A 46,597-nucleotide genomic window follows, 5' to 3' on the forward strand; every position below is an offset into this window, starting at 1 on the left:
CAGACGCTTGGTTTTCTTATTGTGCTGATTGATCTTTTTTTACAATTTTAGTTCACTTTAAAAACAATACTTATGCATTACACGCTTCACCAACTACAAGTATTTTTAAAAATTGCAGAAAAATTAAGTATCACTAAGGCTGCCGAAGAATTACACTTAACCCAACCAGCTGTATCTATACAATTAAAAAAATTTCAAGATCAATTTCCACATCCATTAACCGAGGTTATAGGTCGTCAAATTTATATTACTGATTTTGGTAACGAAATTGTTGAAGCAGGCAAAGTAATTATAAATCATGTCAATCAAATCAAGTATAAGTCAACAGCCTACTCTGGTAAATTATCTGGAAAGCTAAAAATATCTATTGTATCTACCGCCAAGTACATTATGCCTTATTTACTTGCTGATTTTATAAAGCAAAACCCCGAAGTAGAATTGGTATTAGATGTCACTAACAAATCGAGAGTAATTGATAGTATTGAAAAAAACCAAGTAGATTTTTCAATGGTTTCTTTACTTCCAAAAAAAATAAAAATAAATAGTATTCAACTAATGAAAAATCAATTGTTTTTGGTTGGGAATACGGAAACAATTTTTGACAAAAAAGAATACCCTAAATCAATTCTTTCTGAATTGCCTATTATTTATCGTGAAGAAGGTTCTGGTACACGACTTACCATGGAAAAATACATTAATAAGAATAATATTAGTGTAAAAAAGAAAATGGAACTTACCTCCAATGAAGCAGTGAAACAAGCTGTGCTTTCGGGCTTAGGCTATTCCATTATGCCATTGATAGGGATACGAAATGAATTAAAAGAAAAAAGGTTACAAATTATCCCTGTTAAAGGTTTTCCTATAAAATCCAATTGGAATATTATTTGGCTAAAAGAAAAAAAATTTTCTGCCGTAGCACAAGCCTTTCTTCACTTCTTGCAAAAGGAAAAAGATCATTTATTACAAACAAAATTTGATGGTATTGAATTTGAATAATCAAGCTATAAAAAAAGCCAAAACCCCTATTTTTACTAGAGAATTTGGCTTTATCATTTAATTTGAGCGTATAAATTTAACCTTGTCTATCCTATTACTTTTTCAAAAACCTTCGTTGATATAAATTTTTATTGAGCTTTTTTGCGGCATTTACCATATTGGAGTAAGGAACATCTGTATTTCTAACAAAACCTACATTATAATTTTCTCCATCATAGGCCCTACCCGAAACTGGGGAATCTATATATTGAAACCAATGGGCTCCTACAAAATATTTATTATCTATAACTGTTTCCATATACTTGGTATACATTCTGGCTCTATCCTTTAAACTTGAAGCCATTACCAAACCTGCATTAAATGTATCTGGCCCAACTACTCCCGAATGAAACTCCCCAATAATACTTGGCATATCAATACTATCTAAAAAGTCCCAATGCTTACTTCCAAGAGCTTCTTCATAATAATTATAACTAATCACATCCACATGTTTTTTGGCTGCTCTTACCACTTCTTGATTCATCCCCCAAGCCGCAAATCTACACCCCATATATAAATGATTAGGCATATATTTTTTTAAGGCTTTTTCTGTTATTTCAAAATACCTACTAGCAAAAAATTCAAGTAATTCCGAAAAATCTTTTTCTATTGTTTTATTAAACTCTTCTTGCTGTTTTAAATCTACCCCCGCATCAAAAGCTGTCCAACTTTCAATAGCTGTATCCCATGCGGTATTTAATGCTGTTATTGTTTTGTATTTTTTCTTAAGCTTTGCGGTAAATTCTTGCTTGGTTGGACTTTCCGCTGCTTTCAATTTCAAGGCTTCCAATACAATACCATATTGCCCTTTTAATGAACCTGGTAACCCCCAAGTTTTTTCATTATCAATAAATACACCAATACACCATGGATTATCTTTAACCTCATCCGCAATGTTTTTAACGGTAATAGCGGCTCGTTTTTCAAATTCTGCATCAAAAACATCCGGTACTACTCCACCCCAATATCCCGAAGGAACAGTTTTAAAATCTCCAATTATCCAGCCATTAGCAAAATAAGGCATTCTATTTTTATGATAAAATTCAACGCCTGTCCAATTTCCAAATGAAGTAAATCCCCAATTTAAAAATCGATCTAAAGTAACATCTTCCCATTTTGATAAATGAGCTCCGGGAGTTTCTTCGCCATACTTACGTTCTAAATTGGCTTGGTAATGACTAAAGGTTTCTCCTTGTTTAAAAGGACTCAAATAATGTTCTTTTCTATAACTGTAATGATTTGCTAACGGACTATCGTATGCTGGTAAATCCTTAAACATATGATATCGCTCGGAATGTGCTACAAATGATGTACTGGTTATTGACTCCTTCAAAGCAATCATCCCTTTTGAATCCTCGGGTGTTACTCCATTTATTTCATCTTTTCTTACCTCATCGTTTTTAAAATCTCTTCCCGTAAAGGTTGTAGTGTTTGACATTCTAACATTAGCTATACCTGTAGAAAAAAACAAATAACCTTCGGGATCAACTAATGTGTATTTGCCATCTATTTTAGCTACTCTAAAATAACCTGTCCCTTTTTGTTTTGGTCCATTGAGCCAACCCCCAAACTTACTTCGACCTTTCATTGGTCCTTCCTTAGCAAGGTCACTTAATTCTTTTTCAGCTAGTTTTTTTAAAGCTTCGTCCGAATGAATTTTATATTCGTATGTTGCTTTTGCCGGCTGACCGTATTTATCTATTATATGCGTTAAATAATCTTCTGGTATTGCTGGGTTTTCTACTATACGTACATTATCAATAATAATAGTTTTATTGACAACTGGATGTAAAACAGTAAAATGAATTTCTTCGATTTCCGAAATTTCAAAAGGATGTTTCCCTCCTAAATATTTCATATGGATTGCCTCGGTTTTCCATGGTGAGGGATCATCCTTAAAACCAATATCCTTCTTTATATACTTTCCTGCTAATTCAAAAAAACAAGTCTCGGTTGCTCCACTAGCTATGGCTGCCGATTTTCTCACTTCGGTACCTCCTCCTTTTAGCGTTGTAAAAATTTGTGTCGAATATTCTTTTGTAGCATTCGTTACATCAAAAACTAAACTGTAATTTTCAAATTGATTAGTACTTACTGGTTTTGTTAACTTAATTACTACACCACTTTTTTCTTCTCTTTTACTTACATTAATTTCTAATGCTTTTTTACCCAAAGTAACGCCTTGCTTTGCAATCACATTAGTCGTTGCTCCTCCTACTGCTTCTATGGACTTATATTCAGTATCATCCTCAAAATTCAACAATAAAAGTTGATGCTTTCCTTCCCATAAATCGTTTGCCTTATTGTTTTCTTTTTTTTGGCCATAGCTGGAAAAAGTAATTAGTGTTATTAGAATACTTAGCGTAAAATTAATGTTCATTCGTTGGTTTATTTATTGTATTTGATGAGCTCCGAATTTAGTATTATAACGTTAAAGTAAAAAGACTTAAGTATCGAAATATTTTCGGGAACAACACTATACTTATTCTAAGCTTTTATATCCTCGATGGCTTGCTACATTAAAAATTATTTTTTAAAATAATCACAATTTTCAAGATCATGTAAAATAGCAGTTTTGTAACACTTTTAAATTATAATTCAATCGCTAAAGTCTATTTTAAAAAATCATAATTAAATAAATATCAAACAACTAAACTTAATTTGTTTTAATTTTGTATATGTTCCACAAAAACAGAAATAAAATGAATTCACTTTTTTATCAAAATATGGGAAGACTTTTTTATGCTGTTGCAATAGCCGATAAAAAAGTAAGAGAAGTTGAAATTAAAGCCTTAGAAAAACATGTTAAAAATACATGGATCACTATTGAGAATACAAAAAATGCTTTTGGAGATAATACCGCTTTTCAAATAGAAATTGTTTTTAGCTGGTTAAAAGATGGCTATACTACCTCTAATGAATGTTTTCAAAATTTTGAAGATTATTACAAACACAACAAATCTATATTTACTCCTAAAATTAAACAGATAATTACCGAAACAGCCGATGAAATTGCTGATTCATTCTCGGGTATTAATAAACAAGAACTCCTTATTTTAGATAAGTTAAGCATCCTATTTAAATAGAGGCATCTTAAAAAGCAACTGCTTATAATTGCTGTTTATACCACTTTAAAATTAAATAAAACATCATGCGGCATTTGAGCAATAGCAGAAATGGACTTTTCTGTTAATTGTACAATTCTTGGGTATCCCCCAATAGTTTGTGCATTACGCATCAATACAATTAATTTTCCACTTGGTATCCATTGCAATGTTCCTGGTAATGTTGGTGATGATAAAATAGATCTTTCATGCGCTTCAAAAGTTTGTGATAATTGTATTCCCATTCGGTCTCTAAGTGGGCTTACACTAAACTTTTGTGAAATTAATTTAGCTTGTTGTTCCTTGGTCAACAAATCATATTCTGGCCCTATATATACTTCCAATATGGAAACCTTGTTTGGTACTGCTGAAGTTAACTTACAATGATGCTCGTATTTTTGATCAGAAGGTACATAAGGGATTTGCATTCCTTTTTTAAAAACAGCTTCACTGGTAATTCCTGCAAACCATGAACGACTTGCCAATATCTTTGGAGTCTGTACACCGCCTTTTATAGCTATATACCCATAAATCCCTTGTTGCATAGGTTTTAAGCTTAGTATAGCATTAGCAGGTATATAAATACACCCTCCATTAGCTACCTTAGTAGCATTGATAAAAATAGCTACCGCAGCTCCTGTACAGGCAATATGAGTTGGTGCTAAAAATTTCAATTTTGGTGGTAATACGGCCCATTCAATAAGGGCTTCACCCGTAGTATTTCCAACTAATAGATTGGCTTTTTCTGCCGAAAGGCGATCCATATAACCCGTTATAGGAATCCCTTCTGACAAATAGCCCAGTCGACCATTATCCTGAATACTTGTCGAGAGTCCCGGTTGCATGACTTGTATGTACCCGTATAGATCAGTCAATTTTTTTGATAAGTTTAGTTTTGTCTGTAAGCAAATCCATTTCGATATATGTTGTTAACGAAATAACTTTAAACTTTATACGATCTCCTGTTTTAATTTTTGAAGGCTCTTTTTTAGACATATCAAATAAATTAACCGGAGTTTTTCCTATAATGTGCCAACCTCCTGGACTTTGTATTGGATAAATACCTGTTTGCTTACCTCCTATTGCCACAGAATTTTTAGGAACTTGTAATAAGGGTACTGCTTTTCGATCACAATACAAACGTTCATTTAAGCCCCCTAAATACATAAAACCTGGTAAAAAACCTTTACAATATACAGTATACACTGGTGCCGAATGCATTTCAATCACCTGAGCTGTTTTTAGATCTTTTAAATTGGCAAACTCATTTAAATCCATTCCCATGGAAATATGATAACAAACAGGAATCTCCCATGTTATACTCCCCATGCTTTTTTTATTTTGCTTTCGCGAATTGCATAAATGCGCCAAAGATGTAAGTTGCTGATTTGAAACTTCGCGCTTGTAAACAATTAGTAGCGAATTGTATCCATTGGTACAATCTTGAATTTCGTCGGAATGCTGAGTTAAAATGATTTCTTTTACTAAAAGTATGTCATTCAAAATAGTATGATCAATACGTGATTCCCAAGTAATTAATATTGCCTGACTTCCATAAATTTGATATTTCAACTTTGTATGCACTATTCAACGCTTAAATTATAGATACTTTTAGCAATTGGTAGTACATTCGGGTGATCACCATGTAAACAAAATGTATCTGGCTTCATCGCTACTTTTTTTCCTTCTACGGAAGTGACTGTATGCTCTAGTAACATTTGCTGGACATGCTTAACAACTACTTCTGGCGTTTGTAGTATCGCATTTATTTCATTTCTGGATACCAAACTTAAATCGGCATTATAATTACGATCCGCAAAGGCTTCATAAATAATATTAGGATAATTTTTAGGCATAAATTGTTTTGCCCCACACGGAATAAAAAGGGTTGAATTTTTAAAATGTGTTGCACTCCAATTTAAAAACCATTGTGTCTTTTTTGCTGATCTAAACACATCATTATACAAAGCTCCGTGAAGCTTTATATGATGCATAGATACCTTCAATTGGATCGCAATTTCTTCAAACAATTTAATTTGATTTAATAATGATAATTCAAGTGCCGATTGAGAGATAGCCATAGACTTACGTCCAAAATTTTCAATATCCGGATATGAAGGATGTGCCCCTACCCTCACTTTATGTTGATTAGCCAATAAAATAGTTTGTTCTATGACTGTTTCACTTCCGGCATGACCGCCACAAGCAATATTTGCATAGCTTAGGTAAGGAATTAATTGAACATCATTTTCCATGCCTTCACCTAAATCTGCATTTATGGCTATCGTATTCTGTTTACGCATACTCCAAATTGAATATTGAAATTAATAAAAAACAAAAGCTACCTAAAATTTTAGATAGCTTTTGTTTTGTTATTTTGTGTAAATGTGACTCTTACTACTAATATTGTGCAGTTTGAACTGACTCTACACTACCAACTTCGGCTAAATAGCGCTCGGCATCCATTGCTGCCATACAACCTGTACCTGCAGCTGTAATTGCCTGACGGTAATCTTTATCCTGTACATCACCTGCTGCAAAAACACCTGGCTTGTTTGTAAATGTAGTCCCTGCTTTTGTATGTAAATAGCCCGTATCATCCATATCCAACTGGCCTTTAAAAATATCCGTATTTGGTTTATGACCAATAGCCACAAATAAACCAGTAATTTCAATTTCCGAAGTATCACCTGTTTGGTTATTCTTCATACGCAATCCTTCTACCACTTGATCACCTAATACCTCATCAACCTCGGTGTTGTAAAGTACTTTTATATTTTCGGTATTTTCAACTCTATGTTGCATTGCTTTTGATGCACGCATATAATCCTTACGTACTAACATGGTTACATTTTTACAAATATTTGCCAAATAGGTTGCCTCTTCCGCAGCTGTATCTCCAGCTCCAACTATAGCTACATCTTGTCCTTTATAAAAGAAACCATCACATACGGCACAAGCTGAAACTCCACCTCCACGTAATCGTTGTTCACTTTCGATACCTAAATATTTAGCCGTAGCACCTGTTGAAATAATTACAGTTTCGGCTTCAATTACTTTATTATTATCCACTGTAGCTTTGTGTATACCACCCGGAGTATCTGATAATTCAACCGAAGTAACCATTCCTATACGTACTTCGGTACCAAAGCGTTCTGCTTGCTTTTGCAATTGCACCATCATTGTTGGTCCATCAATACCTTCTGGATATCCAGGAAAGTTATCCACCTCTGTAGTAGTGGTTAATTGTCCTCCTGGTTCCATTCCTGTATACAAAACTGGATTCAAATCTGCTCTAGAAGCATAAATTGCTGCCGTATAACCCGCAGGTCCTGAACCTATAATCAAACATTTTACTCTTTCTATATTATCTGACATTGTATTCCTTTTTTAGAATGTAAAAGTAGCAAGTTTAACAGAAACCTTACATTAAAAGTTATTAAGAATATCTATAGGCTTATTAACTATTCTAATTTATTTGCTTTTGCAGAAATTATATTATTTAGCTTTGTCGTGTAAAATTATTGTTACCTTATTGAGCTTATGATTGCAGCACTCAACCCCGAATGGACTAGTATTTTAAAAAATGAAATTGATAAACCCTATTTTAAAGATTTGTCTCTATTTGTTGATGAGCAATATAGTAAACACCAATGCTTCCCCCCAAAAGAGCGTATTTTTGCGGCATTAAACAATTGTAGCTTTAATGACATTAAAGTGGTTATTATAGGACAAGATCCTTACCATAAACCACATTTGGCTAATGGCCTGTGTTTTTCTGTCAATTCTGGAATGCCTATACCTGCATCACTACAAAACATTTATAAAGAAATTCAAAAGGATTTAACCACTACCACCCCTGCTCATGGTAATTTAATGCATTGGGCAAAACAAGGTGTTCTTTTATTGAATGCGACACTTTCGGTTCAAGTACATAAAGCTGGGTCACATCAAAAAAAGGGTTGGGAACAATTTACCGATGCTATTATAAATAATATCTCTACTCAAAAAGAAGGGGTTGTTTTTATGCTATGGGGAGGCTATGCAAAAAAGAAAGGAGCTAAAGTAGATACCAGCAAACATTTAGTTTTAGAAAGTGGTCACCCTTCACCATTAAGTGCCAATCGAGGATTATGGTTTGGTAACAAACACTTTAGCCAATGTAACAACTATTTAATAGCCAATAATAAGCCAAAAATTGAATGGACAAAATAAATAACATTGTCCAAACTTTAAATTAAGGTTAATAAAATTTAAATAAATACAAAGTTTGAATATTTTTTATAAAAACTTCCTAAAAATCAGTTTAAATCTTTGAAAACATAGTAGCTAATTCCAAATAAAGATTACTTTTGTTTCAAACAATTATTATTATTTTAAATGAAAAAAGGTACTATTAAGTTTTTTAACGAATCTAAGGGTTTTGGATTTGTTATTGACAGTGAAACAAATCAAGATTATTTCGTTCATATTTCTGGACTAATTGATGAAGTTAGAGAAGGTGACGAAGTTGAATTCGAATTAAAAGAAGGTAAAAAAGGTTTAAACGCTATAAACGTTAAAGTACTTTAATCCTTAGGAAATTGAATTCCAAAAGGATTTCTAATAATCAATTGTTTAACATTTATTATTGATTATAGTTATCCTATTATGATCTACAAAAGACCATTGATACTGACTATCAATGGTCTTTTGTCATTTTTATATTCAAGTAGTTTATTTAACCCTGATTATGCACTAAAAAATCTATTCCGTATTGAAATCTCTGCAAAATCAAGCGCTTTACTGCATGTTCCATATTTAATACGATTTACTAACTTTTTAAAGCAGTAACTTGAATTTCAATTTTCATTCTATCATCTGCTAATCCAGCTGAAAGCATTGTTGCTGCTGGCTTTATTTTACCAAAATATTTTTTTAAGACTGGCCAACATAATTTAAATTCGTTTGCCTTTGGTAAAATATAGGTCACTCGCACTACATCTTTAAGTGATGCATCGGCCACATCTAAGGCCGAAATGATATTCTTAAAACATTGATCCGTTTGTACAACAATATCATCTGATATAGACATATTGTTGTAATCAAAACCTGTGGTACCGGATACAAACACCCAATCCCCTTGAACTACAGCTCTAGAATAACCTATCTCTTCTTCAAACGATGAGCCAGAGGTGATCAACTTTCTTTTCATAGTATGCTAGTTTGCTTTTTTATACTAACCTCAACAAATTTTGATGCTGGACATTGACTTTCATTCGCTTTATTTTCTAAAGCAATTAATACATTCCCTTCAGGAAAATATACAGCTAAACATCCTTTTGTAATAGGATATGGTACTATTTTAAAACCGTTTAAATAACGTTCTTTACCATCAAAATAACTTGTAATATTGACTTTTTCTTCACTTTCAAAACCATTATTCTTTATATCCTCTTTGTTCATTAATACCACTTCCCTATCGCCAGAAATTCCTCGGTAACGATCATCAAAGCCATAAACGGTGGTATTAAATTGATCATGGCTTCGCATAGTCATTAAAATAAAACGTCCTTTGGCAATTTGCTTATTGGCAGGAACTGTCACGGAGAATTTTGCCTTTTCGGTATTTCCTATAAAACGACCATCACGTGCAGGATTAGGTAAAAAGAACCCTCCTGCACGTTTTACTTTTTCATTAAAATGATCAAAGCCAGGTATGACTTCACTAATCTTATTTCGAACTAAACTATAATCTATTGAAAAATGATTCCATTCCACACTAGACTTATTCCCTAATGTAGCGGCTGCCAATCCGCAAACTATAGCTACCTCACTTTTTAAGTTTGGAGCAACAGGAGTTAAATCTCCCATTGACATGCGTACGCGTCCTGCAGTGTCTTCGGTGGTAATAAACTGTTTCCCTTTACTAGTTTCATCAATTTCTGTTCTTCCCAAACATGGTAAAATTAATGCAGATTTTCCATGAACCACATGACTTCGATTCAATTTTGTGGCTATATGTAAAGTAAAATCAGCATCATTCATCGCTTTTTCAACCACATCAGTATCAGGAGCTGCATGCACAAAATTACCTCCTAAACCGATAAATACTTTTGCTTTTTTGGCCACTAAGGCTTCAATAGCCTCAACTGCGGTTACACCATGCTCCCTAGGGGCTTTAAAAGCAAAAGCTTTTTCTAAGTTTGCTAAAAAAGACTCGGGAGCTTTTTCCCAAATCCCCATAGTCCGATCACCTTGAACATTACTATGACCACGAACTGGTAATGTTCCAGCTCCAGGTTTAGCTATAGATCCTTTTAATAATAATAAATTCACAAATTCGCGAATCGTATCCTCACCATTCGTATGCTGGGTAATTCCCATAGCCCAAGCAATAATAATTTTTTTGGCATTCATTACATACTCAGCAGCTTTTTCAATTTCTACCGCTGAAACACCACTTTGTACTACTAAATCATCAAAATTTTCTTGATCCAACTGATCTATAAATTCATGATAACCCACCGCATGTTTTTCTATAAAATCGGTATCAAAAACAGATGAATCTAACTTTTGAGCCTGGTGTAGTAGCATCAAAATAGCTTTTACCAAAGCCAAATCACCATTTATTTTCACTTGAAGGTATAAGTCTTGTAATGGCGTTCCGTCACCAACCCACTCCCATGGTTTTTGCGGATGTTTGAATCCCATAAAACCAGTTTCGGGCATTGGGTTTACAGCGATTATTTTTCCTCCATTTTGTTTTAACTTCTGTAGTTCTGTTAACATTCTTGGAGCATTCGTTCCCGGGTTTTGACCAAAAATTAATAACAAATCGGTTTGGGCAATATCATCAAGCTTTACAGAAGCCTTTCCTATTCCTGTGGTCTCAGTAAGTGCCACACCAGTAGCCTCATGACACATATTCGAACAATCAGGTAAATTATTAGTTCCAAATTGACGCACAAATAATTGATAACAAAATGCAGCCTCATTACTTGCCCTACCCGATGTGTAAAAAATAGCCTCATTAGGGTCCTGTAATTTATTTAATTGCTCGGCAGCAATCGTAAAAGCTTTTTCCCAACTTACAGGCTCGTAATTTGTTGCTCCTTGTGGCAAATACATAGGTGTACTCAAACGACCTTGCTTTTCTAACCAGTAATTTGATTTAGATAAAAGCTTATTAATTGTATACCTTGAAAAAAATTCAGCTCCAATAGTCTCTTTTGATGCCTCCCATGCTACTGCTTTAGCTCCATTCTCACAATATTCTGCTATGGAAGATCGCTCACTTGGGTCTGGATCTGGCCAGGCACAACTTGGGCAATCATATCCTTTTACCTGATTTAACTTAAACATGGTTTTTACTCCTCTCCCAACATAGGTTTCTTCCCAAATACGAAAACCTACAGATGCTATAGCAGGAAAACCTACAGCAACTTTTTTAGGAGATTGTATTTTTAGTTCATCTGATTTTTTAAAGGACATAATGTATTATTCTATTTTTTTATCCAAAACAATGGAATTCGAAACCTATTATAAATTATTTTAACTGCCTCCTAATTTACAATTTTTTCATGCTGAATTAAGTAAATAGCATTGTATTTAAAACTCAAAATCTACGTGGAAATTCAACTTAAGCATTTAAATCCATAACTAAATCAAACGCTTGAGTTCACTTTTTAATTTTAGCATAGCTATGCTAAAATTAAGAAAGCATTTGATTTTATCGAGCATTCAATATTTACAACTAAGTTCCACTGCATATTACGGGTTAAAATACAAATCTATGTATTTAAATACCTTGTGTTATTGTAGTATATCACCTATGTATAACAAAATTTTAGCATGTTAACTTTCCTTGACAACCTAACAATTAACCGTTTGTCGAACAAAGAAACACTTATAACGATTTTAATAAATTGACTATCAGCTAATTACATTTATTTTGTAACTTCAAGTAAACAAACACATTGAATCATGGGACTAGATACATGGGAATTTATAGATTTTAAAGCTTATTTGTTCATCTATTGCACTTTTGCGGATCACTTACAAGTTGAAACGGAACGCAGACTTGCTATAAAAAAAGTAGGAGAACAAAAATTTAAAAAACTACACGAAGAAATTGAAAAAGATACTGATGATGTTAGCATCAATAAAATAAGACGTTACGTAAAAAAGCATAACATTAATAAAGAAGCTGCTAAAAAACTACTCTTAGATGTGAAAGATATGTTTTTAAGTGATGGTGAATTTCATAAATTAGAAAGGCGTTTGTATAATTCATTGGAACGCATTTTTGGAAAAGAGCTTTCTAAAACATGATTTTACACAAAAATTTAGTTATTTTTAAATGATCAAATAACGATAACTATGATTTTTAATATTGCATGTATTGCAAGTGGTATCTTACTTGCCATGGCTACTTTAGACAAATGGGATGGTGACAAAGATTACTTTAAAAAAGCAGGTAATTTTTTAATACCCTATAACACAGCTATTGGTGGTGTATTACTCGCCTTAGGAATAATTCATATTATACAACCTGGTTGTTTAATTTATGACATTATAGCCATAGCAGGTGGCTTACTTTTACTCATGGACATTGTGGGTAAAGCTCCTGCCATTGGTTCATTATTAGTTAAAGCTTCCAATGCACTACTTCCTTTTAAAGTCGCTATCGGTTTGACTTTATTGGTCATTGGTGTTACTAATTTACTCGGATTACACTTACTTTGTTAAAATAGTATCTAAAGCATCAACAAGTGTATCTATATCATTTGTTGATGTATATATTGAAAAAGAAAACCTTAATGAGGTTTGTGTTAACTGATCCTCTGATAAAATTTCTGCCAAAACGTGAGATGGTTTATTACTCCCACTTTGACAGGCGCTACCACGTGAACAACAAACACCTAGCATATCAAGTTTAAATAAGGTAGTTGATGCCTTTTCATGTGAAATAGGTAGACATACATTTAATAAATTATAATTCCTATATAATTTATCGGAATTAGCATTAAACCCAATCGCTTTAAATTTATTGTTGAGTTGAGCAATGGCATATTGTTTAATTTTCAAAATAGCCTTAGTTTCAATTTCCATATGAGTACAAGCTAACTCTAAGGCTACAGCCATACCTTCTATTTGATGTATAGACTCAGTCCCAGCACGTATTCCTCGCTCCTGCTCTCCACCATATTGCAAAGCTTTAATACCCGAGTTTTTTTGTATCACTGCAAAACCAATACCCTTAGGACCATAAAACTTATGTGCACTTGCTGTAGCAAAATTAATAGGAGTATTTAAAAAATCAATCTTATAATGTCCAATTGACTGTACCATATCGGTATGGAATAAAGCATTGTATTTTACACACAATTCTCCAACCACGTTTACATCTAATATACTACCAATTTCATTATTAATATGCATTAAGGAAACCAGTATTTTATCTTTACTGTTAGCTAAAATAGTCGTTAAACTATCAATATCAATATCACCTTCCGGAAGAAGTGAAACATAGGATACTTTTATTGGATATGCTATTTCCAAAGCTTTAACTGCTTTTAGAACAGCATGATGTTCAATTTTAGAAGTTATAATATGTGTTACTCCTAAATCGCGTACGGCACTGTTTATAATAAGATTATTAGCCTCTGTGCCTCCACTTGTAAAAATAATTTCCGAAGCATCTGCATGAACCAAACTAGCAATTTTTTTTCGGGCAGCTTCTAAGTTTGCTTTTGAAGTTCTTCCTATCCCATAAGTTGCTGAAGGATTCGCATAAATTTGCTGCATACTTGTATACATCCTATCTATAACTTCGGGACGCATTGGTGTGGTCGCTGCATTGTCTAAATATACTGTTTTCATATAACAAAGCTACTCTAAATTGATAGTTCTCAACAAAACTTTTTCACACTTTTCGTACTAAAAATCCACATAATAGAATAATTGATCTTACAATATTTCGATGAAATTCATCTCTCGCTGTTCTCTAATTTCAACAAAGCGTTGAATTCAAAGAGATACAGCTTACTTTAATGTAAGAAAAGTAATACAAAATAATTATAAAAACATAGCAATAACAATGTATCATTGTGTGTTTTACAAAAAGAAATAACACAAACATAATTTAAATGAAAAATCAAATCTTATTAGGTCTATTAATAGTTGTGGGCGCAAGTTCATGTGTTTCGAAAAAGAAATTCGTAGCTATGGAGGAAAACTATTTAAGAACTCAAAACAGCTTAACTAAGACCACTTTTGAAAAAGAGCAACTTGAGAGCAAGTTTGCACAGATAGAAGCTAAAGTTAGCGCATATAATGATAAAATTGCTTCATTAACTGATGCTAATACTACTTTAAGCAATGAAAACGCTAACAAATTAAGTATTCTTCCTGCAGGAGATATGGTTGTGTCTAAAGCTGACATATCTAACATGAACAATACACTAGCTAAAATGGATCCTAGTGAAGTAGCTGAGGCTAAAACTTTAAAAGATTCAATGAGCTTAGCTGTGAGTCATAACTTATCTAATTCTGTTGAAGGTTTAGATACAAATGATGATGTAGATATTAAAGTTGATGAAACTGTAGTAATGATTACTGTTTCTGACAAGCTTTTATTTAACTCTGGTAGCTTTAGAGTAAATAGTAAAGCTTATCCTTTATTGGAAAAATTGGCTAATGTAATTAAATCTGAGCCAAGTATGGATGTAATGATTGAAGGTCATACTGATTCAAGAACTATTAGAACAGATGTTTTAGAAGACAATTGGGATTTAAGTGTGAAGCGTGCTACTTCTATTATTCGTTTGTTACAAAACAAATATGATGTTGCTCCAGAACAATTAATTGCATCTGGTCGTAGTAGCTACATGCCATTAACCGATAATACCACTAAGGAAAATAGAGCAAAAAACAGAAGAACAAGAATTGTGATATTACCTAACTTAGGTAAATTCTTTTCTATGATGGCGTCAAATTAGTCATCCATTAATTTAATTGTTATTAAAAGCCCGCTTAGCGGGCTTTTTTATTTCCAAATAACAGCAGAAATAAATTAAATTTGTTTTACCATAATTTGGCCTTATTACGTTTAACCCAAATTATGTATTAGAAAAATCTATATCATCTGTAACCTACTACAAATACCAATATAAACTGTATTTTATATATCACAGGCCAATACCGAAGTTTCAATACATAATTCAGGTTTGAATAAGAGTTTAAAACAGATTTAATCTATACTATGAAAAACACGCAACTTACTCAAAAACACATTTCACTTGGTGCCAAAATGGTTCCATTTGCTGGCTACAATATGCCTGTTTCCTATAAAGGTGTTAATCATGAACATCAAGTTGTTCGTGAACATGTAGGTGTATTTGACGTTTCTCATATGGGAGAGTTCTTAGTTTCGGGACCTAAAGCACTAACTTTACTTCAAAAAATTACTAGTAACAATGTTGAAAAACTTACCATAGGGCAAGCTCAATATAGCTGTATGCCTAATGATTCGGGAGGGATCATTGATGACTTATTAGTATATCGAATTAAAGAAAACACCTATTTATTAGTGGTAAATGCTGCTAATATTGAAAAGGATTTCAATTGGATTAGTAAGCATAATACCGAAAATGCTGATTTACGAAATATTTCTGAAGGTTATTCTTTACTTGCAATACAAGGGCCTAAAGCAATTCAAGCCATGCAAGCCTTAACTAAAATTGATTTATCCGCTATAAAATATTATCATTTTGAAGTAGGCGATTTTGCAGGCATTGATCACGTAATTATTTCTGCAACAGGATATACCGGTAGTGGTGGTTTTGAAATTTATTGTAAAAATAATGAGGTGGAACAAATCTGGGAGGCTATTTTTAAAGCAGGAGCTAATTTCAATATAGAACCTGTAGGTTTAGCTGCACGTGACACCTTAAGGCTCGAAATGGGCTACTGTCTTTACGGAAATGACATTAATGATGAAACTTCACCTATTGAAGCTGGTCTTAGCTGGATTACAAAATTTGAGAAAAGCTTTATAAATGACACCTATTTAAAACAACAAAAACAACATGGCGCTTCAAAAAAATTAATCGGCTTTAAACTCACAGATCGTGGTATTCCTAGACAAGGTTATGATATTCTTAATGCTACTGGTGAAATTATAGGCAAAGTAACTTCGGGAACCATGTCTCCTAGCTTAGAAAAAGCTATAGGAATGGGGTATGTTTCCACAGAATTTTCTAAAATAAATACTGAAATTTTTATACAAATCCGAAAAAAACGTATTCCTGCAAAGGTGGTTAAAATGCCTTTTTATACTAATTAATTTAACTCATCAATTCTAAAAACTAGTATACAAAGTCAAAAACTTTCTTTAATTATTTGATGCACTTTTAATTGTATAAATAATAGTTGTATTTTTAAACATAGTAAAACTCAAAAATTGCATGGAATCTTCAATTACCCCTTTTTCTAGTCATGAACTTATTCCACAAGAAGAAAAATTAGAAATTGAAAATCGCAAAGGTGATTTATTTATTGGAATACCAAAAGAAAGTCAGGTTTTAGAAAACCGAGTTTGCCTTACTCCAGATGCTGTAAATGCATTAGTATCCAATGGCCATAAAATTTTAATGGAAGCGGGAGCTGGGAAACAAGCAAGTTTTGAAGATAAAGAATACAGCGAAGCTGGTGCCATTATAACACAGGATACGGCAAAAGTTTTTAGCTGCCCTATTATTTTAAAGGTAGAACCACCATCATTAAAAGAGCTTAAATTAATTAAACCTCAAGCAGTTTTATTTTCTGCTTTACAACTAAAAACATTAGACCGGGAATATTTTCAAACCATTGAAAAAAAGAAAATCACGGCCTTAGCTTTTGAATTTATTAAAGATGACGATGGTTCTTATCCTGCTATCCGCTCATTGAGCGAAATTGCTGGTACAGCTTCTATATTAATTGCCTCTGAAATTATGAGTAATGTAAATGATGGAAGTGGTTTAATGATGGGAAATATCACAGGTGTCCCTCCTATTGAAGTGGTGATTCTTGGTGCCGGAACTGTGGGTGAGTTTGCTGCTCGTGCTGCATTTGGTTTAGGAGCCAATATCAAAGTATTTGATAGTTCTATAAATAAATTACGATCTATCCAAAACAATATTGGAAGACCTATTCACACTTCTACCATACAACACAAGCACCTTTTAAAAGCATTAAAACGTTGTGATGTAGTCATTGGAGCTGTCCGAGGCAAGGATAGATCTCCTATTATTGTTTCTGAGCAAATGACATGTCATATGAAAAAAGGAGCCGTTGTTATTGATGTCAGTATTGATATGGGAGGCTGTTTTGAAACTTCAGAAATTACTTCGCACGAAAAACCCACATATACACGTAATGGAGTCATTCATTATTGTGTTCCTAATATTCCTTCGCGATACGCAAAAACATCTTCTGTTTCCATAAGTAATATTTTTAGCCCATATTTGCTGAATATTGGAGAAGTTGGGGGATTAGAACACGCCATTCGTAATGATAAAGGTCTTAAAAATGGCATTTATTCATACCATGGAGTACTCACCAACAAAGCGGTAGCAGAGTGGTTTGACCTAAGTTACCGCGATATTAATTTATTGGTTTTTTAGATAAATATTTATGACATTCGGACAACGTTTAGGCTATTTTAGTGGTGGTTTAGTAATTGGTATCTTTTTTTTATTTTTTTTTTTAGCAGGAAAAAAAACATCTTGTGATTATAGCCCAACCGCTCGTGTTTTAAAAAATATTCGCATTAAGGAACGCCTTTATACCACCGAAAGCTTACTGCAATTACAAAAAGCTCAACTTGATACTGCTGTAATTTCTACAATTCTTAATTCGGGTAGCGTCGATTTTTCAAAAAGCAACACCAAACTCGATTCATGCAATATATACAGTGTTCATGGGATTGTAAAAAATAAATCCGTGGAACTTACTGTTCAAAATTGTAAAAAACAAGCTAAAATTACACAAATCAACACCACAGAATTACCTAATTCTAATTAAATTTACCCCTTTAAACTAGTACTATGCAAGCCATAAAATCAAAAGATTCCATTGTTTATTTTAATACCGAAGCTTACAAGCAGTTAAATGACTATTTAGCTAAATCAAATCATAGTAGTGTATTTGTTTTAGTGGATAGTAATACTCATGAAAATTGTTTATCCAAATTAATGGGTAATTTGGAAGTTGAAATTCCCATGGAAATTATTGAAATTGAAGCGGGTGAAATTAACAAAAACATTGAAACATGTAGTGGTGTTTGGAATGTACTTTCGGAACTTGGTGCCGATCGAAAAAGTTTGCTAATTAACCTTGGAGGAGGTGTAGTTACCGATCTTGGTGGATTTGTTGCCTGTACTTTTAAAAGAGGCATTTCATATATAAACATCCCCACTACCCTATTGGCTATGGTTGATGCCTCAGTCGGAGGTAAAACCGGAGTAGATTTAGGTAATTTAAAAAATATGGTAGGTGTTATAAGTGAATCTGAAATGGTTTTGGTAGATACCTCATACCTTGAAACTTTACCCGGAACTGAATTAAGAAGTGGTTTTGCTGAAATGCTTAAACATGGATTAATTAAAGACGCTAATTATTGGGAACGTCTTTCAAAAATTACAGAACTTACTACAAATGATTTAGATACATTAATCCATGAATCTGTGGTGATTAAAAATGATATCGTTTTGGTTGATCCTACCGAACAAAATATTCGAAAATACCTCAACTTTGGACACACCTTAGGTCATGCTATAGAATCTTACTTTTTAACACACCCTAGCAAAACAACTCTTTTGCATGGTGAGGCTATTGCTATTGGTATGATTACAGAAGCTTTTTTAGCAAAAGAATTATTAGGCTTTACAGAAACAGCACTTACCGAAATTGGTAATGTATTTTTAAGTATTTACCCTAAAACAGTTATTGATAAGTCCGATTACCAAGCAATTATTGACCTATTAATATTTGATAAAAAAAATGTAGGCGGAAAAGTTTTATTTGTACTTTTAAATAAAATAGGTGACGCTAAATTTAATTGCGAAGTATCCGAAGAATTATTAACCGCTTCACTAGATTATTACAATCAATTAAAATGAAAAGAATTTTAAACCTTATATTAATTACAGCTGCTACAATTTTTATAATTATAGTAGCTGTTTTTTTTAGTGCATATATTAAATACAATACTCCTATACCTAAAAGCTCTAAAGGAATAAAAGCTGAAAATTTAGCTCAAAAAATAGCGAGTGCCTTAAACTATGAAGCCTATAAAAAAACCAATTTTATTAGTTGGAAGGCTAAAGGAACTAAATACGTATGGGATAAACAACACCGAAGCGTTGATATCAGTTGGAAAAACAATCGATTGGTTTTTAATCAAGATTCTCCTAATAAAAGTATTATAAAAAGCCCTACAAATCTATCAAGTAAAGAAAAAAGAACGCTAATTGATAAAGCCGAAAAATTATTTAATAATGATTCTTTTTGGTTGGTGGCTCCTTTTAAATTATTTGATAAAAATGTTGAACGCATGTATGTCCCTCCCACCTCAACTGAAAATGCATCCTTAATCATTACCTACAAAAGTGGAGGTTCTACTCCTGGAGATACTTACCAATGGTTTGTTAATGATGATTTTATTCCAACAAAATATAAAATGTGGGTTTCCATTATCCCCATTAAAGGCTTGCCTGCCACTTGGGAAAATTGGAAAACATCAACTACAGGCATAAAATTAGCACATACTAAAAAAATCATAGATATGATTCCCTTTCCTATGACCGAAATCAAGACTTGGAATGTTTCTGAATAATCTCAAATTCACAGCGCTATTTTACTTTCTAATACTATTTGGTATTACAAACTACTCTTATGCGCAAGCATTATTCAAAAAAAACAATAATATTAACGGAGCAAATTTAGTTTCTCCTCCATCATTTGTTTCTCAAAAAACTGTAGCTAGCGTTAAACAAATTAATGCCAATTGGGTTTCAATAATTCCTTATGCTTTTACTAATGGACACCAACCCGAAGTATATTTTAATACTAATTTTCAATGGTGGGGTGAAAAATTTGAAGGTACGCAACAATTAATTAAATACGCCAAAAATGAAAATTTAAAAGTTATGCTTAAGCCTCACATTTGGGTAAAAGGTGATGGCTGGGCTGGTGATTATAATTTAAAATCAACTGCTGAATGGCTTATTTTTGAAGAACAATACACAAACTATGCTTTGGCTTATGCTAAAATTGCGCAACAACACCATGTGGAATTATTTTGCATTGCCACCGAATTTAGACAAGTAATTAAAGAGCGCCCTCAATTTTGGTGTACTTTAATCCAAAAAATAAAAGAAATTTATAAGGGTAAACTCACTTATGCAGCCAATTGGGATAACTATCAAAATGTTAGTTTTTGGAATGAATTAGATTATATTGGAATTGATATTTATTTTCCTCTTTCCAAAGAGAAAACACCAACAGTTGATGAACTCAATAAATCATGGATTCCTATACGTAATGAATTAAAAGCACTTACTAACATCTATAAAAAACCTATTTTATTTACCGAATATGGATATAAGAGCGCTGATTACTCAACAGCAGGGCATTGGAAAACTGATGGTTCTGAAGTTTATAATGCCATAGCTCAAAAAAACGCTTATCAATCTTTGTACTATAACTTTTGGAATAAAAAATGGATTGCTGGTGGTTTTTTATGGAAATGGCATTTAACCCCTACTCAGCACAAAAACACTCAATTTACACCTCAATTAAAACCTGTAAGTAGTGTTATAAAAAAATATTATAAGTAACATTAATGCCATAAAAATATCAATTCCGAATATGAAATACATATATAAAATAATTCTATTAACTTATCCCCCAAATAAATAATAGCTGTAAAGCACTTTTAGTATTTCTTCTAAATCCCTTCTAAAAATTACTCAAATTATTTTATTCCATCTCATATCGGAACTGACATTTGACTCATAAACAATTACATATTAAATATTCTTCATCATAATATTGTAATCATTTTTAATACACAAAATCAAGATTTGTTTTTATAGTTGGTTAATTTTATTACTTCAAATATCTAATATCTTTTGAGTAAAACTGCACTCAAATGAGTGAATGCAACTTTTTTTTTAGTGAATAAATCAAATAAATACATAAAATATTTCAAACAATGAACCATTATGGACTGAAAGCACCATAGTTTTGGTTATCACTGAAAGTCACCATCTTTTTAAACATCCATTTTTGCTCTTAGCAATTAGCAATAGAAATTTGATAAATATATAAAAAGCCAAGAGCCAAAAACTAACTGCCAAGAGCTCTTTGTCCTATTTTTAGAAGCTAAAAGCACTAAAGTGCATAGTTTTTACTATTCCTGAGACCAATTTAATTATCTCTTTAAAATAGATTTAAAATAAAAAGCAATCAATCATTTTTCATTAACTTTATAAACTAAAAAGTAACTAACACAATCTTTACACTAACCAAAAACAATAATCATCATGATTAACATTCAAATTGATACCAATAACCTAATAGCCGTTATGCAAAACTGTAATTTAGGCTGTGGTTCATTCGACAAACCAATTAAAGCTGATAGCTTTGCATCAACACCTTGTATCACAAAAATTCCAGAAAATGAAAAAACGATAAAATTTTCTGTTAGCAATAATGGTTCTGGACCAACACCAAAATTGGCTTGTATCCTTTTAGATAATGTAGGTAAAAATGATGTCACATTACCAGATACGGCATTTAACAAAATTTACGACGAAGTTTTTAACTGTTCGGCTTCCAACATTGAAGTAAGCAATAGGCAATTATGTATTACGGCTATTAATGATACAAATTGCGCTATTCATATCAACACAGAAACACAAGGAGAATTAGTAAATTCCTTTTTTTCCTTTACCGTTATTTTTAACTTAGCCATAAATGGAATAACTTACTGTTTTAGTGTTGATCCCTACTTTAATCTAAAATCCAAAAGATAATATTGATAATCTTTGAAAAAAAATAGTACATACACCTTTTTATTACTATTCAGCTTTTTTCTTTTGTCTGCGCAACAGAAAAAAGCTGATAGTTTACTAACTATTTTAAAATCAAACAACTTATCCAAACAAGAACGAGCTTCAATTTTATTAGATATTGTTACATATCATCCTAATATTCAAATTGCGCTTAACTCAGCAAAAAAGTCATTGAAACTAGCTGAAGAAATAAAATCCCCTAATTTACAAGCTAGATCATTAATAGAAATTAGTATACTTCAAAGACAATTAGGCTTTAATAATTTATCTATTAGTGCCTCTTTAAAAGCTTTAAAAATATTCAAAAAACTAAAAATAAGAGATGAGCAAGCTACATGTTATAGTCATATAGCTACAAGTTATGCGTATGATAAAGATTATTTGGCAGCTATAGCCTATTTTAAAAAAGCTATAAAATACACTAATATTAAAAACGAAATTAGTAACGTCGTTTTAACGCTCAATTTAGGAGAGGCCTACAGAGAACTTGGCCAATTAGATAGCGCCAAAATTTATATAGAAAAAAGCCTATTAAAAAACTCAACTGTTAATGTCCCCGATGGTTTTCAGGGTTATATATTAGGAAACTTAGGAATGGTTTATATCGCCGAAAACAAAATTATTGATGCTAAAAAAAACTTAAATGAAGCTATTGCTATTTTATCAAAATTAAACGATCCCTATTCCACATCGACTTACATTGCTGCTTTAGGTCAAGCATACCTAAAAGAAAACAAAAAAGATATAGCCGAAAAAAAGTTAATCGAAGCTTATCAAATGGCTAAAAAGAATAGTTTAAAAGATGAAATTAGAAATTTTAGCAAAATGCTGGCTGAACTTTATGAAGAAACTGAACAATTCCCTAAAGCCTTAAAATATCAAAAACTATTTCAAATTTATCAAGACAGTTTAGTAAATAAGGACAATATTAAAAAATTAGAACAACTTAAAGCGAGTTATGAAATTGATAAACGCGAAACAGAAATTAGTTTATTAAATACCATTAATAAAAGTCAGAAAAAATGGATGCTTTCTTTAATTTTTGGACTTTCTTTACTCATCCTACTCTCCTATTTACTCTACAGAGGGAATCTAAAAGCAAAACGATCTAACAAATTACTAGCTCAACAAAAAGAAGTAATTAGCAAAAGAGAACAAGAAAAAGCATTATTACTCCGAGAGCTTAATCATCGGGTAAAAAACAATTTACAAATGATATCGAGCTTACTAAATTTACAAAGCAACAAATTATCGGGTCACCCTGCACAAGAAGCTATTATTACTGGTAGGCAACGTGTTGAGGCCTTATCATTGGTGCACCGAAAATTATATCAAGAAGGTGTGGATACACGTATTCATGTAAAAGAATATATTTCGGAATTAATTTTAGGTCTTTTTCATGGGTTTGATGCTAATTTTGAACCCGAATTTGACATTGCTGATGTAAATGTCAATATTGATGCTGCTATTCCCTTAGCGCTTATTGTAAATGAAATTGTTATTAATGCTTTAAAATATGCATACGCAGAAATTACAGCCCCCGCATTAAAAGTGCACATTCAGCCAGCTGGAGAAAAACGTCTTTCTATTCAAATTAGCGATAACGGCATTGGTTTTAAAGACAGTGATGCTTCCAAAAAAACAAACTCTTTAGGATTAAAAATTATTAATTCACTAATACACCAATTGGATGGTAGTATTCAAAAAACCATTGACAATGGCACGCATTGGAAAATGGACGTTAAGGTAGGTTAACTACCACCCCTTCCTTCTTTTTTGGCGCATTCAGAGAATAGCCTGATTCTCAAAAATTATACATAAAAAATCCAAAATTTGATAAATTCAAGTTTTGGATTTTTGTTTTTTAGGTCATTTTAGTCTAAAAATATTGATTTCAATACCGACAGGGCGTAGTTATCCCAAGAGCTCTTATTTTTTTCTAAATTTAGGCAGCCAGATTAACTTGACTATTCTGGATTCTTCTACCTATTTCTAAAGCATTTGCTGTGTGTATTCCAAAAAATATCCAGAGTTTTTCTGTAGCTTTTGTTTTTGCCTTTATTTTTTTGAGATGGTAATATTCTTTTTCTTTTCCAAAGCTCCCTTCTAATCGAGTGGCTCTTTCTTTTGTTATTAAAGCTTTTAACTTCTTTTCGTCTTTGTGGTTTTTAGGAAGCTTGCCTTTTCGTTTAAAGTCTGTTTTGATATCATGTTTTGTAACAAAATTTCGGTTTTTATTTGTTGCATATATTGCATCTGCTCCTAATACTTTAAGTTTTGTTTTTGTGAGTGACTGTGCTTTATATACGGTGCTTTGTAAGCGCGTACCTTCATTAAAAGCATTAAAACTTAAATGCTCTATAAAATTGATACCATCAATTTGAAGTTTATTGACCTTAGCACCAAATTCAACGGGTTTTACTTCTTTTCCTCTTACAATTGGTCTGAGGTAATCTTTGGCAATACTAACAATTCTATTTTTAGGAGATATGCCTGTTTTAAAGTAAGCTTGTTGTTGCTCAAGTACTTTTTTGATCGTAGCTACTCTTCGATAATAAGCAACACTATAGGTTAGCTCATAATTTTTACGAAGTAGATTTTCAAAATCCAAAAGCTTATTTAGTAAATGTAATAAGCCCCTTGTTAGTGGTTGACGCTTCTTTTTGGTTTTACGGCGCATTTTACTAAATCCAATATAGCGCTTTTTCCATTTGATATATTTGGAACGTATCATTTTTACTCCTATAGCTTTGCAGTTTTCTTTGAGCTGGGTATACAACCAATCCACTGCTTCCCAGAGTAATTTTTGAGGGCTTGGGTAACGAACTTCACTCTCATAACAAGTCGCGTCTACTGTAACTTGATCTTTGTTATTTATATAGGGTTTCCAGTGAGCAAACAACTCTTTTTCTATCGAATCTATATCTAGTTTTCTTGCCAGTTCACAACGAATCTGACTTACTATTTTAAAATTAGTCAACCGATTAAAACCTAAATGAATATCACAGAAAAATTGATAATCAATATTGCCATTGAGTTGTTCTATTAGTTTTTGATCTGAACAACAAGCATAATGCTTTAGAAGCATTAAAGCTATTCTTCCCCTTGGACTAAATAACATTTTTGAACCTGAAGGTTTTTCTTTTATTTGTAAACTTTCTACAAGAGAATCCCAAGGAATAGATACATAGATTTTTCCCAAATCACTTTCTAAAAAGCGGGTATAAAAGGAAGATAAATTTTCTTGTGCAGATAAAAACGAAAATTCGTGCTGAAAGTCACTAATTCTTTGTATTTTCATAATTAACGATAAGTAAAACCCCGTTTTTAGCTCATTATAGCTGTTTTCGGGGTTTTTATTTACATTAATTTACGACAAAACCCTCGTATTTACAAGGGTTTTGAGTATTCTGAATGCGCCTCAAACAATTTAAAAAATATCAAACTATCTAAGGTGTATAAATCACACAGTGATTATTTTGGATGGATATCTAAATAAGGACCTCCTAGTATTGTTTTTAATTGATTTTGTGATAACTTTTCCGCTGTTTTAAATTGATTATTTTGTGATAATTTTTCCGTTGTTTCTAATTGATTTTGTGATAACTTCATCTTTATATAATTTTTATTAATTTGACATTTGTGAATCTATTAATAATTTTCAGAAATACAAAATATTTAAAAACGTAATATCATATTCATTTAAATAAAATGGATATACTACTTTTATAAAATTGTTAGTATTTAAGTGTTAAATGATTTAATAAGTTTATAATTTTAAATACCAAAACTCTCAAAAAATTAAAAAAGTTAACATATGAAAATTTTATGGTTAATAAACCACCACATAAAGATAAAAATATCCTTTCCATTTTGTAAATGACGAGTCAAAAGCCTTAGCAATTGATTGAAACAAAAAAATTATTTTATTGAAAAAGAAACCATTATTATTTCCATTTATCAAACAAGCAGGTATGATGGAGTGCGGAACAACATGTCTCGCAATGATTTTTAAGTATTATGGATATACAAATATTAGAAATTTTTTAAGTGAAAAAGCTGAAGTAAACTTAGCAGGAACTGATTTATATACAATTAGTCAGTTAGCTGAAAGTTTTGGTTTTGAATCAGACGGATACAAAATAAAATATGATTTTTTTAAAGACGTAATTCTACCATGTATTGCTCATTACGACGGTAATCATTTTGTAGTTATCTATAAAATAAAAAATAATATAGTTTGGATAGCAGATCCTGCTGTAGGGAAATATAAACTTTAAAAAGAAGAATTTGAAAATAAATGGAATGGTATTATTTTAATGCTAAAACCAACAAAAAATTTATTTAAAAAAAATAAATTTTCTGAAGAAATTAGAATATTAAAAAAGAATGAAAAAAAAATTATAAGAAAATTTTATGGAAATCTTTTTTTCAACTCAAAAAAAATAATTGTAAGTGTATTTTTTACTTCAATTATATTACAACTATTAGGATTAGCTTTACCTTTTTTTACTCAAGGCATTATTGACCAAGTATTAGTAAACGAAAACTTCAAATTATTGTATGCTATTCTGGTAGGTATGCTTTTAGTTTTTATAACTCAAATCGTTTTATCATATCATAGAAATATACTTTTAGTTAAATTCAAAGTAATTTTTGAAAGGTCATTTTTCAATGCGCTTTTTTATCACTTTATTAAATTAAAACAATCTTATTTTGATAGACACAAACGAGAGGATTTCATAAATCGTTTCCAGGAAAATATGAAAATACGGAATATATTAAATCCAAATATTCTTGAATCTTTAATAGATGTTTCTTTTTCAATTATTTATTTATCTATTTTATTTTCTTATAATATTTATTTAGGTTTCATAACTTTTATTTATGTAATATTTTATACCATTATAACTGTTAGTTTTTTCCCTAAACTTAAAAATCTTGAAGATCAAATTTTTAGTGAAAATGTTAAAACTATGGGAGAATTTTTAGACACTCTATTAGGTATAGAATCTGTACGTTTACTAGGAATTGAACATATTAAATATAGAAGTTGGAAAAATCAATACACAAAAAACCTTAATAAAGTATTAGAAACTGAAAATAAGCACATAAAATTATCGACTATTATAAGTGGATTCTTTTTTATCAGTCAAGCATCTATATATTGGTTAGGTGCATATTATACTTTTGACGACAAACTATCTTTAGGTCAATATATAGCTTTTGTAACTATTTTCACAATACTTATTAATAGTTTAAAAAATGCATCTAGCCTAAGCTTTCTTTTTACTGAATTATCTGTCTCTTTTCAAAAAATAAATGATATTTTACTTCAAGAGATAGAAGATTTAACTGATGCTATAAAGCCAATGCCTGCAGAACCATCTATTTTTATTAATGATATGTTTTTTAGATACAAATCTAATGAAGAACAATTTATTTTAGAAAATATAAATTTAGAAATACCATATGGGTATCACGTAGGAATCATCGGAAGAAACGGTTCTGGAAAATCAACACTTATCAAAATTTTAACAAGATTATACAATAATTACTCTGGTGAAATTAAGATTAATAATATTTCTATAAAAAATATATCTATGTCAGATTATAGAAAAAAAGTTGCTGTTATACCTCAGGACATTTTTCTTTTTGATGGAACTATTAGAGAAAATATTCTTTATGGAAATCCTAGTGCAACAACAGAAGAAATCGTTGAAGCTGCTAAATTAGCTGAAATACATGATTTTATTAAAAACCAATATCTAGGCTATAATATTAAAATTGGTCAAAATGGAATAAAATTATCTGGTGGGCAACAACTAAAAATTGCATTTGCTAGGTTATTTATTTCAAATCCAGAAATTATCATTTTAGACGAAGCTAGTAGTGCTTTAGATATTTCAACAGAAAAAATAATTTTAAAAAACATTAAAGATAAATTTAAAGGTAAGACTATAATATCAATAGCTCATAGAATTCATACATTAAAATCTTCTGATATGATTGTAATAATGGATCAAAAAACTATTGTTGAAAAAGGCAAGCATAATCAATTAATGGAAAATGAAGGAATCTATAAAGAATTTATAGAGACTTACTTAAATTTTTAGATATGACTAATGAAAATGAATTAGAACCACATCAGTATCAAGATATTTACTTTGAATATGATGAACCTTTTTTAGCCAATAACAATAATAAAAACAAAAAACTTTTTTATTATGGTTTATTTATGTTCATATTGATTATCATCCTTGGTTTTACAATCAATATCCCTAAAGAAGTAAATTTACTATTTAATTTAAAAGGAGGCATAAAGGAGTCAATAGGTCAATATCCAGACAAAGTATTTATTCTTGAAAGACATGTAGAGATTGGAAAAAATATAGAAGCAGGTACGCCGATTGTTACTATAACATCTGAAAAAATCATAAATTTTATAGAAAAACTAGCTGTAATTGAATCTGATGAAATAAAATTTAATGAATCGGAATTAGAACTTTACAAGAAAACCTCGAGCTACTTAAAATTAAAAATGAAAAATGCCCATACAGAAAAAAAAAAGTTACAAATTCATAAAAATAATATAGAACTAAGATTTAAAACAGAAAAAAGTATTCTAGAAGATCAACTTGAAATTGTAAAAAAAGATTTTAAAAGAAATCAAATTTTATTTAAAAAAGATGTAATAGCTGAAAGAGACCTAGATGTAAAAACAAACAATTTAAAAAAAGTTCAATATGAACAACTTAATTCTGAACAACGTTACCAAACTGAAATGGCTCTAATTAATGAGCAAATTGCTAATCAAAAGAACTTAATAACAGAATTAGAAGGGAAAATTAATTTAGATTCTTTAACTAGAGTTGATAAACATTTTTTATTGAAAAAAAGAAAAACTGATATAATTAAACAATTAAAGTTTAATTATGGAAGTAATATTGTTTCCAATAAAGGATTAATAATAAGTAGCTCTAATAATGGAATCATTAGTTATATAAACACTAATGAAACTCAAATATCGTCAGGTGAATTTGTATGGAAACTTATAACTAATGAACAACAATATCACATAGTATGTGAAGCTAATTCTTTTCAAATAGGAGAATTAAAAAAAGGTTTACCTGTCATATTAAAATACGATAGTTTTCCTTTTTTATATTATGGTACTATGAAAGGAATAATTAACAATATAAGTCTAAGTTCAAAAGAGACTGGTAATTATCTAGTAAATATTAAAATCAAAGATCAAAAAAAACTTCATAACAAGGTCAAAAAAGGAATGAGAGGAAAAGCTACTATAATAGTTGAAGAATTACCCGTTTTTTATTATTTATTAAAGAATTTTTTAGGGTAAACACTAACCCCACTAAAGTATATCCCTTAATCTGTAAATTTCATTATAATCAACCTTAAAAACTACGTCTAAAATCGCAACCTGATTTATAATTACTACACCCATAAGCCGTACGCCCTTTTATAATGGTACCTTGCTTACATTTTGGACATGTGGCCTCATTGATTTTAGTTGCTCCTATTTTTTTTTCTTCTAAAACCAAATTAAAATCTGTATCAAATCGGAGTAAACCCTCTACTTTATTTTCTAAAACTTTAAACCCCTGTAAATTTACTGTAGATCCTTTTTTAAGTAAACGTATGTATTGTTTTTCCGAAATTTTTTTATCATTAAAAACAAAAGGCAATACAAAACGACAACCCGATTTATAATTACCACATCCATAACCTGTTTTTCCTTTCAGTAATTTGCCCTGTTTACATTTAGGACAGTCTTCAATAGTAATACCATCATTTTTTTTAGGTACTTTTTTTACCTTTGTAGGAGTGGCTGTAGCATAAGAAATATTAGCTTTTAGCTTTTCACTTCGTACCTCATACACCAAATGATCCACCATCTGTTTCATATTTTTTATAAAACTCCCTGCACTATAATTCCCTTTCTCGATTTCCTTTAACTGCTTTTCCCATGAACCTGTAAGCGCTGCAGACTTTAATAATTTATTTTGAATGATATCAATCAATTGTATCCCTATGGTGGTCGGTAACACTTGTTTTTTACGGCGTTCTATGTATTTACGTCTAAATAAAGTTTCAATAATATTTGCTCGAGTCGAAGGTCTTCCAATACCATTTTCCTTCATCAACTCTCGCATTTCATCATCATTCACTTGCTTTCCTGCTGTTTCCATGGCTCTTAATAAGGAAGCCTCTGTGTATTGATTAGGAGGTTTCGTTTCCTTTTCCAAAAAAGAAGGCTCGTGAGGGCCTTTTTCACCTTTGACAAAAGTAGGAAGCAATTTTACCTCTTTGGTTTTCTTTTTAGAAGACTCTTTATCTTCAACTGTATTAACTTGGTTATTACTCTTTGGAGCTTCAAAAACAACCCGCCAACCTTTTTCTAAAATTTCTTTGCCCGAAGTTTTAAAATTAACATCTAACACTTTTCCAACAACATTGGTATTTGCTACTTTACAATCCTCATAAAACACAGCAATAAAACGCTTAACAATAATATCATATACTTGTTGCTGATTGTACTGTAAATTCATTTGAATTCCAGTTGGAATAATTGCATGGTGATCTGTTACTTTTTTATCATTAAAAACACGCGCTGATTTTTTTATCTTTTTTCCTAAAAGTGGTTGGATGAACTCACTATAATTCGTCAGTTTTTCTAAAATCCCGGGCACCTTTGGGTATATATCATTAGGTAAAAATGTAGTATCTACTCTTGGGTAAGTGACTACTTTTTGTTCGTATAATTTTTGAACAATTTTTAAAGTCTCATCGGCAGAAAAACCAAACTTTGTATTGCAATATACTTGTAATCCTGTCAAATCAAATAGCTTTGGAGCATATTCGTTCCCTTTCTTTTTGGTAATAGAGACTATTTCAAAATCATGTGCCTGTACCTTATCTGCTAAAATTTGACCTTCTTCCTTTTTAAAAAAACGTCCTTCTTCATAACTAAAAAGCGTATCTCTGTACTTGGTCTGTAATTCCCAATAAGGTGTGGGTTTAAAATTTTCTATTTCTTTATAACGCTGCACAAGCATAGCCAAAGTCGGAGTTTGTACACGTCCAACAGATAACACTTGTTTATATCCCCCATGTTTTAGCGTATACAAACGTGTAGCATTCATTCCCAAAAGCCAATCCCCTATGGCTCTTGAAAAACCAGCATAATACAAATTATCATAATCGGCTGCCGATTTTAAATTTTGAAAACCTTCTTTAATTGCTTCGGTTGTTAAGGATGATATCCATAATCGTTGTACTTCACCTTTATATTCAGCTTGATTGATTACCCAGCGTTGTATCAATTCTCCTTCTTGTCCTGCATCCCCACAATTTATAATAACATCAGCCTTATCAAATAATTTCTTTACAATAGTAAATTGTTTTTTAATTCCATCATTATCAACCACCTTTGTCATAAACTTTTCAGGTAACATCGGTAAATTATTCAAATCCCAACTTTTCCAGTAAGGCTTATAATCATTAGGTTCAAATAAGGTACATAAATGTCCAAAAGTGTAAGTAACAGCATAGCCATTACCTTCATAATAACCATCATTTTTAATATTTGCTCCTAAAACAGCAGCAATTTCTCTGGCAACACTAGGCTTTTCGGCAATACAAACTTTCACTATTCTTCAATTATTGACACCTTTTTTTATTTACCAAATAAATTACTAGTCAATTCTATATTTTTTTGGCTAATCAACTAGTAAAAACGAATTCAAATTAGTTTATTCGTAAATAAAAACTATGGTATAATTCCAGCATGGCAAAATAAGAATTTTTAACGGATTACATGCCCTTCTTTTTTATTACTAAGAATTTTCAAGTACCTTGTGTAAGAAATTTCTATAGTACTTTTAAAGTAACAAAGTTTTTTAAATACTACTTTTACAACAACACAGATCAATAAACTCTCCCCCAACTATGAATAACAATACATCCAAAATTAAAATTTTAGTCGTCGAAGATGAAGTATTATTAGCCCATGATATTATCCAAAGGCTCACTGATATGGACTACGAAGTTGTGGGCTTTGCCATGACAGCAAACAGTGCTTTAGAGTTAATTGATGAAAACCCTGATATTGATATCTTACTCATGGATATTATGATCAAAGGAAATAAAGATGGTATTGAATTAGCAGAAATTGTTAAAGAAAAATATAATATTCCATTTATCTTTTTATCATCAAACGCAGATAAAGGTGTAGTAGAAAGGGCCAAAAAAGTCCAACCACATGCCTATATGTTAAAGCCTTTTAATGACAGGCAAGTTCAAATAGCTATTGAGTTAGCCCTAATGAATTTTTCAAAAAAATCTCCACAAAAAGAACTATTAAAAGAACAAAAATTTGAAGTCTCTGAAAACCAAGTATTGCAAATAAAAGACTGCTTATTTTTAAAGAAAAACCATCAATTTAAACGTGTTTGGCTAGATGATATTTTATACATTCAAGCTGACAATAATTACTCCACACTGTTCACTAGTAATGAAAAATTTATCTATTCTATAGTAATGAAAAAAATTGAAGAGCAGCTCCCAAAAGAATTATTTTTACGCACCCACAGGAGTTATATTGTAAATATAAACTGTATTGATGGCTATGAAGGAAATACTCTATTTGTAAAAAACACCAAGATCCCTATCAGCAAATCGTATAAAGAAAATGTATTTAAATTATTCCCAACTATTTAACCAAAATTATACTTTAAAAATCTATTCCTTATTAAAAAGCTCAACACTCATAATGAAGTTCTAATCCATAATGGTAGTTTTATTTCTTCAAGATAACCTTCCTTGTTGGTAGCCATATCTTGAAGAAATATGTGGTGTTTTCTTTTTATTTCCCTCCAGTACCTTTAAAATTCTGGTCATTATTTTTAAACAATACATTAAAAGTGGTTAAACTTCCGTAAATGCGACTTATGTATTGCTGTAAGTCAATTTTATCTTGTTCTTCCAACACTTTTGAGCTATTTATTTTTTGCTCCATTACTCTAATACGATCACGCACCATTACTATTTTATGGAAAAAAGTATCAATTGGAATCTCTTTTGAAGTCAAACTACTGTCTTTCGGTTGTAATTCAATAGTACCTCCCTTCCATTTATCTGCAATGGGAACAATTTCTGAGATATCACTATATTTATGTAATAACTTCTTAAAAATATCTTCAATTTCATAAAAACTAACCGTATCCACTTCTCCTTCTACAGCTTCAATAACCTCAAAATCATCATCCACTTCAATAGTTTCCAACCCATTATCAATAAAAGTTACCCAGTAATATTTTGCAGAAACATTAGTAACTACTCCAACTCCGTATTTTTCATGTTTTATACGCGAACCTATTCCTAAAATCATATGTATTATTTCTATTAAAATTCTAACTATAAGTTTACTACAATTTTATAATGCATACAATTATTTTTTTAATAAGGTTATTTGAATAAGTATTCATAGCATGCTAATCGAATTTTTAAGATTGCATTCACAACACTTACTTCAAATTACAACTGGAATTAGCTATCTTTAGCACGACTATGAATACAAGCGAAAACACCATTCACGTTCAAGGAGCACGTGCCCATAACTTAAAAAATATTGATGTTGTAATTCCTAGAGATAAACTAGTGGTTATTACCGGCTTATCTGGTTCAGGAAAATCATCATTGGCCTTTGACACCATTTATGCCGAAGGACAACGACGGTATATTGAAACATTTTCTGCCTATGCACGTCAATTTTTAGGTGGTTTGGAACGCCCAGATGTGGATAAAATTGATGGACTTTCACCAGTGATTGCCATTGAACAAAAAACGACCAGTAAAAGTCCCCGAAGTACCGTAGGTACTATTACCGAAATTTATGACTTTTTACGTTTATTATTCGCGCGTGCCAGTGATGCTTTTAGTTATGAAACTGGTGAAAAAATGGTCAGTTATTCTGATGAACAAATACAAGAATTAATCACCGAAAAATTTAATGGAAAGCGTATCAATATAGTAGCTCCTGTTGTCCGTTCTCGTAAAGGGCATTACCGAGAGTTATTTGAACAAATTGCCAAACAAGGATTTGTTAAAGTGCGTGCCGATGGTGAAATTATTGATATTGTGAAAGGCATGAAATTAGACCGATATAAAACACATGACATAGAAATTGTTGTTGATCGGCTTCAAGTTTCAACGGAAGAAGACACCCAAAAAAGACTATCTGAAAGTATAAAAACAGCTATGTATCATGGTAATGATATCCTTATGGTTGTGGAACATAAAAGTCAAAAAGGACGTTTTTTTAGTCGAAACTTAATGTGCCCTTCTTCTGGGATTTCTTATCCAAATCCGGAGCCTAATAATTTTTCATTCAATTCCCCAAAAGGAGCTTGTCCTAAATGTAACGGCATTGGAAATTTATATGAAGTTAATTTAGAAAAAATAATTCCCGACCCTGCCATATCAATAAAAAATGGTGGTTTAGCTCCTCAAGGCCCTCAAAAAAATAATTGGATTTTTAAGCAATTGGAACTTATCGCTATGCGATTTAATTTTGCGTTAATGGATCCAATTAGTAAAATTCCTAAAGAAGCTTTAGAAATTATTTTACATGGAGGTAAAGAAAAATTTACTGTTAACAGTAAAGAACTCGGAGTAAAACGAAGCTATAGTATTGATTTTGAAGGAGTAGCTAATTTTATTCAAAGTACTTATGACAATAGTGATTCTACCTCATTAAAAAGATGGGCTAAAGAGTATATGGATCATGTAAATTGTAGTTCATGTCATGGATCTCGCTTACAAAAAGAAGCACTAAACTTTAAATTAAACGAAAAAAATATTGCTGAATTAGCCCAAATGGATATTGTTGAACTTAAAAAATGGTTTGATGAGCTTCCTAAACATATTACTAAAAAACAACAGCAAATTGCCAGTGAGATTATTAAAGAAATTTCAACTCGAATACAATTTTTAGTCGATGTCGGATTAACCTATTTATCGCTTAACAGGAGTAGTAAATCACTCTCTGGAGGTGAGGCTCAACGTATTCGTTTAGCTACACAAATAGGCTCGCAGTTAGTAGGTGTGCTCTATATTTTAGATGAGCCTAGTATTGGTTTACATCAACGTGATAACGAAAAATTAATCCAATCTTTAATACAATTACGAAACATAGGAAACTCAATAATTGTAGTGGAACACGATAAAGATATGATTGAACAAGCCGATCATGTCATTGATATTGGACCAAAAGCAGGTCGTTTTGGAGGAGAAATTATTAGCGAAGGGCCTCCAAATGAACTTAACACACATAATACATTAACGGCAGATTACCTTAGTGGGAAGAAAGAAATTGCTATCCCTAACACACGAAGAAAGGGAAATAATAAAACTTTAAAACTAACTGGTGCTACTGGAAACAACCTAAAAAATGTATCCATTGAATTACCATTAGGTCAAATGATTGTTGTTACTGGTGTTTCTGGTAGTGGGAAATCTACCTTGATTAACGAAACTCTTTATCCCATTTTAAATAACCATTATTTTAATGGGAAAATGGAACCTATGCCCTACAAAAAAATAGTCGGCTTAGAAAATTTAGATAAAGTAATTGATATTAATCAATCCCCAATTGGACGTACCCCCCGATCTAATCCTGCTACTTACACAGGAGTGTTTTCAGAAATAAGAAGTCTTTTTGCCATGACACCCGAGGCCATGATTAGAGGTTACAAACCTGGTCGTTTTAGCTTCAACGTAAAAGGAGGACGTTGCGAAACCTGTGGTGGTGGTGGATTGCGTGTAATAGAAATGAATTTTTTACCTGATGTTTATGTAGAATGTGAAACTTGTCAAGGAAAAAGATTTAATAGAGAAACACTTGAAATTAGATACAAAGGAAAATCAATTTCCGATGTATTAAATATGACAATTAATGAAGCCGTAAACTTTTTTGAACCTATTCCTAAAATTTATCGCAAACTAAAAACAATTAAGGATGTTGGCCTAGGCTACATTACTTTAGGGCAACAATCCACTACGCTATCAGGTGGTGAGGCACAGCGTATAAAATTAGCTTCCGAACTCTCTAAGAGAGATACAGGGAACACCTTTTACATATTGGATGAACCTACTACAGGATTGCATTTTGAAGATGTACGTGTACTCATGGAAGTCCTAAACAATTTAGTTGACAAAGGAAATACGGTACTAATAATTGAACACAACATGGATGTTATTAAACTAGCAGACTATATTATTGATGTGGGTCCCGAAGGTGGAAAAGGCGGAGGTAGCATTATTGCAAAAGGGACTCCTGAAGCAATTAGTAAGGTTAAAAAAAGCCACACTGCTAAATTCCTAAAAAAAGAATTAAACTAAATTATAATGACTTTTTACAATTATAATTGAACTATAGTGTAACATAAGTCATTCCAATAAAGTCATTAAAATTAGCAAAAACTTAAACAATTTAAATTGAGAAACGAACAACACTACAAACGCTGGAACGAGATAAAAACAAATGATTCATGGGCTATTTTTAAAATCATGGGGGAATTTGTGAATGGATTCGAAAAAATGAGTGAAATCGGGCCCTGTGTCTCTATTTATGGATCCGCACGCACAAAACAAGATCACCCCTTTTATCAATTAGCCACCGATGTTGCTGCCGAAATTGTAAAACATGGTTATGGAGTTATCACTGGAGGCGGACCTGGTATTATGGAAGCTGCTAACAAAGGAGCCTTTGAAGCTGGAGGAACGTCTGTAGGATTAAATATTGATTTACCCTTTGAACAATTTGATAATCCATACATAGATCGTGACAAAAACTTAAACTTTGACTATTTTTTTGTACGAAAAGTAATGTTTGTAAAATATTCGCAAGGCTTTGTGGTTATGCCAGGTGGGTTTGGTACACTCGATGAACTTTTTGAAGCTATTACACTCATTCAAACCAATAAAGTGGATAATTTCCCTGTAATTTTAGTAGGTACTGAATTTTGGGGAGGACTTTTTGAATGGATCAAAAATACGCTTTTGGAAAGCTTTGGCAACATAAGTCCAAAAGATTTAGATTTAGTTCATTTGGTGGACACTCCTAATCAAGTTATTGAAATTTTAGATAAATTTTACGACAAAAACAACTTAAAACCTAATTTCTAGTTACCGTACTTTGTTAAAAAAATTGCTTTTATTATTCTCTCTTTTTGTTTCGCTTATCTCTAGCGGACAAAATGAATCATATATAAATGCAGTACTTTTTGATAAATTAAAAACTATTGTTGTTGTTCAAGAACTTGTATACCATAACACTTCAAATGACACCCTAAATGAAATTTATTTAATGGATTGGGCCAATGCCTTTTCTAGTAAAGAAACGCCATTAGTGGTTCGTTTTAATGAAGATTTTCGTCGAGCCTTTCATTTTTCCAGTAAAAAAGAAAGAGGTTACACTGATATTATTAATTTTCGATTGGGAACAGGAAAAAGTAATAAGTGGATACGGCCAAAAGATCACCCCGATGTAATTAAGGTAAATTTAGAACACAAGTTACTCCCTGGGAAAAAAATAAAGCTTGAATTTCAATTCCAAGTAAAAATACCCGATGATCGTTTTACCAAATACGGTTATGGAAAAAATAGCTATCAACTTAGGTATTGGCACTTAGCTCCCGCCCTATATAATAATGGATGGAAGTTTTTTAGCCATAAAAATTTAAATGATTTTACTTCAAGCTTAAGTAATTATACGCTTAAATTTAAAAGTGATACTGATTTTCATATTGAAACAAACCTTAATAAAACAAATGAGAAAAATAAGGACTTTATCATTTTTAAAGGCAATGATATTGATGCAATAAAATTATACTTATCAAAAAAAGAACGTTTTGAGCAACTAACATATAAAAACAAAATCATCACCACCGATATCCCTAAAGATGGTTTATCAAAAGAAGCTCAAGAAAAATCAATTAAAAAAGTGTACGATTATGTAGAAAGTTACTTTGGAGAACTTCCGCAAAAAAAATTGTTACTTTCATACACCAACTACAAAAAACAACCCGTCTATGGTCTTAATCAATTACCCGATAAGCTAAGGCCTTTTGAAGCTTCTTTTCAATATGAAATAATCTTATTGAAAGAAATGGCTAAAGAATTCAATAAACAAAGCATTCAAACAGATTTACGTAATGATCAATGGTTTACAGATGCCATACAAGTATATGCAATGATCAACTATGTGAATACCTTTTATCCCGATAGCAAATTAATTGGACGCTTGAGTAAATTTATAGGTGTTAAATGGTTTCATGCCTCAAAATTATCTTTTAATGATCAATATTATTTAGGTGCAAAAAATATGGGAGCTCGTTTTTTAGAACAGCCACTTACTATACCTAAAGATTCGTTACTAAAATTTAATTATAATATTTCTAACCCTTACAAAGCAGGTATGGGCTTAAATTACTTGGATAAAAACTTAAATGGATCCATAAAGCTAACTATCCGTAGCTTTATGACAAATCAAAAATTAAAAGCCACTACAGGAAATGATTTTAAAGAAGCTCTAAAAAATAGTACCGAAAAAGATATCAGTTGGTTTACAGATGATTTTGTGAATTCGGACACTAAATTAGATATAAAAATAAAAGGAGTTTCTCGTAAAAAAGATAGCATATATGTACATTTAAAAAATGACGGCAGATCTGTTCCAGTAAAAGTTTCTGGGCTAAAAAAGAAATCAGTAATTGAAGAAAAATGGATCCCTAGTTTTAAAGACACTATATCTGTTGGTTTTGAAAAAAAATGTGCCAATAAATTCATTATTGATTATGATGAGGACTTACCCGAAGTAAACAGAAGAAATAACTATTGGAAGACATCTGGTATACTCAATAAAAAATTACAATTCAGACTTTTTCAGGATATTGAAGACCCTAAATATCATCAAACTTTTTTATTACCGGTCTGGGATTTTAATGTGTATGATGGTTTTTTACTAGGAGGAAGCTTTTTTAATAAATCACTAATCCGAAGAAATTTCAATTATAGTTTCACGCCATCATATGGAACGGAGTCAAATAAAATATTAGGTTCTTTTGGAATAAATTACACACACCAAATTAAAAAATATGGATGGTATTTACTCAACTTTGGAATAAGCGGATCCACATTTAGTTATGCTCCTGATAGGCTTTTTAGATCATTTACACCCTCGATTAGTGTTAGTTATCGTCCAAAAGATTTACGAAAAAACATAAAACAAACCATTAGTAATAGGTTAGTTTCAATTAAAAGGGAAAAAGATCCAAATATCCCATTAGAAACTCCTAATTATGATATTTATAATGCTCGTTATCGTTATTCTGACCCTAATTTAACACATTCATTAGGTATTATAGTGGATTTTCAACAAGCTAAAAACTTCAATAAAGTATCCGCTGTTTTTGGATATAACAAGCTATTTTTAAACAATCAACGTGTTAACTTTAGACTTTTTGCAGGTACTTTTATATCTAATAAATCACAAGCTGATGGTGACTTTTTTAGTTTCGCATTAGATAGACCTACTGATTATTTATTTGATTATAACTATTTAGGAAGAGCTGAAAGTACTGGCTTAGTAAGTCAACAATTTATATCTGCCGAAGGTAATTTTAAATCACAACTTAATCCTGCTTTTGCTAATCAATGGTTAGCTACCTCTACCCTAGAAAGTAGTATATGGAATTGGGTACAAGCTTATGCAGATGCTGGCTTTGTAAAAAACAAAGGAATAGCACCTGAATTTGTATATGATTCTGGGATTAAACTTAATCTTTTGACAAATTATCTCGAGTTATTTTTCCCTTTACAATCCTCTTTAGGCTTTGAACCTAGTCTTTCTAATTATCAAAAACGTATCCGTTTTAAAGTTTCACTAAGTGTTCAAACTCTTATCGGATTATTTACCCGTGAATGGTACTAAATATGAGCTAAAAGTAACGTTGTAAAAAACCTTATTTATCCTTACTTTTGTTAAGTCCATCTTATACCACTATATGCACGCAAAATCTTCAACTACACTGTCGTTATCGTTTACTGAATTTAAAGAGCAAGTATTATCTGACTATCGAATTGCTTTTATGAGTAGGGAATGTAGTTTAACAGGTCGTAGGGAAGTCCTTACTGGTAAAGCTAAATTTGGAATATTTGGCGATGGTAAAGAATTAGCGCAATTGGCTTGGGCTCGTGTTTTTGAAAAAGGTGATTTTAGATCTGGTTATTACAGAGATCAAACTTTTATGTTTGCTGTTGATTGTTATCAAATATCAGAATTTTTCTCTGGACTTTACGCCTACACTGATATTAATGAAGAACCCTTTTCTGCCGGAAGACAAATGGGAGGGCATTTTGCTACCCATAGCTTAAATGATGATGGTAGTTGGAAAAATTTAACTGAACAGATTAACTCTGCTTCAGACATTTCCCCTACTGCTGGTCAAATACCCCGATTAGTAGGCTTGGCGCAAGCATCAAAAGTATATAAAAATAATCCTGCCTTAAAAAAGCATACTAACTTTTCAAATAATGGAAATGAGGTTGCCTGGGGTACTATAGGAAATGCCAGTACTAGCGAAGGACTTTTTTTTGAATCTATAAACGCAGCCGGAGTATTACAAGTTCCTATGGTCATTAGTGTTTGGGATGACGATTATGGAATTTCTGTACACAACAAGCATCATACCACCAAGGAAAGTATTTCGGAAGTATTAGAAGGGTTTCAGCGTACAGAAAAGGCTGAAGGTTTTGAAATTTTAAAAGTAAAAGGTTGGGATTATTTAGCCTTAATTGAAACTTACGAAAAAGCAAATCGTATTGCTCGAAATGAGCATACACCTGTATTAATACATGTTACCGAACTAACTCAACCTCAAGGACATTCTTCGTCTGGTTCACATGAGCGTTATAAAAATGAAGAGCGCCTCCTTTGGGAACGTGATTTTGACTGTAACAAAAAATTTCGCCAATTTATTATTGATAGTAATATTGCTACTCACGATGAGCTGAAAGTAATAGAAAAAGAAATTAAAACCGAAGTAAGAACAATTAAAAATGCGACTTGGAAAAAATTTATTTCAGTGGTTATTAATGAACAATTGGATGCGCTGGAATATTATAAACCTATCATACAAAAGAGTACCCAAAGTGTATTTATAAAAACTATTGTTGAAGAGCTTGAAACTAAAAATGAACCCTTACGCAAAGATATTTTAGAAACAGGACGAAAAATTTTACGTTACATCTCTCACGAAAATTTTCCTGAAAAAACAGCTATGATTAATTGGCTTAATAACTATCAGGAAACCATACGTCCTAAATTTAGTGCTCATTTATATAATGAAAATGAGCATCGGGTAACTTATATTGATGAAGTACTTCCTACCTATGAAAATGACGCTCCTATGGTGGATGGAAGAATTGTATTAAGAGATAATTTTGATAAAATTTTTGAAACTATTCCTGAAACTCTGATTTTTGGAGAAGACGTTGGCTATATTGGCGATGTAAACCAAGGCCTAGAAGGGCTACAAGAAAAATACGGCGAAATACGAGTAGCCGATACAGGTATTAGAGAACCCTCAATTATAGGTCAAGGAATCGGTATGGCACACCGTGGACTTCGACCTATTGCAGAAATACAATATTTAGACTATATATTATATTGTTTACAAACCTTAAGTGATGATTTAGCTTGTTTGCGTTATCGTACCTTTAATAAACAAAAAGCCCCATTAATTATTCGTACGCGAGGCCACCGATTAGAAGGTATATGGCACTCTGGGTCACCTATGGGTGGAATTATACATTTATTACGAGGTGTACATATCCTTGTTCCACGTAATATGACTAAAGCCGCAGGTTTTTACAATACGCTACTTGCTAGTGATGAACCTGCTATTGTGGTGGAATGCCTTAATGGATATCGTTTAAAAGAAAAATTACCTAGTAATCTAGGTGAATTTAGAACTCCTATAGGTTATGCTGAAGTAATTAAGGAAGGAAAGGATATAACGCTAGTATCTTACGGGTCAACATTACGATTAGTACAAAGTGCTGCTAAGGAACTATTAATTGTAGGCATTAATGCCGAAATTATTGACGTACAATCCTTATTACCTTTTGACTTAGATCACGCTATAGCAAAAAGTGTTTCCAAAACCAATCGAATTTTAATTATAGATGAAGATATGCCAGGTGGAGCTACAGGATATATGCTACAACAGGTGCTTGATGTACAAAATATTTTCAAATATTTAGATAGTGCCCCGCAAACACTAAGTGCTCAACCACACAGGCCGGCCTTTGGAACCGATGGTGATTATTTTAGTAAACCATCTATTGATGATATTTTTGAAAAGGCTCATGCCATTATGCACGAAAGTAACCCAGGTAAATTTCCTAAATTGAGGTAGTAATAACGTTATTACGTACATCTTTTGGTTATTTTTATTTAAATCTCATTAAGACACCATAGTACCCGTTATTTTTTCATGAATTGCTTTTGCTACTAATTCACCTGAATGCATCGCCGCATTTAGTGATCCATTAAGTAACGTATCCCCTGCTAAAAAAATATGTTCTGTTAATTGTGTTTCGGATGGATGTACTGTCATTTTTGCAGTACTTAATTCTGGTAAGGCATAGGGAATATCATATACTTTCAAAAAACGTATCGGTGTGATATCAAAAATTAATTTTAATTCTTCCGTTACCTTAGCAATTAAATCTTGATGGGTTAATTGGTGTTGCTTTATTATTGAAACAGACAATAATTTATGCTTTGCATTGGATAAAATACTTTTAGGATAACAAACAGAATTAATTAATCGATTCTCTTCAGAAGTTATCAAACCTATCATATACCTGTTAAAGTCAATTTGATCTACTTCAAAATATAAAGTTTGAGTCCCTTTCCACCCTGCTTTTGTCCCCGCTAATTGCGGAATTATTTTTGAGGCTTCAGTTGCTACAATTATAAAATTAGAGGTTTCTGTGTCTCCATTTGAAAAATATATAATGTCACCCACTACCTTTTCTACTTTAGTAGAAAAATTAATTTTTGTAGCCTTCAATTTTGATGTAAGCTGATTGGGAATTTCTTGCATTCCTTTCCTAGGAATAACTGCTTTTCCTTCACTAAACATTTTAAAAATAAATTCAAACATTCTTGACGAGGTATTCAATTCACTTTCTAAAAAAATGCCCCCGAAAAATGGCTTGAAAAACTCTACAATAAATTGTTCCGAAAATTCAAAAGCTTTTAAATAGTCAATAGTTCGCGATTCCTCACCTTCAAAAATTTGCTCAATGGTTTTATTTTTAAGTTTTCGCGTAAGCTTAAAAATTTTTAACTTATCGGATAACACTCCAATTTTTGAAAAAATAGTAGAGAATAATAAGGAGGTATCTTTTATAGGATCACCGATACAAAATTGTTTTCCTCCTTTAAAAATATAAGCTCCCGATTCAAATGCATCTAAATCTAGAGCATTAAAATCTAAATATTTTTGAGCCTGTGGGTAAGCACTTAATAGTACTTGAAATCCATGATCTAAAATATAACCATCTTGTACATCGCTTCGAACTCTTCCTCCTACCTTTTCATTAGCTTCAAAAATTGTAGGTTCATATCCTAATAATTCCAATTGAATTGCAGCAACAAGCCCACTTACTCCTGCTCCTATGATTGTTATACTTTGTTTCATTTTTCTAGTACTTTATGAAACAAAAATAACTTAATCTGATCAATAATTAATAGTTAAACTCACAAACTATTACAAGCTAACTTGCACAAAAGTTACCTCCCAAAAATTCATAAAAGACTTATAAAATAGCTACTACATTTTTTTAACTAAAATTTAAATAGAAAACACTTACAGTTCTTAAAATAGATATGATATTAAAAATAAGTGCAACAAATTAACAAATACACACAACATATCGATAATAAATTTATACTTAAACTTATTTATTAGTAAATTTAGAGTCAATCATATAAAAAAACAAAATGATGAAAAAATTACTTAAGAAATTTTTAATAATTACATGCCTTATTAGTTTCAACGCTTTAGTTGCTCAAGAGAGTACCACTTGGGTAAGTAGGCCTGCTGATAATGCTACATTTGAAGCTGGAACTAGCATTACTGGACTTTCTGTTGATTATGTTATAGATTCAGGTAGAGAGATAGGTCCATTTAATGCTGCTTTTAGAATTAGAATTACTCCAACAAATGAACAAGTTGGTGTATTTATTCATACTGCAAATGGAGCTACTGGTAGTGGAACAGGTAGTGGCGACCTTGCTATTAACGGTGAACTGTTACCATCGGACATGCTTCCAGACGGACAATCTTATATTTTAATAGCTACGATGAGTACTAGAATGATAGGGGTTACTGACAATTCGACTAATGCTTTCCCAGATTCTGTTACTATACCTATCACTATTACAAATTCTACCTTAAGTACTTCTGAGTTTTCTGGAAACATTAATGGTTCATTTGGTCCAAATCCAGCTAGTGATATGATCACTATTGATTCAAATATCCAAACAGAAACATACAGTGTTGCCGATTTAAGTGGTGCTACTGTAAAAACAGTGAAAGCAGAAGGAACTTTAGATGTTTCTGACTTACCTAGTGGCATCTATTTCCTTATTACTGATGTAGGAGTGGCTAAATTCGAAAAAAACTAAGAAAAACCTCCAGTATAAAATCATAAAGCGTCTATTGTTAGACGCTTTTTTTGCTTTAAAACTTTATTTAGTGTTCGACCTAGATCACTAAATAATGTATCTTTGTCAAAAATTTTACTCAATGCAAGAATTACAACAAATTATAGAAAAAGCATGGGATAACCGTGAACTTTTAAAAGAAACTGCTACTCAAGATGCTATTAGAAAAGTAATTGACTTATTAGATTCTGGTAAGCTACGTGTTGCAGAACCAACTGCTGATGGATGGCAAGTTAACGAATGGGTAAAAAAGGGGGTAGTACTTTATTTCCCTATCCAAAAAATGGAAACATTAGAAGCTGGTATATTTGAATACCACGACAAAATGCCTTTAAAGACTGATTATGAAGCAAAAGGGGTACGTGTAGTTCCTGGTGCATCTGCAAGACAAGGATCATATTTATCTGCTGGTACTATTTTAATGCCTAGTTACGTAAATATTGGTGCTTATGTTGATGAAGGGACTATGGTAGATACATGGGCTACTGTTGGAAGTTGTGCACAAATAGGTAAAAATGTTCACCTAAGTGGTGGTGTTGGTATCGGTGGTGTTTTAGAACCTTTACAAGCTGCTCCAGTTATTATTGAAGATGGAGTTTTTGTTGGTTCTCGTTGTATAGTTGTTGAAGGTGTACGTGTGGAAAAAGAAGCTGTTTTAGGAGCTAATGTTGTTCTTACTATGAGTACAAAAATAATTGATGTAACTGGTGATGTTCCTGTGGAAACTAAAGGAGTAGTTCCTGCACGTTCAGTTGTTATTCCTGGTAGTTATACTAAAAAATTCCCTGCAGGAGATTATAATGTACCTTGTGCATTAATTATTGGTAAACGAAAAGAAAGCACAAACAAAAAGACATCATTAAATGATGCTTTACGTGAATATGATGTAGCTGTTTAAACTATTTTAAAATAGATAGACCATTAAGTGAAAGCCTTAGTTTTATAAATAAAACTAAGGCTTTTTTAATTATTTTTTTTTAATATATATATCAAGTTACACTCCCTTAAATTAGACTATAAAAAAGTAGATAACCCTATTTTTAAAGTGGCTTCTTTTTTAAGAATGAAAATACTATTGTTAGTATAATGCAGAATGGGAATATAACAATTACCATTGGTATGCCTCCAGCTAAAGGATCTTTTGATAAAATAATATTTATTAAGCCTATAGCAATACTAATAGGATATAACCACGGTAAGAAAGAGTATTTCTTTCCAAACTCTTTAGTCAATAATAAAACAACAGCCGGAGCTATCAATATAATTTGAACTATAATCCCGATTATTAATTCTGAAAATAAGGATTCCAAAAAACTAAAGTTCTTACTAATTTCAATAGCATTATACATATTAAAAATAAAATATGCTATCGCTATTATAATTCCTATCACAGCTGCTTTCTTATGCTGTTTCATAATTTTAATTTTTACACTAAATTAACTACAAAAATTAACAATAAGGGCTCAAGAAAAAAACTTGGGGAGAAATGTATATTTGTAATTAAAAACAGGGCACAAAAAAAACCTCTA

The 46,597-nt window shown here is 31.6% G+C and carries 39 protein-coding genes; 25 read left to right on the forward strand and 14 right to left on the reverse strand.

What is annotated here, in order from left to right; all coding sequences use genetic code 11:
- Window positions 1-72 precede the first annotated feature (72 nt).
- Complete coding sequence (locus tag KQA_RS0213055; RefSeq protein ID WP_010181845.1) at window positions 73-996, forward strand: LysR family transcriptional regulator; 924 nt, start codon at window positions 73-75, stop codon at window positions 994-996.
- Window positions 997-1,090: 94 nt separating this feature from the next.
- On the opposite strand, the gene KQA_RS0213065 is transcribed toward KQA_RS0213055, so the two are convergent.
- Window positions 1,091-3,415: a beta-galactosidase gene (locus KQA_RS0213065; RefSeq protein WP_010181846.1), complete on the reverse strand. Its 2,325-nt coding sequence runs from the start codon at window positions 3,413-3,415 to the stop codon at window positions 1,091-1,093.
- Window positions 3,416-3,737: 322 nt separating this feature from the next.
- Here KQA_RS0213065 and KQA_RS0213070 point away from each other — a divergent pair, with 322 nt between their 5' ends.
- On the forward strand, window positions 3,738-4,121 hold the full coding sequence (locus tag KQA_RS0213070; RefSeq protein WP_010181847.1) for a hypothetical protein: 384 nt from the start codon (window positions 3,738-3,740) through the stop codon (window positions 4,119-4,121).
- 35 nt (window positions 4,122-4,156) lie between these two features.
- Here the strand turns inward: KQA_RS0213070 and KQA_RS0213075 are convergent, their stop codons facing one another.
- The 4 genes from KQA_RS0213075 to trxB form a co-directional block, all read right to left on the reverse strand.
- On the reverse strand, window positions 4,157-5,014 hold the full coding sequence (locus tag KQA_RS0213075; protein ID WP_232285900.1) for a 5-oxoprolinase subunit C family protein: 858 nt from the start codon (window positions 5,012-5,014) through the stop codon (window positions 4,157-4,159).
- Window positions 5,007-5,711 carry a 5-oxoprolinase subunit PxpB gene (pxpB, locus tag KQA_RS0213080; protein ID WP_010181849.1) on the reverse strand — a complete coding sequence of 235 codons (705 nt, stop codon included), beginning with the start codon at window positions 5,709-5,711 and terminating at the stop codon, window positions 5,007-5,009. Before pxpB ends, KQA_RS0213075 begins: the two co-directional genes overlap by 8 nt.
- Before the next feature lie 11 nt (window positions 5,712-5,722).
- Window positions 5,723-6,442, reverse strand: coding sequence for a LamB/YcsF family protein (locus KQA_RS0213085; protein ID WP_010181850.1), 720 nt, complete (start codon window positions 6,440-6,442; stop codon window positions 5,723-5,725).
- Between the two features lie 97 nt (window positions 6,443-6,539).
- Window positions 6,540-7,517 carry a thioredoxin-disulfide reductase gene (trxB, locus tag KQA_RS0213090; RefSeq protein WP_010181851.1) on the reverse strand — a complete coding sequence of 326 codons (978 nt, stop codon included), beginning with the start codon at window positions 7,515-7,517 and terminating at the stop codon, window positions 6,540-6,542.
- Window positions 7,518-7,682: 165 nt separating this feature from the next.
- Here trxB and ung point away from each other — a divergent pair, with 165 nt between their 5' ends.
- Together ung and KQA_RS0213100 are read left to right on the forward strand one after the other, a co-directional pair.
- Window positions 7,683-8,354: a uracil-DNA glycosylase gene (ung, locus tag KQA_RS0213095; RefSeq protein WP_010181853.1), complete on the forward strand. Its 672-nt coding sequence runs from the start codon at window positions 7,683-7,685 to the stop codon at window positions 8,352-8,354.
- 165 nt (window positions 8,355-8,519) lie between these two features.
- Window positions 8,520-8,711, forward strand: coding sequence for a cold-shock protein (locus KQA_RS0213100; RefSeq protein ID WP_010181854.1), 192 nt, complete (start codon window positions 8,520-8,522; stop codon window positions 8,709-8,711).
- A gap of 241 nt (window positions 8,712-8,952) precedes the next feature.
- On the opposite strand, the gene KQA_RS0213105 is transcribed toward KQA_RS0213100, so the two are convergent.
- Together KQA_RS0213105 and KQA_RS0213110 are read right to left on the reverse strand one after the other, a co-directional pair.
- Entirely contained in the window at window positions 8,953-9,333 is a 381-nt protein-coding gene (locus tag KQA_RS0213105; RefSeq protein ID WP_010181856.1) for a RidA family protein, read from the reverse strand.
- Window positions 9,330-11,612 carry an FdhF/YdeP family oxidoreductase gene (locus KQA_RS0213110; protein WP_010181857.1) on the reverse strand — a complete coding sequence of 761 codons (2,283 nt, stop codon included), beginning with the start codon at window positions 11,610-11,612 and terminating at the stop codon, window positions 9,330-9,332. The genes KQA_RS0213105 and KQA_RS0213110 overlap by 4 nt, the downstream gene beginning before the upstream one ends.
- 492 nt (window positions 11,613-12,104) lie before the next feature.
- Between KQA_RS0213110 and KQA_RS0213115 the strand changes: the two genes are divergently transcribed.
- Window positions 12,105-12,452 carry a hypothetical protein gene (locus tag KQA_RS0213115; protein WP_010181858.1) on the forward strand — a complete coding sequence of 116 codons (348 nt, stop codon included), beginning with the start codon at window positions 12,105-12,107 and terminating at the stop codon, window positions 12,450-12,452.
- Between the two features lie 48 nt (window positions 12,453-12,500).
- Window positions 12,501-12,869: a hypothetical protein gene (locus KQA_RS0213120; RefSeq protein WP_010181860.1), complete on the forward strand. Its 369-nt coding sequence runs from the start codon at window positions 12,501-12,503 to the stop codon at window positions 12,867-12,869.
- Here KQA_RS0213120 and KQA_RS0213125 read toward each other — a convergent pair.
- Complete coding sequence (locus KQA_RS0213125) at window positions 12,858-14,003, reverse strand: cysteine desulfurase family protein (RefSeq protein ID WP_010181861.1); 1,146 nt, start codon at window positions 14,001-14,003, stop codon at window positions 12,858-12,860. The two genes, KQA_RS0213120 and KQA_RS0213125, sit on opposite strands and share 12 nt — an antisense overlap.
- Before the next feature lie 266 nt (window positions 14,004-14,269).
- Between KQA_RS0213125 and KQA_RS0213130 the strand changes: the two genes are divergently transcribed.
- The 9 genes from KQA_RS0213130 to KQA_RS0213170 all read left to right on the forward strand — a co-directional run bounded on the left by KQA_RS0213130 (window position 14,270) and on the right by KQA_RS0213170 (window position 23,998).
- A complete protein-coding gene (locus KQA_RS0213130; RefSeq protein WP_010181863.1) occupies window positions 14,270-15,121 on the forward strand; it encodes an OmpA/MotB family protein in 852 nt (283 codons plus the stop codon).
- A 263-nt stretch (window positions 15,122-15,384) separates the two neighbouring features.
- The gene (gene gcvT, locus KQA_RS0213135; protein WP_010181864.1) at window positions 15,385-16,467 is read left to right on the forward strand and encodes a glycine cleavage system aminomethyltransferase GcvT; all 1,083 of its coding nucleotides are present in this window, start codon (window positions 15,385-15,387) and stop codon (window positions 16,465-16,467) included.
- A gap of 121 nt (window positions 16,468-16,588) precedes the next feature.
- A complete protein-coding gene (locus KQA_RS0213140) occupies window positions 16,589-17,788 on the forward strand; it encodes an alanine dehydrogenase (protein WP_010181865.1) in 1,200 nt (399 codons plus the stop codon).
- A 10-nt stretch (window positions 17,789-17,798) separates the two neighbouring features.
- Entirely contained in the window at window positions 17,799-18,188 is a 390-nt protein-coding gene (locus KQA_RS0213145; protein WP_010181866.1) for a hypothetical protein, read from the forward strand.
- A gap of 23 nt (window positions 18,189-18,211) precedes the next feature.
- Entirely contained in the window at window positions 18,212-19,285 is a 1,074-nt protein-coding gene (gene aroB / locus KQA_RS0213150) for a 3-dehydroquinate synthase (RefSeq protein ID WP_010181867.1), read from the forward strand.
- Window positions 19,282-20,001, forward strand: coding sequence for a hypothetical protein (locus KQA_RS0213155; RefSeq protein ID WP_010181868.1), 720 nt, complete (start codon window positions 19,282-19,284; stop codon window positions 19,999-20,001). The genes aroB and KQA_RS0213155 overlap by 4 nt, the downstream gene beginning before the upstream one ends.
- Window positions 19,988-21,004 (forward strand): glycoside hydrolase family 113, encoded by a 1,017-nt coding sequence (locus tag KQA_RS0213160; protein WP_010181869.1) that lies wholly within the window; start codon window positions 19,988-19,990, stop codon window positions 21,002-21,004. Before KQA_RS0213155 ends, KQA_RS0213160 begins: the two co-directional genes overlap by 14 nt.
- Window positions 21,005-21,712: 708 nt before the next feature.
- On the forward strand, window positions 21,713-22,204 hold the full coding sequence (locus tag KQA_RS0213165) for a hypothetical protein (RefSeq protein WP_010181870.1): 492 nt from the start codon (window positions 21,713-21,715) through the stop codon (window positions 22,202-22,204).
- 12 nt (window positions 22,205-22,216) lie between these two features.
- Window positions 22,217-23,998, forward strand: a complete 1,782-nt coding sequence (locus tag KQA_RS0213170) for a tetratricopeptide repeat-containing sensor histidine kinase (protein WP_010181871.1) — start codon at window positions 22,217-22,219, stop codon at window positions 23,996-23,998.
- A gap of 190 nt (window positions 23,999-24,188) precedes the next feature.
- Here KQA_RS0213170 and KQA_RS0213175 read toward each other — a convergent pair whose 3' ends face one another.
- A complete protein-coding gene (locus KQA_RS0213175) occupies window positions 24,189-25,544 on the reverse strand; it encodes a transposase (protein WP_010181872.1) in 1,356 nt (451 codons plus the stop codon).
- A 173-nt stretch (window positions 25,545-25,717) separates the two neighbouring features.
- Window positions 25,718-25,855: a hypothetical protein gene (locus tag KQA_RS20335; protein WP_157366701.1), complete on the reverse strand. Its 138-nt coding sequence runs from the start codon at window positions 25,853-25,855 to the stop codon at window positions 25,718-25,720.
- Between the two features lie 317 nt (window positions 25,856-26,172).
- Between KQA_RS20335 and KQA_RS0213185 the strand changes: the two genes are divergently transcribed.
- From KQA_RS0213185 to KQA_RS0213195, 3 genes are read left to right on the forward strand one after another with little or no spacing between them, the layout of a single operon-like run.
- Window positions 26,173-26,523, forward strand: a complete 351-nt coding sequence (locus KQA_RS0213185; protein ID WP_010181873.1) for a cysteine peptidase family C39 domain-containing protein — start codon at window positions 26,173-26,175, stop codon at window positions 26,521-26,523.
- A gap of 39 nt (window positions 26,524-26,562) precedes the next feature.
- Window positions 26,563-28,359, forward strand: coding sequence for a peptidase domain-containing ABC transporter (locus KQA_RS0213190; protein ID WP_010181874.1), 1,797 nt, complete (start codon window positions 26,563-26,565; stop codon window positions 28,357-28,359).
- Window positions 28,360-28,361: 2 nt separating this feature from the next.
- Complete coding sequence (locus KQA_RS0213195; RefSeq protein WP_010181875.1) at window positions 28,362-29,606, forward strand: HlyD family efflux transporter periplasmic adaptor subunit; 1,245 nt, start codon at window positions 28,362-28,364, stop codon at window positions 29,604-29,606.
- 55 nt (window positions 29,607-29,661) lie between these two features.
- On the opposite strand, the gene KQA_RS0213200 is transcribed toward KQA_RS0213195, so the two are convergent.
- Complete coding sequence (locus KQA_RS0213200; protein WP_010181876.1) at window positions 29,662-31,917, reverse strand: DNA topoisomerase 3; 2,256 nt, start codon at window positions 31,915-31,917, stop codon at window positions 29,662-29,664.
- Window positions 31,918-32,215: 298 nt separating this feature from the next.
- On the opposite strand from KQA_RS0213200, the gene KQA_RS0213205 reads away from it, so the two are divergent.
- Window positions 32,216-32,986, forward strand: a complete 771-nt coding sequence (locus tag KQA_RS0213205; RefSeq protein WP_010181877.1) for a LytR/AlgR family response regulator transcription factor — start codon at window positions 32,216-32,218, stop codon at window positions 32,984-32,986.
- Between the two features lie 145 nt (window positions 32,987-33,131).
- Here KQA_RS0213205 and KQA_RS0213210 read toward each other — a convergent pair whose 3' ends face one another.
- Entirely contained in the window at window positions 33,132-33,656 is a 525-nt protein-coding gene (locus KQA_RS0213210; protein ID WP_010181878.1) for a hypothetical protein, read from the reverse strand.
- 179 nt (window positions 33,657-33,835) lie between these two features.
- Here KQA_RS0213210 and uvrA point away from each other — a divergent pair, with 179 nt between their 5' ends.
- The 4 genes from uvrA (at window position 33,836) to KQA_RS0213230 (ending at window position 42,747) form a co-directional block, all read left to right on the forward strand.
- Window positions 33,836-36,667 (forward strand): excinuclease ABC subunit UvrA, encoded by a 2,832-nt coding sequence (gene uvrA, locus KQA_RS0213215; RefSeq protein WP_010181879.1) that lies wholly within the window; start codon window positions 33,836-33,838, stop codon window positions 36,665-36,667.
- A gap of 96 nt (window positions 36,668-36,763) precedes the next feature.
- The gene (locus KQA_RS0213220; protein ID WP_010181880.1) at window positions 36,764-37,453 is read left to right on the forward strand and encodes an LOG family protein; all 690 of its coding nucleotides are present in this window, start codon (window positions 36,764-36,766) and stop codon (window positions 37,451-37,453) included.
- Between the two features lie 22 nt (window positions 37,454-37,475).
- The gene (locus tag KQA_RS0213225; protein ID WP_157366702.1) at window positions 37,476-40,259 is read left to right on the forward strand and encodes a gluzincin family metallopeptidase; all 2,784 of its coding nucleotides are present in this window, start codon (window positions 37,476-37,478) and stop codon (window positions 40,257-40,259) included.
- Between the two features lie 73 nt (window positions 40,260-40,332).
- Window positions 40,333-42,747 (forward strand): alpha-ketoacid dehydrogenase subunit alpha/beta, encoded by a 2,415-nt coding sequence (locus KQA_RS0213230; protein ID WP_010181882.1) that lies wholly within the window; start codon window positions 40,333-40,335, stop codon window positions 42,745-42,747.
- Window positions 42,748-42,795: 48 nt separating this feature from the next.
- On the opposite strand, the gene KQA_RS0213235 is transcribed toward KQA_RS0213230, so the two are convergent.
- Window positions 42,796-44,040 carry a protoporphyrinogen/coproporphyrinogen oxidase gene (locus tag KQA_RS0213235; RefSeq protein WP_010181884.1) on the reverse strand — a complete coding sequence of 415 codons (1,245 nt, stop codon included), beginning with the start codon at window positions 44,038-44,040 and terminating at the stop codon, window positions 42,796-42,798.
- Between the two features lie 305 nt (window positions 44,041-44,345).
- Here KQA_RS0213235 and KQA_RS0213240 point away from each other — a divergent pair, with 305 nt between their 5' ends.
- Both KQA_RS0213240 and KQA_RS0213245 read left to right on the forward strand, forming a co-directional pair.
- Window positions 44,346-45,029 (forward strand): T9SS type A sorting domain-containing protein, encoded by a 684-nt coding sequence (locus tag KQA_RS0213240; RefSeq protein ID WP_010181885.1) that lies wholly within the window; start codon window positions 44,346-44,348, stop codon window positions 45,027-45,029.
- A gap of 121 nt (window positions 45,030-45,150) precedes the next feature.
- The gene (locus tag KQA_RS0213245; RefSeq protein WP_010181886.1) at window positions 45,151-45,966 is read left to right on the forward strand and encodes a 2,3,4,5-tetrahydropyridine-2,6-dicarboxylate N-succinyltransferase; all 816 of its coding nucleotides are present in this window, start codon (window positions 45,151-45,153) and stop codon (window positions 45,964-45,966) included.
- A 142-nt stretch (window positions 45,967-46,108) separates the two neighbouring features.
- Here KQA_RS0213245 and KQA_RS0213250 read toward each other — a convergent pair whose 3' ends face one another.
- Entirely contained in the window at window positions 46,109-46,483 is a 375-nt protein-coding gene (locus tag KQA_RS0213250; RefSeq protein ID WP_010181887.1) for a hypothetical protein, read from the reverse strand.
- Between the last annotated feature and the right edge of the window lie 114 nt (window positions 46,484-46,597).

The sequence above is a fragment of the Aquimarina agarilytica ZC1 genome (assembly GCF_000255455.1).
In the GTDB taxonomy this organism is placed as follows: Bacteria; Bacteroidota; Bacteroidia; order Flavobacteriales; family Flavobacteriaceae; genus Aquimarina; species Aquimarina agarilytica.

What these genes read in the sequence shown, in the direction of transcription:
- KQA_RS0213190 (WP_010181874.1), top strand. Translation starts at nt 26,563, where the DNA reads ATGCTAAAACCAACAAAAAATTTATTTAAAAAAAATAAATTTTCTGAA.
- trxB (WP_010181851.1), bottom strand. Translation starts at nt 7,517, where the DNA reads ATGTCAGATAATATAGAAAGAGTAAAATGTTTGATTATAGGTTCAGGA.
- KQA_RS0213195 (WP_010181875.1), top strand. Translation starts at nt 28,362, where the DNA reads ATGACTAATGAAAATGAATTAGAACCACATCAGTATCAAGATATTTAC.
- KQA_RS0213240 (WP_010181885.1), top strand. Translation starts at nt 44,346, where the DNA reads ATGAAAAAATTACTTAAGAAATTTTTAATAATTACATGCCTTATTAGT.
- KQA_RS0213125 (WP_010181861.1), bottom strand. Translation starts at nt 14,003, where the DNA reads ATGAAAACAGTATATTTAGACAATGCAGCGACCACACCAATGCGTCCC.
- gcvT (WP_010181864.1), top strand. Translation starts at nt 15,385, where the DNA reads ATGAAAAACACGCAACTTACTCAAAAACACATTTCACTTGGTGCCAAA.
- KQA_RS0213100 (WP_010181854.1), top strand. Translation starts at nt 8,520, where the DNA reads ATGAAAAAAGGTACTATTAAGTTTTTTAACGAATCTAAGGGTTTTGGA.
- KQA_RS0213105 (WP_010181856.1), bottom strand. Translation starts at nt 9,333, where the DNA reads ATGAAAAGAAAGTTGATCACCTCTGGCTCATCGTTTGAAGAAGAGATA.
- KQA_RS0213155 (WP_010181868.1), top strand. Translation starts at nt 19,282, where the DNA reads ATGAAAAGAATTTTAAACCTTATATTAATTACAGCTGCTACAATTTTT.
- KQA_RS0213160 (WP_010181869.1), top strand. Translation starts at nt 19,988, where the DNA reads ATGTTTCTGAATAATCTCAAATTCACAGCGCTATTTTACTTTCTAATA.
- KQA_RS0213070 (WP_010181847.1), top strand. Translation starts at nt 3,738, where the DNA reads ATGAATTCACTTTTTTATCAAAATATGGGAAGACTTTTTTATGCTGTT.
- KQA_RS0213110 (WP_010181857.1), bottom strand. Translation starts at nt 11,612, where the DNA reads ATGTCCTTTAAAAAATCAGATGAACTAAAAATACAATCTCCTAAAAAA.
- KQA_RS0213085 (WP_010181850.1), bottom strand. Translation starts at nt 6,442, where the DNA reads ATGCGTAAACAGAATACGATAGCCATAAATGCAGATTTAGGTGAAGGC.
- KQA_RS0213165 (WP_010181870.1), top strand. Translation starts at nt 21,713, where the DNA reads ATGATTAACATTCAAATTGATACCAATAACCTAATAGCCGTTATGCAA.
- KQA_RS0213055 (WP_010181845.1), top strand. Translation starts at nt 73, where the DNA reads ATGCATTACACGCTTCACCAACTACAAGTATTTTTAAAAATTGCAGAA.
- KQA_RS0213250 (WP_010181887.1), bottom strand. Translation starts at nt 46,483, where the DNA reads ATGAAACAGCATAAGAAAGCAGCTGTGATAGGAATTATAATAGCGATA.
- aroB (WP_010181867.1), top strand. Translation starts at nt 18,212, where the DNA reads ATGCAAGCCATAAAATCAAAAGATTCCATTGTTTATTTTAATACCGAA.
- KQA_RS0213245 (WP_010181886.1), top strand. Translation starts at nt 45,151, where the DNA reads ATGCAAGAATTACAACAAATTATAGAAAAAGCATGGGATAACCGTGAA.
- KQA_RS0213210 (WP_010181878.1), bottom strand. Translation starts at nt 33,656, where the DNA reads ATGATTTTAGGAATAGGTTCGCGTATAAAACATGAAAAATACGGAGTT.
- KQA_RS0213140 (WP_010181865.1), top strand. Translation starts at nt 16,589, where the DNA reads ATGGAATCTTCAATTACCCCTTTTTCTAGTCATGAACTTATTCCACAA.
- KQA_RS0213130 (WP_010181863.1), top strand. Translation starts at nt 14,270, where the DNA reads ATGAAAAATCAAATCTTATTAGGTCTATTAATAGTTGTGGGCGCAAGT.
- KQA_RS0213230 (WP_010181882.1), top strand. Translation starts at nt 40,333, where the DNA reads ATGCACGCAAAATCTTCAACTACACTGTCGTTATCGTTTACTGAATTT.
- KQA_RS0213175 (WP_010181872.1), bottom strand. Translation starts at nt 25,544, where the DNA reads ATGAAAATACAAAGAATTAGTGACTTTCAGCACGAATTTTCGTTTTTA.
- KQA_RS0213145 (WP_010181866.1), top strand. Translation starts at nt 17,799, where the DNA reads ATGACATTCGGACAACGTTTAGGCTATTTTAGTGGTGGTTTAGTAATT.
- ung (WP_010181853.1), top strand. Translation starts at nt 7,683, where the DNA reads ATGATTGCAGCACTCAACCCCGAATGGACTAGTATTTTAAAAAATGAA.
- KQA_RS20335 (WP_157366701.1), bottom strand. Translation starts at nt 25,855, where the DNA reads ATGAAGTTATCACAAAATCAATTAGAAACAACGGAAAAATTATCACAA.
- KQA_RS0213205 (WP_010181877.1), top strand. Translation starts at nt 32,216, where the DNA reads ATGAATAACAATACATCCAAAATTAAAATTTTAGTCGTCGAAGATGAA.
- KQA_RS0213235 (WP_010181884.1), bottom strand. Translation starts at nt 44,040, where the DNA reads ATGAAACAAAGTATAACAATCATAGGAGCAGGAGTAAGTGGGCTTGTT.
- uvrA (WP_010181879.1), top strand. Translation starts at nt 33,836, where the DNA reads ATGAATACAAGCGAAAACACCATTCACGTTCAAGGAGCACGTGCCCAT.
- KQA_RS0213115 (WP_010181858.1), top strand. Translation starts at nt 12,105, where the DNA reads ATGGGACTAGATACATGGGAATTTATAGATTTTAAAGCTTATTTGTTC.
- KQA_RS0213065 (WP_010181846.1), bottom strand. Translation starts at nt 3,415, where the DNA reads ATGAACATTAATTTTACGCTAAGTATTCTAATAACACTAATTACTTTT.
- KQA_RS0213120 (WP_010181860.1), top strand. Translation starts at nt 12,501, where the DNA reads ATGATTTTTAATATTGCATGTATTGCAAGTGGTATCTTACTTGCCATG.